Source organism: Rhodococcus sp. H36-A4 (genome assembly GCF_027158005.1).
Taxonomy (GTDB): domain Bacteria; phylum Actinomycetota; class Actinomycetes; order Mycobacteriales; family Mycobacteriaceae; genus Rhodococcoides.
Window position 1 is genome coordinate 1 of sequence record NZ_JAPVLQ010000012.1, and the last position, 44,443, is coordinate 44,443.

Here is a 44,443-nt window from a genome sequence, read left to right on the forward strand (position 1 = left end):
TAGGACACCGCCGAACATATTTTGCAGTGAAGCCCCCAACCGTCAGGTTGGGGGCTTTTCTGTGTTCATCCCCCCTTTTTTTTCTTTTGCTGCCGCCCGCTGCAGCGAAAGCGTCGGTGCATTCACATGGGTGCTTGATCGTCGCTTCGATGGCGTCGTCGCCACTGTCGCTTCGATGGCGCTTCCACGCTATTTGATCGTATGAATGGACCATTCAAACGATCAGTGGGGACGTCATCGGACCGCTCGTCCGGATCCACACTGTCGCTTCGATGGCGCTTCCGCGCTATTTGATCGTATGAATGGACCATTCAAGCGATAAGTGGAGCGGCGGAGCAACACTCACACTCACAGCTGCCTACGAGCCTTGACCCGACTCGGCCGCTTGCTTCGGGCTGGCGAGGACGGTGTGAACGGACCGGCCACGCAGTGTCACGCTGTCGCCGAGCTCCCAGAGCGACGCTTCTGCCTCAGTGGCGTTGTCGACTGTTGCCTGCGATGCAAGGATCGCACTAGGAGCGTTTTTGGCGAGTTCGGACAATCTGGCAGCTTCGTTGACCGGGTCACCGATCACTGTGTATTCGAAGCGTGATTTGGCTCCGACGTTGCCGGCGACGGCGCGGCCGGATGCAACGCCAACTGCTGCACTGCATTCGGGGACTTCGTCGAGTAATCGGGTACTGATTTTTCGGGCCGCCGCTAGCGCAGAACCGCAGTGGTCGGGCAGTTCGCCGGGTGCACCGAAGATTGCGAGGGCGGCGTCGCCCTCGAATTTGTTGATGAAGCCACCGTGTTCGTCGACCTCGTCGACGACGACCGCGAAGAAGCGATTGAGAAGGTCGACGACCTCTTTTGGGGGACTGGATGCGGCAAGCTCCGTCGAGCCGACCAGGTCTATGAAGAACACCGCGATGTCGCGCTCTTCACCTCCGAGCTCCGAGGTTTTGCTGAGAGCAGCCTCGGCGACTTCCTGTCCGACGTGGCGTCCGAAGAGGTCGCGAATTTTCTCACGCTCGCGGACTCCGTCTGCCATTCTGTTGAACCCGCTTTGTAGCTCGCCTAACTCGGTTCCGTCGTATACAGCCAGATGGACGTCGAGGTTGCCGCGTTCGACTTCTGCCATCCCGGATCTGACATTGCTGATGGGTGCGGTCGTGGCGAATCCTCCGAGAAGGGTCAGGAAGAATCCGAAGATCAGGGTGATTCCACCCAGTGCCAGAATTGCGACGGCCATCTGACCCGATTCGGTGTAGTACGGGCGGATGAAACTGAAGATAGCGATGATCATCAGCCCCGCTACTGGCACACCGGTTCCGAGGATCCAGGACAGGATCGATCGGCCCATCACTCCGGCGATCCGGATCCGGCGTGGATCGCCTGCTTCGAGTGCGCGGGCGGCGGCGGGGCGCAATGCGAATTCGCTCAACAGGTAGCTGAAAGCGCAGACAACGGTTCCGCCTGCGCCGATAGTGAATGCCACCTTGGGAATCGACTGAGGATCGATGATGCCGTCGATGGTGGTGATCAGAACCAGCCCGACGGTCCACAGGAGTATCTGCAGTCGGGTCAGCTGCCACGGCATCGACAACGTGTTGACCTGTTCTCGGCGTGTCGGCGGACGGTCCTCGACGGCCCAACGGAGATCTCGAAGTGCTCTCGTCGTTCCCCAGAGCACTCCGACGACGAATGCCAGGAAGACGTACACCGGAACGACTATGAAGTTGACCCACCAATATTTCTCGACGACGAGAACATCCGGCCCTGGTACGACGACACTGACCAATGTGACGACGATGACGGCGCCGATCAGATTGGCTCCGAGCAGGAACGTAGTGAGGAGCAGTTGAACACGTATACGACGGCGACGGGGTGATTCGGATATGTCGCCGAGTAGGCGGGATCCGAGAGGCGCGACGGATCGTCTCGGTTGCGGCATGGTGGTCATAGAGTAGCGGGCGTGCTGGCTTAGGGTGGTCGAGTGCGTCTCGTAATTGCTCGTTGCCAAGTGGACTATGTCGGCCGCCTCACTGCCCATCTTCCCCCCGCTCGTCGGCTTCTTCTGGTGAAGTCCGATGGCTCGGTGAGTGTGCATGCGGACGATCGCGCGTACAAACCGTTGAACTGGATGAGCCCGCCGTGTTGGATGACCGAGACGACCGAGGGCGAGACGATCAAGTGGGTCGTGACGAACAAGGCCGGCGAGGAACTTCGAATCACGATCGACGAGGTCGAGCTCGACTCGAGTCATGAACTGGGTATCGATCCGGGCTTGGTGAAAGACGGGGTCGAGTCTCACCTTCAGGAGTTGCTCGCCGAGCATGTCGAGACACTCGGTACCGGCTACACGCTTGTGCGCCGCGAATACATGACGGCTATCGGTCCAGTTGATCTTCTTTGCCGGAATGCTGACGGTGGAACCGTAGCTGTGGAGATCAAGCGTCGTGGTGAGATCGATGGGGTCGAGCAGTTGACACGCTATCTGGAGCTGTTGAATCGGGATCCGGTGCTGTCACCGGTGAGTGGAGTGTTCGCGGCGCAGGTGATCAAGCCGCAAGCCAAAACGCTGGCAGTCGACCGTGGAATCCGATGCGTGACGCTCGACTACGACGTGCTGCGCGGTACCGAAAGCACCGAGTTCCGCCTGTTCTGATTCGTATGCCGTCGCAGTTGCTCGGGCGTTTCTCTTACACTCGTACTGTGCCTCGACGGAACCACGACCGCAAAGCGGTCCGCAAGAAAGCAGCAGGATCTCCGGATTCGCTCCTCGGCGGCGCCCGGGTAGAGGGCGGACCGGCCGGATGGTCCGATGAAGAATTCACTTTTCGGACGGTGCCCGGGAACAGAGCTACGAAGACGTATCGTTGTCCAGGCTGCGATCATGAGGTGAGGCCGGGAGTCGCGCACGTGGTGGCGTGGCCGTCGGACGATCTGGGCGGCCCGGAGGACCGACGGCATTGGCACACAGGGTGTTGGTCTGGACGGGGAACGAGAGGCCTGACCAGGCGCTGGTCGTAGCCAGCGCCCGGTGAATCAAGATGACGTGGAAGCCTTTTCCTTGCCTAGATCGACCACATCGTCCTTGGCCTTCGGGGAAGCGGCGGGCTCGGCTGCGTCGAGCAATTCGCTCTCCCGGTTGACCGACGCGAGCATTGCGGGCACGGAGTCGAGTTGGCCACGAATACCGAGTAGCTGGGCGAGCACTCGGCTGCGCAGCACTCGGAGTTCCTCGGCCAGTTCCTTCGAGTGCGCGATCCGTCGTTCGGCCTGTTCGGTCGCGGCCTGAAGTCGGCGAGTCGATTCCTTCGTGGCCTCTTCGATGCGGTGTGCAGCGTCGGCTTTGCTCGATGCTTCGAGGTCTTCGAGAGCCGCGAGGATCTTGGTGCGGCGATCGGCCATGGTGATCTCGAAGTCCTCTTGAACCTTGGCGCGCTTGGCCTCGGATTCGGCGGCGAGCTGATCGCGCTCGGACTGCGCTGCCTCCACCACGCGAGCCGCCTCGGTGCGCGCCTGAGCCATCGTCTGCTCGTGCTCGGTCTCGAGCGCGGAACGACGCTCCTCCAACTCGGCGACGAGTGTTTCGTGACGACCGCGTAGACGCGCGCTCTCTTGCTCGGCGACCGAGACCATCTCTTCGGACTCGGCGTGCGCTTTGGCCCGAACTTCGGAGGCCTCGTCGGATGCCAGTCTGAGCATCCGCGAGATCCGGTCACTCATCCCCTCTGCCGTCGTAGGAGGCACCGACAGTCGGTCGATGTCCTTGCGCAGTTCGTCGATCTCGTCCCGAGCGTCGTCCAGTTGTTTGGCCAGGTCGCGGGCTTGGGCTGCAGCGGCATCGCGATCGGCGGTAGTCAGCCGAAGCTCAGCGTCGAACCGTTCGAAGTAGTTGGTGACTTCGTCGCGATCGAATCCTTTTCGGACGAGAGAGAAAGGAAGTTGCACCCCGGTGCGATCTTGCTCGTTTGCCATGGCGGTCAACTTACCTTTGCCAGGTTTTCAGGGCCATACGGTGGGTCAATGAACTGATATCTCGGATGGTTCCACCAATTCGATGAGTACGCCACCTGCATCTTTCGGGTGAATGAAATTGATACGCGAATCTGCGGTGCCGCGACGAGGTGCGTCGTAGAGCAGTCGAACCCCACGGCTGCGTAGTTCGTCGGAGATCTCCTCGATGCTGCTGACCCGGTAGGCCAGTTGTTGCAAGCCGGGTCCGCTACGGCCGATGAACTTGGCGATGGTCGACTCTTCGTTCAGCGGTGCGAGCAACTGAAGTGCGGCCGACGCCGAAGTGGCGCCGGGAAAGGACAGCATGGCCTCGCGGACGCCCTGCTCCTCGTTGACTTCTTCGTGTGTTGCCACCATTCCGAGATGTTCGGTGTACCAGGCGATGGCGACATCGAGGTCCGGCACAGCGATGCCGACGTGGTCGATAGCCGTCACCAGGTCGGATCGGAGTGGGGTACTCGTGGGAGACTGCGTGGTGGAGGTCATGCAGTCGACGTTAGCGTCAGCTGGATCGAATCGCTCACTGGGGCTGTTGTAGAGATCGACGACTCACTTTTCGTGCAATTGGTTGGAGGAACATTGTGACTACTTCTGTCATCATCGCCGGGGCTCGCACACCGGTAGGCAAGCTGTCCGGGGCGTTGAGGGATCTGTCCGGTTCGGACCTCGGCGGTATCGCGATAAAGGGTGCGCTCGAGAAGGCCGGTGTCGCCCCGGACCTCGTCGAGTACGTCATCATGGGCCAGGTTCTCACCGCAGGTGCAGGTCAGATCCCAGCTCGTCAGGCCGCTGCTGCCGCCGGTATTCCAATGGATGTTCCCGCGCTGACCATCAACAAGGTGTGCCTTTCCGGGGTCGACGCGATCGCCCTCGCTGATCAGCTGATCCGGGCGGGCGAGTTCGAGGTCGTCGTTGCCGGCGGTCAGGAGTCGATGACCCAGGCGCCGCATATGCTCGAAAAGTCTCGCGGGGGCTACAAGTACGGCGACGTGACCATGCGTGATCATCTGGCCTACGACGGCCTGTACGACATCTTCACCGATCAGGCGATGGGTGGACTTACCGAATCACGCAACGAAGGCCCCACTTCCAGCACGCGTGAGGAACAGGACGCGTTCGCGGCCGCATCTCATCAACGCGCGGCAGCGGCTTGGAAGAACGGGATCTTCGACGACGAGGTCGTTCCGGTCAGCATCCCGCAGCGCAAAGGTGACCCGATCGTGGTGTCCCAGGACGAAGGCATCCGCGCCGATACGACTACCGATACTCTCGCCAAGCTTCGCCCGGCGTTCAGTAAGACCGGCACGATCACCGCGGGCAATGCCTCGACCATCAACGACGGTGCCGCGGCCGTGATCGTCATGAGCCGTGACAAGGCCGAGAGTCTTGGGCTGAGGTGGATTGCCGAGATCGGCGCGCACGGCGTCGTCGCAGGTCCGGATTCTTCGCTGCAGAGCCAGCCCGCTCGGGCGATCGCCAAGGCGTGCGCCAAAGAAGGGATCGACCCGAAGGATCTCGATCTGATCGAGATCAACGAGGCTTTCGCTGCGGTCGGTATCGCCTCCACCCGTGAACTCGGCATCGACGATGCCAAGGTCAACGTCAATGGTGGAGCAATTGCTATCGGGCACCCCCTGGGAATGTCCGGTGCACGCATTGCGCTGCATCTCGCACTCGAGCTCGGACGCCGCGGCGGAGGAATCGGCGCGGCAGCATTGTGCGGTGGCGGCGGACAGGGCGATGCGCTGATCGTTCGGGTACCGAAGTCCTGACGTTCGGTCTGGTCTCACTTCGCGTTCGCCGCTTCTGCTGGGGCGTCGAAGTGAGACCAGACCCACTACGCTCTGTCGTAGTCGATCGGGCACAATGGGGCGCATGCTGACCTTCTTCGATCTGAGCACCACGGCCAAGAGATTCCGTTTTTTCGCAGTCCTCGAGGCGTTTACGTGGCTGGGTCTGTTGGTTGGAATGGCCTTCAAGTGGCTGCCCGCGGACGGCAATGAGATCGGTGTCAAAATCTTCGGTCCGATCCACGGCGCGGTGTTCGTGATCTACGTCCTGATCTCGATCCTGACAGCAGTCAAACTTCGCTGGGATATCAAGACCAGCGTGCTCGCGCTTCTTGCCAGCATTCCGCCGTTCGGGACCGTCGTGTTCGAGATTTGGGCCACGCGAACAGGCCGTCTCGCCGAGCTGAGCACGTCCGAACCTGCCCTGGCAAAGGGCGCAGGCACGCCCTCGTAGTTCCCACGAGTACCAGCAGTAGTGAGTCTTCACCGTTAGTGACAAACTGTAGGGCGTGACTCGTCCCGGTTCTCGCTCTTCAGCCCGTCCGCCAACTGCCGTCCCGGCATCCATCGCAGGTGCCGTCGACCTCTCTGCTCTGAAGGATCGTCCGGCGCCGCCGCCTGCTGCTGGAAACGACGACTCTTCAGCAGGTCTGGCTCCTATCGTCGATGTGACGACTGCCAACTTCGAGGCGGAGGTCCTGCAGCGGTCTTCGCAGGTCCCGGTGATCGTAGATCTCGGGTCGGCTCGATCTCCGCAGTCTGCTGCGCTGACTCGGCAACTGGGCCAGCTGGCGCTCGAGGCGGGCGGGGCCTGGGTGCATGCGCGGGTGGATGTCGACAGCAACCCTCAGATCGCGCAAGCCTTCGGCGTCAAGGCCATTCCTACGGTCATCGCGGTAGCAGCTGGACAGCCGCTCGCTGATTTCGAAGGCTCGCAGCCCGATGAGCAGCTGCGGAAATGGCTCGAGGCTGTCGAGCAGGCGACGGCGGGCAAGCTCACCGGCCCGCTCAACGCGGGCGACGACGCCGGTGAGGATGAACCCGAGCCGGAGGATCCTCGATTCGTCGCGGCCGAGGAGGCAATCGACGAGGGTGACTTCGTTGCTGCTGAAGCTGCGTATCAGGCGATCATCGACGCCGAGCCGTCGAACACGGAGGCGCTTGCTGCGCTTCGTCAGGTGCGCTTTCTCGCACGAGTCCAACACGTCGATGTCGACGCCGTGGAACGCGCAGACGCTACGCCGTCCGATGTGACGGCTCAGATCGAAGCTGCTGACGTCGAGCTGTCTCAGCAGAAACCAGAAGCTGCGTTCGCCCGACTCATTGCCGGCATCAAGAAGACGGCAGGTGACGAGCGCACGCAACTGCGGACGCGCCTACTCGAACTTTTCGAGCTGTTCGATGCTGCGGATCCGATCGTGGTGGCTGCACGTCGAAAGCTGGCTTCTGCCCTGTACTGATGTTGGGCACCGTGCTGGTCAGCGGTAGCGGGTGTTGCACTGCTCGCGTCCGCCCAGCACTCCCGACCGGAATGCATCGACGCGAGAGAAGCCGCTGGGAAGCGTCACTCCATCGATGTCGCTGGCGGTCAATCCGTCGCTCAGCAGGCCGGAGACGGCCTCATCGAGGTCGCCAGGGGAGAGCCACACTTCCAACTCCGAAGTGCTGGTTCTGTTCTCGGCACTGAGGCCTGCGGTGATGACGCCGGCCAAGCAGGCCGATCGCAACGCAGTCTGCGGGTTGTCGAGCGGTTGGCCTGCCTCGTTCTGGACGGCAAGTGTGTATCGCGAAGCGAACAGCACATATGCGCTGTAGTCGCCGGATACGTTGAGGGGAATGACGTCTCCGCGCCGTGGACGCTCGGCGGTGCCGAGCTCGGCGAGGGCGTCGACGTCCACGCCGATGGTGTTGGTCGAGGCGCAGTACGACACCGGCTCGGTCGAAGTGCCGTCCGGGCAATCGGTGTCCGACCCGTCGTAGGTGACAGTGGGTGGGTTCTGCAGTGTCAGCAGGCTTTCGAACGACCTGACGAATGCCTCCAGCGTCTCCACGGTAACCGGAAGCTCGCCGTCGTCGGCGGTGTTGCTGAACTGCTGAGGGAGATCCGCTCGGCGCGATTCGATTTCGGCTTCGTCGATCTCGGTACAGGCCGCCGCCCCGTCGGTGAAGCCGATCTGAACTGCGGTGACACGTTCGAAGGCGGTGCCGTGGACCGAATCTGGATCGTTGGGATCCACGTCGCGGACAGCGACGGTTGCGGCGAGTACGCCGTTGAGGCCGTCGGAGGTGTTAATGGTGAAATGTGCCGAATCCCCTTCGGCGACATGCCGAATAAAGGCACCAGCGAAGCAATCTGCCTGCTGCTCGGCGACGATCGTCGGGGTGTCCTCGCCGATCAGACCCGACTGATACTGCACGGCATGACCGTATTCGTGTGCGATGACCATGACGACCGACATCGGACCGAAAGCGTCGATCAATGCGGGCAACAAAATCGTTCGATCCCACCCGATGGTGTCGTCGCGAGAGCAGTACGCAGCGTTGGGAATCCCGCCGGTCCGGTCCCCGCAGAACCTGATGCCCTCGTCCTCGTCCTCGCCTGCGTCCCAGGAAATGAGTGCCGACACAGGGGTGAAGGTGCCCTTGAACAGTTCCGGATAGATCTGCGACCAGTACCGCTGGATGTCGTCGATGGCGTCAGTGGCAAGAATGTCCGAATCCGTGCCCTCGGCATTGAGAACCTCGAGCGTCGAATTCGGAGCTCCCGGACGTGGCCCGCTCGGCCCATCCGTGACCGGCAGACCAGCCACGGTGAATGGGTTGTCGTATATCGACACTGCTCGGCCGTCGACCGAGGAGCCACATCCACTCACTACCAACATCGTGATCACGGCGGTCATCCACAGTGTGTGTCGGGTACGACCGCCACTCATTCAACGCTCCAGTTTTATCCAAATCGCGCCATGGGCGGGAAGTGCCACCTCTGCAGACGACGGTCGACCATGCCACGAGTGCGATGTTGCGGTTACTTCTCCGAGATTGCCGATCCCCGAACCCCCGTAGGACTCTGCGTCCGTATTGAGGATCTCGATCCAGCGACCAGGCTCCGGTAGTCCGACACGATAGTCGCCGTGTACGACTCCGGAGAAGTTGAAGATACACGCGACTACAGATCCGTCCGCGCCATAGCGCAAGAAGCTGAGCACGTTGTTCTCGGTGTCGTTGGCATCGATCCACGAATACCCGCTGGGGGACGTGTCCAGAGTCCAGAGAGCAGAGTTCGCCCGGTAGACGGAGTTCAGATCGCTGACCAAGTTCAGTACCCCGCGGTGCAGACCGTCGTCGTTGTTGTCGTCGAGCTGGTACCAGTCGAGCCCGCGCTCCTCGGACCACTCACGGGTCTGACCGAATTCCTGGCCCATGAAGAGCAACTGCTTGCCGGGGTGCGCCCACATGTACGCGAGCAGACCGCGCATGCCCGCAGCCTTCGTGAAGTTGTCCCCAGGCATGCGTGACCACAACGTGCCTTTGCCGTGGACGACTTCGTCGTGACTGATCGGCAAGAGGTAATTCTCACTCCACGCGTACACCAACGAGAACGTGATCTCGTGATGGTGAAAGCTGCGATGAATCGGATCGCGCCCGAGGAAGTCCAGCGTGTCGTGCATCCAGCCCATGTTCCACTTCATGTTGAACCCGAGGCCACCGACACTGGTCGGACGGGTGACACCGGGCCACGCAGTGGACTCTTCGGCGACAGTGACGACGCCCCGGTGCTTCTTGTGCACTGTCGCGTTCATTTCCTGCAAAAATGACACCGCTTCGAGGTTCTCGCGGCCGCCGTAGATGTTCGGCGTCCACCCACCCTCGGGACGGGAGTAGTCGAGGTAGATCATGGATGCGACAGCGTCGACGCGCAGTCCGTCGATGTGAAACTCGTCGAGCCAGTACAGCGCGTTGGCGACGAGGAAGTTCCGCACCTCGCGCCGACCGAAGTCGAAGACCAGCGTGCCCCAGTCGAGTTGCTCCCCGCGTTGAGGATCCCCGTGCTCATAGAGCGGGCCACCGTCGAAACGGGCCAATGCCCACTCGTCCTTCGGGAAGTGAGCCGGCACCCAGTCGACGAGGACGCCGATGCCTGACTCGTGCAGGTGATCGACGAAGAAGCGGAAATCGTCGGGGCTGCCGAACCGTGAAGTCGGGGCGTAGTAGGACGTCACCTGATAGCCCCAAGACCCACCGAACGGATGCTCGGCGACCGGCAACAATTCGACGTGAGTGAACCCGGTTTCGAGCATGTACTCGGCCAGCTGCACAGCCAATTGGCGATAGTCCAAGCCAGGACGCCAGGAGGCCAAGTGCACTTCGTAGACGCTCATAGGTGCCCGAGTCGGCTCGATCTCCGCCCGTGCTGCGAGCCAATCGTCGTCGGACCATTCGAACGTGGAACCGGCGACGACCGATCCGGTGGCAGGTGGAATCTCGGTGGCGAAAGCCATCGGGTCGGCCTTGTCACGCACGACACCGTCGGAACCGTGGACGCGATACTTGTAGATGGTTCCAGGTCCGACATCAGGAACGAACAGCTCCCAGACACCGGTCGATCCGAGCGCACGCATGGGCCAACTCTGGCCCGACCACCCGTCGAAGCTTCCGACTACGGTCACGCCCGCGGCGGCCGGCGCCCATACGGCGAACGAGGTGCCGCTGACGTCGCCGTCCGGGGTGGTGTAATTCTGCTCGTGGGCACCGAGGATGTCCCACAGTCGCTCGTGCCTGCCCTCGCCGAACAGGTGCAGGTCCAGTTCTCCCAGCGTGGGGAGGAATCGGTATCCGTCGGCGGACTCCGCGGTGTATCCGCCGGGCCAGGTGACGACGAGTCGGTAGTCCATCAAATCGGTGAACGGTACGACGACGCTGAACACGCCATGCGCAACATGGGTCAACTGATGGTCGACGCCGCCGATGCGCGCGATAACCGACTCTGCGTTCGGCTTGAGCGCACGGATGGCCGTTCCGCCGGGCACTGGGTGCGCGCCGAGCACCGAGTGCGGATCGTAGTGTCTGCCTTGGGCGAGCAGTTCGAGATCATTGCTGCTCGGTGAGGCAATGTCGGTTGTCGTCGGCTTATCGGTCACGATTTTCCCACTCACTTCCGGTTGCCGCGGTATGCCAGTTCGAGCCGTGCCGGATACGGAATCGGCGGTAGCGCCAAGATGTGCGCCACTGACTTCCACGGTTCCAATCTGACGAAATTGGTCTGTCCCCAATTGAATTGCTGGCCACTGACTTCGTCGGTGACGGTGAGGCTGTCATGCCAGTCGTGTCCGAGTTCAGGCATGTCCAACCAGATGGTGCCTTCTTCCGGTCCGAACGGATCGAGGTTGATCACCACGAGTACCGAGTCGCCGGTGACCGGGTCGAACTTCGAATAGGCGATCAGCGCGTCGTTGTCGACATGATGAAAATGTATGTTGCGCAACTGTTGTAGAGCCGGGTGCGCCCGTCTGATCGAATTAAGCGTCGCCAACCACGGCTCCAAAGATTCTCCTCGGGCCAGTGCGCCCTCGAAATCTCGGGGACGGAGTTGGTACTTCTCCGAGTCGAGATACTCCTCGCTGCCCGGACGCACGGCTTGGTGCTCGTACAGTTCGTAGCCCGAGTACACACCCCACGTGGGCGACAGGGTTGCCGCCAGTGCAGCACGAAGCGCGAACATTCCGGGTCCGCCGGTCTGGAGGCTTTCGTGAAGGATGTCCGGGGTGTTGACGAACAGATTCGGCCTCGCATCGTCTGCGCGTCGGGCATGCTCCTCGGCGAACTCGGTGAGCTCCCACTTGGCAACCCGCCACGTGAAGTACGTGTAGGACTGAGTGAAGCCGCGCTTGGCCAACCCGTACATTCGCGCAGGCCTGGTGAAAGCCTCGGCGAGGAACAGCACCTCCGGATGAGACTTCTTGATCTCGGCGATGAGCCATTCCCAGAAATCCGGTGGCTTGGTATGTGGATTGTCCACTCGGAAGATTTTGACTCCCAGCGCAATCCAATGTCGAGTGACGCGCAGAACCTCGTTGTAGATGCCGCGGCGATCGTTGTCGAAGTTGATCGGATAGATGTCCTGGTACTTCTTCGGGGGATTCTCGGCGTAGGCGATCGTGCCGTCGGGAAGGACGGTGAACCACTCTGGATGGGTAGCCGCCCACGGGTGGTCCGGGGCTGCCTGGAGCGCCAAATCGATAGCGACCTCGAGGTCGAGTGCCTCGGCTGCCTCCACGAACGCCCGAAAGTCGTCTGCGGTACCGAGCTCGGGATGGATCGCGTCGTGCCCGCCGTCTTTGGATCCGATCGCCCAGGGGGAACCGACGTCGTGCGGCGCCGGGGTCAGCGTGTTGTTCGGTCCTTTCCTGTTGATCTCGCCGATCGGATGGATCGGCGGAAGGTAGACGACATCGAACCCCATGCCGGCAATGCGGGGGAGTTGTTCGATAGATGTGGCGAACGTGCCGTGACGCGGTGTTCCGTCTTCGTTCCATCCACCTGTCGACCGGGGAAAGAACTCGTACCAGGCACCGTTGAGCGCGCGGTTGCGGTCCACCCATACGTTGATGGCGGGGGAGCGCGTCACCAGTTCGCGCAGCGGGTACTGGTGTAGAAGATCTGCCACTGCCGGTGTGAATGCCGAGGCGACGCGAGCCGGAAGCTGACGGTCGGTGTCTCGCAGCGCACTGACGACGTCGACGAGAAGCGCTCGTTCCTCGCTGGGCACACCTTTGGCGGCACGCTCGAATACCCGTGCACCGATTTCCAAGTCGTTGGCCAGCTCGGTGGCGCTCTGACCCACACCCAGTTTGGCTTCGAGTGCATGCTTCCACGTCGCGACGGGATCGCTCCACGCCTCGATTCGGCAGATCCAGTAACCGGGGGTGCTCGGAGTGAAGACTGCGTCGAACGAATCGGGTTCGCTGCCCGGGGTCATGGTGATGCGCAGTGGGGTCCGAATTCCGGGGCCACGAACGGCGAGTGTTGCGGCCACCGCGTCGTGACCTTCTCGCCACACATCCGCCGAAACCGGAAATGCTTCGCCTACCACCGCTTTCACGGGGTATTTTCCGGTGCTCGTGTCTGGAAGGACATTGTCGATACCGAGTCGACCTGTCACTTCACACTCCGTTCTTCGCTCCGTTCGGCCGGTCGCATCGCGTGCGACGGCCGACTAACTGATGGTCGGCGTGCTCTCGTGAACAACCGTAGTGCAGACGGCGACGCTGTGCCTGTGTCAGCGGCCTCCATCGGCGATTTTCGGTCGTCCGTCGGTCGTTCCCCGCCGGTAGCACCGGCGAGTCCGGCCATGGACGGACAACGTGGGTAGTGTTCGTTTCGTGAAAGCCTTGCGTCGGTTCACTGTCCGAGCCCACTTGCCCGAGCGTCTGAATGCCCTAGCGGAGCTTTCGACAAACCTCCGCTGGTCGTGGCACCCACCTACCCAACAACTCGTCGAGGAGATCGACCCAGCGCTCTGGGTCGAACTCGACCGCGATCCCATCGCTCTGCTCGGAGCGGTCGCGCCGAAGCGCCTGGAAGAACTTGCAGACGATCCGACTTTCGTCGACCGCCTTGCGGTAGTGTCCGGCGATCTGTCGGACTACCTGACTCGTCCACTCTGGTTCCAGAAGAAGCAACGCACCGATTCTTCGCTGCCCACCGGCATCGGTTACTTCTCGATGGAGTTCGGTGTCAGCGAGGTCCTGCCCAACTACTCGGGCGGACTCGGCATCCTTGCGGGCGACCATCTCAAAGCTGCGTCCGACTTGGGTCTGCCGTTGATCGGAGTGGGCCTTCTCTACCGATCCGGATACTTTCGGCAGTCACTGACCGCCGACGGATGGCAGTCCGAGCGCTACCCATCGCTCGATCCACAAGGGCTGCCGCTGCGTCTGCTCACCGACTCCTCCGATGCACCGGTCCTCATTCACGTGTCGATGCCGGGAGAGCGGGTTCTGCGAGCTCGGGTATGGATCGCGCAGGTCGGACGCGTCCCCTTGCTGTTGTTGGACTCGGATATTTCGGACAACGATCCGGAACTTCGAGGCGTGACCGATCGCCTGTACGGCGGAGACCAGGATCACCGCATCAAGCAGGAGATTCTGGCCGGAATCGGCGGGGTACGTGCCATTCGTGCGTACACGCACGCCCACGGCTTGCCGGACCCCGAGGTGTTCCACATGAACGAGGGGCACGCAGGGTTCCTCGGTGCCGAACGCATCCGCGAACTCGTCACCGGCGAAGGATTGGACTTCGACTCCGCGCTTGCATCGGTGCGAGCAGGAACCGTGTTCACCACCCACACACCGGTGCCTGCCGGCATCGACCGGTTTCCGGCCGATCTGGTCCGGCACTACTTCGGCAGCGACGCTTCCGCCGACTCGGCCTTGCTGCCGGGTTTGCCGATGGACCGCATTCTGGCGCTGGGCGGTGAGCCCGACCGGTCGGTGTTCAACATGGCGCACATGGGCCTTCGTCTGGGCCAACGTGCCAACGGTGTCTCGAAGCTGCACGGGATCGTCAGCCGGGGCATGTTCAACGATCTGTGGCGCGGATTCGACGTATCGGAGGTACCGATCGGCTCGGTCACCAATGGTGTTCACGCACCCACCTGGGCCGCGCGCGAGTGGATGGAGCTGGCAAACGACACCGTCGGTGCCGATGCGCTGGAGGAAGCACGCGGCTGGGAACAGTTGCAGAACGTCCCGTCCGAAAAACTGTGGTCGACGCGAAACGATCTTCGGGGTCAACTCGTCGACGAAGTTCGCCGTCGTGTGCATCGATCGTGTGTGGAGCGAGGCTCGACCGAGGCTGAACTGGGTTGGACCTCAGGGGTTTTCGATCCGAACGTATTGACGGTCGGATTCGCGAGACGAGTGCCGACGTACAAGCGTCTGACGTTGATGCTGCGCGAACCGGAACGGCTGAAGAGGCTTCTGCTCGATCCGGACCGTCCAGTGCAATTGGTGGTTGCTGGAAAATCCCATCCCGCGGACGACGGTGGCAAGGCCCTCATCCAGCAGATAGTTCGGTTCGCCGATGCCGCAGATGTTCGCCATCGCATCGTGTTCCTACCGGACTACGACATGTCGATGGCTCGATACCTCTACTGGGGCTGCGACGTCTGGCTCAACAACCCACTTCGCCCACTCGAAGCCTGCGGAACCTCGGGCATGAAGTCTGCGTTGAACGGCGGCCTCAACCTGTCCATCCGCGACGGATGGTGGGACGAGATGTACGACGGCGAGAACGGTTGGGCCATACCGACTGCCGACGGCGTGACGGACGAGAGCCGCCGCGACGACCTCGAAGCTTCGGCGCTCTACGAGTTGCTGGAGCAGTCGGTGTTGCCCAAATTCTACGACCGCACCGACGGTGTGCCGACTCGCTGGATCGAGATGGTTCGCCACACCCTCGAGCATCTGGGGCCGAAGGTGCTGGCGTCGAGGATGGTTCGTGACTACACGCTCGGTTACTACGCTCCGGCCGCGACCGCGGCGCGCACAGTCGACCGCGACGAGTACGCAGGCGCGAAGGACGTCGCAGCGTATCGCCGACGGGTCGAGGACGCGTGGCATTCCGTCGAGGTCGTCCAGGTCGACAGCGAAGGTTTGCCCGACACCCCGGTTATCGGCGCGAAGCTCACCTTGCGGGCGTACGTCCGACTTGGAGGTCTTTCGCCGTCGGACGTCGTCGTTCAGGCTGTGCTCGGCCGGGTTACCGACGACGAGGATCTGACCGATACCAGAACGGTGGCGATGACGCATTCAGGAACGGACTCGCTCGGGGAGGTCTTCGAGACCGACACAGCTCTGCCGGTCAGCGGGGCAGTCGGTTACACCGTCCGGGTGCTGCCGCACCATCCATTGTTGGCCGGTGATGCCGAACTGGGTCTGGTGAAATCGCCGAATCCGTAACCCGCCTCGGTTCTGCGAAGGTGGCTACCTTCCGGAAAGCCGGATGAGAGCTTTGCGCACTACCTCAGGGTCGGACGTCTCCCAGAACGGGGGAAGCGAGGCCCTGAGGTAGCCGCCGTAGCGAGCCGTCGCAAGTCGTGGGTCGAGCATGGCGACGACGCCTCTGTCGTCGACGCTGCGCAGCAACCGGCCGACGCCCTGTGCGAGCAGGAGCGCGGCATGATTGGCGGCGACCGAGAGAAAGCCGTTGCCGCCACGGGACTCCACTGCCTGTTGCCGGGCCACCAGTAGCGGGTCGTCCGGTCTGGGGAACGGGATCCGATCCAGGATCACCAGGCTGAGCGATGGACCGGGAACGTCCACTCCTTGCCATAGCGACAGGGTGCCGAAGAGCGAGGTTGCTTCGTCCTCGGCGAACTTGGTGACCAACGCGCCCGTGGAGTCGTCGCCCTGGCACAGGATCGGTGTGTCCAGTCGCTCGCGCATCGCCTCGGCGGCCGTCTTCGCCGCACGCATCGAGGAGAACAAGCCAAGTGTCCGGCCACCAGCAGCACTGACCAGTGCCTCGATCTCGTCCAAGTACTCGGCGGACAAGCCGTCACGGCCGGGAGGCGAAAGATGTTTGGCCACATACAGGATGCCGGCCTTCGCATGGTCGAACGGGGACCCGACGTCGAGCGAATTCCAATAAATCGACGCGGTGTCGGACGGTGGCTGCGCGCCCGACGCCATAGCAGTGTCGCTGCGTGCGGAATTCTGGGCCGGAAGACCCCAATTGATGGCGAGTCCGTCGAACGAACCGCCGACCGTCAGCGTCGCCGAAGTCAACACCACGGTCGACTCGGCGAAGAGTCGGCTGCGCAGTAGACCCCCGACCGACAGCGGCGCTATTCGGACGGTGCGTTTGACGTTCCCGCGGAAGTCGTCGACTGCATGCCAGACGACGTCCTTACGTTTGGCCGGGTCCGGTTCGTCGAAGGCGGTGAGTACCCTTACCGCGCTGTCGTGGACTTCGTCGATGGCCACGAGGGCTGCATTGCGCGCGGCGGCCGCCTCCGGGTCCGAGGCCGCCATGCTCTGCTTCTGCGGACCGATCGCGGTACGAACGGCCCAGGCAGAGTCACGAACAGAGGCCAGGGCAGGTCCCACCCCGTCCGGGAGAGCCGACCATCGGCCGGGCGGGAGGCTGTCGAGAATCTCAGCCCAGTTGTCCGCCGCGCCGTCGAGTGCGTCGACGATCTCCTCCTCGATCAGCTTGGAGCACCGGCGAGCAGCAGCGGTGACCGTGGCGGCAGACAGTTCCGAAGTGGCGACGCCGGTGACTCGATCGACGAGTTCGTGCGCTTCGTCGATGACCACCACGTCGTGCTCGGGAAGAATTTGGATTCCGGTGATGGCATCGATGGCCAGCAGCGCGTGGTTGGTGACCACGACGTCCACCTGTGACGCTTCGGTGCGTGCGCGCTCGGCGAAGCAGTCCTCGCCGACGGGGCATCGAGACTTGCCGAGGCATTCACGTGCGGTGACGCTGACCTGCCGCCATGCCTGATCGCTGACCCCGGGGACGACGTCGTCACGGTCGCCGGTATCGGTGTCGGAGGACCACTGCGTGAGCCGGACGACCTCGCGGCCGAGGCGGGAGATGGCGAACGCGTCGAAGAGTTCGGCGTCGGGCTTCTCCTCGGATGCTCCGGTGTGAATCTTGTTCATGCACAGATAGTTGTTGCGGCCCTTGAGTATTGCGAACTTCGGCCGCCTGCCGATTGCATCCTTCAGTGCATCCGCCAGCCGTGGAAGGTCACGGTCCACGAGCTGACGTTGCAACGCGATGGTTGCCGTCGAGACAACCACGGTGCGGCCGGACTCGACAGCATGTCTGATGCTCGGCACAAGGTACGCCAGCGATTTACCGGTTCCGGTCCCAGCCTGCACGGCCAGGTGCTCCCCTGTGTCGATCGAGTGCGCGACGGCCGATGCCATCGTGAGCTGATTGCTGCGTTCCTTGCCTCCCAGCGAGTGCACCGCGACCTTCAGTAGGGCGGGAACTGTGGGGAGCTCGGTCTTCGACGGCACCGCAGAAGACTACTGCCACTCACCGACCGGATGCGTCATCGACACCGTCCGGCGACAGCCGCGGGCGAAGGTTCACGCGGGGGCTTCGACGAACCGCGTCGACAGTGCAGGCTCGCCCTGCGAAAGTTTGAGTCCTTCCCACGGAAGACTGACGAGCCGCTGTGCGAGCAGTTCACGTGCGGCGTCCAGTCCCGGTAGCGACGGTTCTTGCACACCGCCGCGCACCAGGGGCCTACACAAGTCGATAGCGTCGAGTCCGTCCTCGATCACCGGCGTGCTGCCCACTGGATACACGATTTCTTCGACCGCAGTTCCCGTGGCGCGTGTGGTTCGGATCGCGGCCTTGGCGCCCCCGCGGGACTCCTTGTGACTGCTGCGTTTGGCGACGGGACGGCCGTCGACCGTGACCAACTTGTAGACCATGCCCGCGGTCGGCGCCCCCGATCCGGTCACCAGAGAGGTCCCGACGCCGTAGCTGTCTACCGGTTCGGCGCGTAGTGCGGCGATTGCATATTCGTCGAGATCACCCGATACGACAATCTTCGTTTCTTTCGCACCAAGGTCGTCGAGTTGACGGCGGACCTGCCGGGCGAGCACTCCGAGGTCTCCGGAATCGATGCGAACTCCGCCCAGGCCGGTACCGGCGACCTCGACGGCATTGGCGACACCGGCAGTGATGTCGTAGGTGTCGACCAGCAGTGTCGTGCCGACTCCCAGATTACGAACCTGCGCGGCGAAGGCGGCTTTCTCGTTCGGACCATCGGCGTCGGTGTAGAGGAGGGTGAAGGCGTGGGCCGAAGTTCCGGCCCCGGGGACGCCGTGGCGTCGTACTGCTTCGAGATTCGACGTCGCGGTGAATCCGGCGATGTAGGCGGCCCGAGAGGCCGCGACTGCGGCCTCTTCATGCGTGCGACGCGAACCCATCTCGATGAGCGGGCGGGTACCCGCAGAGTTCGCCATGCGTGCGGCTGCCGACGCTATTGCGCTGTCGTGGTTGAGAATCGACAGTGCCAGAGTTTCCAGAACGACGCATTCGGCGAATGTTCCGTGTACCGACAGCACCGGTGAACCGGGGAAATACAGTTCGCCCTCTCGATAGCCGTCCACGTCGCCGCCGAAAGAATAGCTTTCGAGCCACTCGAGGGTCTTGGTCGGAAGGAAGGCCGCGAGCGTCTCGATCTCGGCCGGCCCGAAGCGGAATCGTGTCAGTGCCTCCAGGAACCTGGCGGTACCGGCGACGACGCCGTAACGCCGACCGTTAGGCAGTCGTCGCGCGAAGACCTCGAAACTGCACGGTATGTGCGCAGAACCGTCGGCAAGCGCGGCCGAGAGCATGGTGAATTCGTACTGGTCCGTCATCAATGCGGAACTGCGTTCATGGTCGCAAAAGTCCGGCTTGGAGATCGAGGCGTCGGTCACAGAGACAACAGTACGAGGCGTAGGGGCGAAGGTGTGTACTACCGCTCTCTCGTCGTACCCTGAGAGGTATGGCTTCATCGACGGCACGACCGAGCGTGGGCAGAGCGGTCGCGGTACCGGAATCGTCGATTTCACCGTCGGCGGCATCCCCCCAGGCGGTACCAGCGGAAACCGAAGTGGTGGCAAGGGACGAGGCACACGATGTGCCCTGGGTGACCATCGTCTGGGACGACCCGGTCAACCTCATGCACTACGTCACCTTCATTTTTCAGAAGTTGTTCGGATACAGCAAAGCGAAAGCCACCGACCTGATGATGCAGGTTCATTCGGAAGGTAAGGCAGTCGTCTCGAGCGGTGAGCGCGATGCGATGGAGAACGACGTGCGCAAACTGCATGCGGCCGGTTTGTGGGCCACGATGCAACAGGACAAATAGGGCAACCAGACAAATAGAGGCAGTAAACAACACACGGGCTTCCAGACAGCAGGCCGGCATCCAAGGACGGGGCAGAAGAGCGCAGTGCGCATGTGGAGCAGAAAGAACTCACTGAGCGGGGTCAAGATCCGCTCGGATATGGACGCCAGAGAAGCAACTGTGCTCAGATCGCTCGTGGAATCGGTAGTCGGTCTTCTCCGCGATCGAGAAGCCGATGCGCCGACGGACGAGCTTGCGGCCATGACGGGTCTACGAACCGGCCACAGCAGTCCACCCGAGGATGCAGCGCTCGCGCGGCTATTGCCGGAATTTCATCGCCCGGATTCCGGTCCCGACGCGGCAAACCTCAATGGCGCGCTTCGCGGATTGCACGAGCCGGAGATCATCGACGACAAGCTCGCTGCAAGCCGAGTCATCCTCGACACGATTCCGTCGAACGGCGGAAAAGTCGTCCTGACCCCCGCACAGGCAGAGTCCTGGCTGATGGGCCTCAACGACGTAAGGTTGGCGCTCGGAACCACCTTGGGTATCGACGCCGACACTCCTGAGGTTCTCGACGAGGGGGATCCACGAGCTCCCCATCTGGATGTGTACCACTGGCTGACCTGGATGCAGGATTCCCTCGTTCAGGTCCTCATTCCGTAGGAGTACCTGTTGGGGACGGGTCCGAAGGATGCACTGACCGACGTGTCGGGCTTACTGGTGGGGCATCACCACGAGATCGATCCGGCTGCCGAACTCGGGTCCGGCGCGGCTACCGGCTGCACGGTGATCCGCGCTCTCGGCGGCGCCGTCGCCGCAGTCGACGTTCGGGGAGGTGGTCCCGGCACCCGTGAGACCGATCTGCTCGATCCGAGCCATTCGGTACAGCAGGTCAACGCCGTTCTCCTCACCGGTGGAAGCGCATACGGACTCGCTGCCGCCGACGGTGTCATGCGATGGCTCGAAGAGCACGGACACGGAATTGCCATGGGTAGCCCGGACCAGGTGGTACCGATCGTTCCTGCGGCGGTCATCTTCGATCTGCCGGTAGGGGATTGGTCCATCCGGCCGACCGCCGACTTCGGATATCGCGCAGCAGCGGCCGCTCGAGCCGATTTCGCGACCGGTTCGGTAGGCGCAGGCGTCGGTGCTCGCGCGGGGGTGCTCAAAGGAGGCGTCGGCACGGCGAGCACCGTCATCGAGGGAGGACCTGCCGACGGCATCACCGTCGGTGCACTGATCGTCACCAATCCGGTCGGTTCGGTGTTCGATCCCCGAACCGGACTTCCGTGGGGAGTCGGGTCGGAGGGGCCCGATGCGTACCGGATGCGCAAACCCGACGTGCACGAGGTGTGGAACGCCAACGCACTTGCACCCAAGGGCACCGCCCTCAATACGACGATCGGTGTCGTAGGCACCGATGTGGATCTGAGCGCGGCCTCGTGCAAGCGCGTGGCCGTCGCCTCTCACGACGGCCTGGCACGGGCGATCAGACCTGCCCACTCGCCACTCGACGGCGACACGATTTTCGCGCTCTCGACCGGCACGAGGAAGGTCGTCACCGAAACTGCCATGCCCAAGGCATTTTCCTCCGACCTGCCGGTTCTCGACGCAGTGTGCGCGGTTGCGGCCGATGTCGTCGAGCGGGCCATCGTGCATGCATTGCTCGACGCGACCTCGATCGCTGGTATTGCGACGTACCGTCAGATTTTTCCGTCGGCCTTTGCGCCCTGACCACAGCGGTAGACTTCGAAGGGCAGACCACCTCCCCGGTGCGTGGATGTCGGGGCTGGACGAAAGGCCTAGTTCTGTGACGATGAACCATTACCTTCCCGTTGCCGCACCCAAACGCCCATTGTGGCAGCAGGCCGTGATGTTGATGGGCTCGTTCGTCGTGCTGCTGTGGGTCATCGAGATCATCGACGTCGCTTCCGGCAGTCGCGTCGAGCAGGCGGGGATCAACCCGCGCAGTGTGGACGGTTTGTGGGGAATTCTGTTCGCGCCGGTGCTGCACGACGACTGGGCCCACCTGATCGCGAACACCCTTCCGGTCCTGATTCTCGGATTCCTCGTTCTGCTGTCCGGTCTGGCGCGTGGTCTGACAGCCACGGGCATCATCTGGGTCGTCGGCGGTGTCGGTACGTGGTTGATCGGCGGCGCCAACTCGAACCACATCGGTGCCTCGGTTCTCATCTTCGGTTGGATCGCGTATCTGCTGACGCGGGGAATTTTCACCAGAAACCTGGGCCAACTTGCCGTCGGCGTCGTGGTGTTCGTCATCTATGGCGGAGCACTGTGGGGCGTATTGCCGAGTACACCTGGGGTGTCGTGGCAAGGCCACCTCTTCGGCGCCGTCGGAGGAGTCCTTGCGGCGTGGTTCTTGTCCTCCGATGCCCGCGAGGCGCGTAAGCAGAAATCTCTCGGCTGACCCTCTCCGCCGACATCACCACAACGCGCAAAGTGTTGGTTAACTTCGTAAAAACGTGTCGAACGTTTCGGTGCCGGGCATCGACGTGGCAGCATGACGTACATGCGAATTACCGTCCTGGGATGTTCGGGGAGTGTGTCAGGGCCTGATTCCCCCGCGTCGGGTTACCTGCTCGACGAACCGGGAACATCGCCTGTCGTACTCGACTTCGGTCCTGGCGTGCTCGGTGCGCTGCAGAAATACGCAGATCCCGGTGACGTCAGTGTGTTCTTGTCCCATCTACATGCAGATCACTGTCTCGATGTACCGGGGCTCCTGGTCTGGCGTAGATACCACCCGAATCCGCCTGCGGGGCGCGCACTCGTATACGGGCCGAAAGACACCGCTTTCCGGCTCGGCGTCGCGTCTGCCGAATGCGGTGGCCAGATCGACGACATGTCCGACACGATCGATCTGCGTCGCTGGCAGGACGGCCGAACCATCGAACACGGACAGCTCACCGTGCACACCCGCCAGGTCTATCACCCGCCGGAGTCCTACGGCATGCGGATCACGACAGGGGCGGGGAAGCTGTTCGCGTACACGGGGGACACGGGAATGTGCCAGGCAGTCCGCGATCTCGCCCACGGTGCCGATGTGCTGTTGTCCGAAGCATCGTGGACGCACAGTTCCGACCGCCCCAAAGGTATTCATCTCTCCGGGACCGAGGCGGGGCAGCTGGCACGTGAGGCCGGCGTGGGTGAGCTGTTGCTGACTCATATTCCGCCGTGGACTTCGAGGGAAGATGTAATCGCGGAAGCGAAGGCCGAGTTCAGTGGTCCGGTGCACGCGGTCCTACCGGGCGATGTCTTCACCGTCTAGGCCAGGGTTAAGCTTGCTGTCGTGTCCAGACGAGAAGACGGCCGAGCGGACGACGAGCTCCGCAACATCAAGATCACCCGCGGATTCACCGACAACCCGGCAGGATCGGTGCTGGTGGAGTTCGGAAACACGCGGGTCATGTGCACCGCGAGCGTCGAGGAGGGCGTTCCTCGCTGGCGTAAAGGCTCGGGCCTAGGTTGGCTCACCGCCGAATACGCGATGCTTCCCGCAGCAACCCATACCCGCAGCGGACGTGAGTCCGTCAAGGGCAAGGTCGGTGGGCGGACGCAGGAGATATCCCGCCTCGTCGGCCGGTCGCTGCGCGCATGCATCGATCTTGCCGCCATCGGTGAGAACACCATCGCGATCGACTGCGACGTACTGCAGGCCGACGGCGGCACCCGTACCGCGGCCATCACCGGCGCATTCGTTGCACTGTCCGACGCCGTCACCTACCTGCGTGCGGCCGGTCGACTCGCGGACCCGCAGCCGATTTCCTGTGCCATCGCAGCGGTGAGCGTCGGCGTCGTCGACGGCCGTGTTCGGCTGGATCTGCCCTACGAGGAAGATTCGCGAGCCGAGGTCGACATGAACGTCGTAGCCACCGACACCGGTACTCTCGTCGAGATCCAGGGCACCGGAGAGGGCGCTACCTTCCCGAGGACCACTCTCGACAAGCTGCTCGATTCAGCTCTCGCAGGCATCGAGAAGATTTTCGAGGTGCAGCAGGCTGCACTCGCCGAGCCGTACCCCGGCGTGCTTCCCGAACCTGCCGTCGACGCACCGAAGAAGAAGTTCGGTGGCTGACACCAAGCTTCTCGTCGCGAGCCGCAACGCCAAGAAGCTACAGGAGTTGCGTCGAGTGCTCGATGGGGCGGGAGTCCTCGGAATCGAATTGGTCGGATTGGACGAGGTGCCCGAGTTCCCAGAGGCACCCGAGACCGGTTCGACGTTCGAGGAAAATGCGCTCGCCAAGGCCCGCGACGGCGCGGCTGCGACCGGGCTCGCTTGTGTTGCAGATGATTCCGGTCTCGAAGTCGACGCATTGAACGGTATGCCGGGTGTGCTGTCGGCAAGATGGTCCGGAGTACACGGAGACGACGGCGCCAACACGTCGTTGCTTCTGGCGCAGCTGGGCGACGTACCCGACGAGCGTCGGGGTGCGGGTTTCGTCTCTGCCTGCGCGCTGGTCGTTCCCGGCGGCGTCGAGGCCGTCGTCCGAGGTGAATGGCGTGGCGTCATGGCGCGAGAGCCATTGGGTGAGAACGGTTTCGGTTACGATCCGGTATTCGTTCCCGAAGGGGACGGTAGATCTGCGGCGGAACTGAGCCCGCAAGAGAAAGATGCCTCCTCTCATCGAGGGCGTGCATTGACATTGCTGATTCCTGCACTCGAAACGCTTACCGGGTAGAGACTGGTCTGGTGAAACGAACAGTCGTGGCTGCGGCCGTCCTGGTAGCCGCTGGAATGCTTGCTGCACCGGGTCCGGCAGCAGCGTCCCCGGTCCAGAACTCGTTCGCGGAGGCAACCCTGTACTCCATCGCACACCCAGGTGCGAGCCCTTCGGGTGCCAACGATTACGCGTGCGTCCCGAGTGCCGAACACCCGGAACCGGTCGTGCTCGTGCACGGGTTCCTCGAGAACTCCTACGACAACTGGGCATCGATGGCGCCGGTACTGAAAGCCGAAGGCTACTGCGTCTTTGCGCTCGATTACGGAGCGCCCGAAGGTATTCCGTTCGGCGGCCTGGGTTCACTCGCGGACAGTGCAGCCGAACTGGGGCGGTTCGTCGACACCGTCCGGACCTCGACAGGAGCCCACAAAGTTTCCGTGGTTGGTCACTCCAAGGGTGGTACCGTACCGCGCTACTACGCCCGGTTTCTCGGGGGAGCGGACTCTGTCTCGCGGATCGTAGCGTTGTCACCGCCGAACTATCCGGTGCCAGGCCCACCTTCAGACGAGGCCCTGCAACGCCTCAACGAGGGTAGTGACACTGTCCAGGGAGTGGACTACACGACCATCGTGACCCGCTACGACCAGGTTGTGCCCTATGAGGCGTCATTGCTGACGGGGGAGGGCAACACGAACGTCGTGCTTCAAGACCTGTGCCCAGGCAACGTCACCGAGCACACTGGAATCTCCTATGACCATGTTGCACAGCAAGTGGTGTCGAACGCTTTGCGCGTTTCCGATCCCACCGAAGTTCGGTGCTGACTGCTCAGACGCCGAAGTCGCGCTTGACCTGAGTCGTTCGCCAATGCTCTACGAAGAACGACAGGAACGGCACTGTGCCGGCGAGTAGGGTGCCAACGGTTCGGGCGGCCGGCCAACGAACCTTGATGGCCAAATCGAGGGTGAAGAGCAGGTAGACCGCGTAAACCCATCCGTGAACGATACCGATCCAGCCGAAGCTGTCGTTGCCGAAGCCGTACTTGGCAACGATCTCGACTAGAAGGACAAGCAGCCACACACCGGTCGTGTACGCGAGAATTCGGTAGCGCAGGAGTGCGGAAGCAATCTTCTTCGTCTTTTCGGTTGATGCAGATTGCTGTGGTGCCGTGCTCACTTGGTGCTCCTGTCGGACTCGCGGGAGCGATCGAGCTCCGCAAGATAGCTGTTGTACTCGAGAAGTTGGCGGGCCTCGGGATCCTCGAGGTCATCCTCCACCGGCGCCACCGGTCGTTGGGGCAGCAGATCCGCGGGAACTTCACGCACGATCTGTTCGGCGACGTCGTCGTTCTCGGCGTCCTGCGGAGCGTCGGCCTCGTCTTCGAGCTGTACGAATTTGCGGTAGGCGTAGACGACGAATACAGCGAACAGAGGCCATTGGAATGCGTAACCCAGGTTCTGGCCGTTGCCGCCGGCGGATTCGAAACGCTCCCACTGCCACCAGCCCAGGGCCAGGCAACCGAGCGCCGAGACGATCACCAGAGCGATGAGCGCCGGGCGGCGTTGAGTGTGGGTTTTCGACACCCCCCGACGGTACCCGAGTATCTACTACCTCAGGTAGTTCGGTGGGGGTCGTCACTGATGGTGGTGCGCGAGGGGGGACTTGAACCCCCACGTCCTGAGACACTGGAACCTAAATCCAGCGCGTCTGCCAATTCCGCCACTCGCGCGAGTGCTGTGCAAGTCTACAACGCCGAATCCCGACTCGAACGCAGGTGCATCCTCGGCTCGGCGTACAGCGTACTGTCCGATGCGTGGCAAGCAAGAAGGCGACCGTTTTCGATCCAGCGCGCACCCTCGGCCTGCTGTGGCGAGTGGACGAGAAGCCGAGTCGCAGCGGGTTGAGTATCGACGCGATCGTCGACGCCGCGATCGAGATCGCGGACGCCGACGGGATCGATGCTGTGTCCATGCGACGCGTCGCCGATCGACTCGGCGTCGGTGCAATGTCGCTCTACACGCACGTTCCGGGGCGCGAGGAACTTGCCGATCTGATGATCGACACCGCTGTGGCGTCGTTGTATTCGAGTGTCGCCGAACCCACCTCGGCGACCGATGGCTGGCGTAACGGACTTCGATTCGTCGCGGAGCGCAATTGGCTTCTCTACCAACGTCATCCGTGGATTCTCGATGTGCAGGGTGCGCGTGCTGTGTTGGGCCCGCATACCAATGGCAAGTATGAGGCAGAGCTGAGCGTCATCGACGGCGTCGGGCTCACGGACATCGAAATGGATTCGGTCCTCACTCTTGTCCTGACGCATGTCGCGGGCACCGCACGCGCGCTCGCTCGATTCGACAAGGTTCGCGAGGAATCTGGAATGACGGATGCACAGTGGTGGGCCGCAACGGCGCCCGTCCTGGAGCGCGTCATGAATCACGCTGACTACCCGGTGTCGGCGCGCGTGGGAACCGCTGCCTCGACTTCGTATGGCGCAGTGACTGATCCGGTGCACGAGTACGTGTTCGGAGTCGATTGCATCCTCGACGGTGTGGCCGCGCTGATCGAGAGTGGGCGCGGCCACGTCCGCACCGATAGTTAGCCGACAGCTTTCAACTCCGACGCTTGCTTGGGGAGCGGATGACGGCGTTGGTAGCGCCACACTGCATGTTCGAGCGCTGCACGTTCGACGTTCATGCTCTCTGCGGTCACGGCGAGAAGCATCTCGGCACTCTCGCCGTCGAGCGTTCTGCCGACCGCGTCCGAGGTGAACGCGATAACATGAAGCAGCGAGTTCGGTGTGCGCTCGCCCACGAGGAACAGGGCGCACTCCCACGTTTTCGTTCCGGCCCCGGGGATGGCGGTGAATGCTGCGCGAAGTTCATCCGAATCGATGAGATCTTCAGCTCGTGCCACGCGGAGTCCGGTCAGTGCCGTCGCGATGCGTGCGGCGCACTCGGCCTTGGTGGTGGAGTTGCCGGCCACCCGCTGCCTGTTCCCGAGAATCTCGGCGAGTTCCTCGGGCTTGTCCACGAGCGCGGCGAGCGCGGCCGGATCGTCCAGAGACTCGTACTGCCGATACTTGCGCCAACGGGAGACGACGCGCCTCACGCCGGTGTCGGGTCCACCGTAGGTTGCCCGCGCTGAGAACACTGCGTCGAGGAGGGCCGCTTCGACTTCCTGTGGCCATCCCGGATTCCAGTAGGGCGACTTCGATGGTGCTGCACATGTTTCGATATGCGCGGTGAGCGCCTCGCGGTCGCGCTGCGAAAATATATGTGTAACCGATGAATACATGAATCCCCCCGGGTCTATGTACTTCGAGAATGGGTCGATGCACTTCGAGAAGCTACCCAGGGTCACCGACAGCTTCGCGCCTGCGCTCATCCGGCCTCTGTGTGACAAGGCTCATATAACGGAAAGGTAACAATAAATCTGAGGGTTCCCTCACGTTCGGCGCGCTTCCATTCGGGCTGTGCCAGCACTGATGTTTGTTACCGGCGAGTTGCCTCAACTGTAGGTAAAGGGCCTTCAGCGGCCGTACTCGCTGGTAGCAGTTGGACGTCCAGTCAAACGTGAGGCTTTCCTCATGATTGTGTCTTAGCCTGGTGATGCGCGGACAGAGTGACTCGGTCCCCGACGGTCCTCCTCCACGGGGCCGCTGAACCGCGCCAGCGAAGGGCCATCCACGAATACCTCGATATCCGAGGTGCTCACGAGAGGAATCTTGCAACTTGACGATCAACGAGAGCACACCATCACAGGGACAAGGCGCGAGCAGGTCGCCAAAGAGCGGTGGTGGTTCTCGTACGCTCGCAGATCGGTTCGCGGCCGGTGAGCCCTACGCGCTGGCTTTCGGCGGACAGGGTGCCCCATGGCTCAGTTCGCTCGAAGAGCTCGCCCGCGACTCGGCACTCGAGCCCGAGCTCACGGACCTGGTCAACGAGTCCGTTGCCATCCTCGCACCCGTTGCAGACGAACTCCTCGTCGTGCGCTCGGTCGGATTCGATCCCATCGGCTGGATGCTCGAACAAGACCTGGCAGACGAGGACGACGCAGCCTCCACCGACGGTCCCTCCGAAGCCGCACTTACCTCCGCGGCCGTATCGCTTCCCGGCGTATTCCTGACCCAGGTCGCTGCACTGCGTGCGCTGAAGCTGCAAGGACTCGACCCCGCGCAGACGCCGCCGGTCGCCGTCATCGGACATTCACAGGGCCTCATCGCCGCCGAGTCGGTCAAGAGTGATGGTGCCCAGGACGCACGCCTGCTTGCCGTCGCACAGCTGATCGGTGCTGCCGCAGGACTGGTCGCACGTCGTAGGGGAATCATCGGAGCTGCCGATCGGGCGCCCATGGTTTCGGTCTCGAACGTGGAACCGGAACGGCTCGCGTCGATCATCGAAGAACTCGCAATCCCGGGTGCACCGGAACGTTCCGCGGTCCTCGCAATCCGCAACGGACGCCGTCGCGTCGTGCTCGCAGGCCCGCCTGCTCAGCTCGCTCGCGTGCAGGAGCGCAGCGAGCAGATCGCTGCCGAGGAAGAGCGTGAGCGCGATTCCAAGAAGCGTGGCGGTTCGGTATTCGCGCCGGTCTTCGAGCAGCTCCCCGTCGAGGTCGGCTTCCACCACCCCGCACTGGGCGATGCGGTGGAACTCGTCTCTGCATGGGCACAGCGCTGTGGCCTCGACGTGGACATTGCGCGCACTCTTGCCCACAGCATCCTCGTCGCGCCCGTGGACTGGGTCGACGCCATCGACGGCGTCGTCGATGCAGGCGCCGACTGGATCCTCGACCTCGGTCCAGGTGACCTTCTGACTCGCATGACGACTCCGGCTCTGCGCGGACAAGGAGTGGGCATCGTCGCTGCCTCCACGCGCGGTGGACACCGCAACCTGCTGACGCCGGGCGCTGCCCCCGAGGTTGCGCCGGCGTGGTCGGAGTTCGCACCGAAGCCGATCACCTTGCCCAACGGTCGCGTCGTCGTCGAGACCACCTTCACCAAGCTCACCGGCCGTTCGCCTATCCTGCTCGCCGGCATGACCCCGACTACGGTCGACGCGAAAATTGTTGCCGCAGCGGCCAACGCAGGCCACTGGGCCGAGCTCGCCGGTGGCGGCCAGGTCACCGAGGACATCTTCACCGACCGCGTCGCCGAACTGTCGCAGCTCCTCGAGCCCGGTCGCGCGATTCAGTTCAACTCGCTCTTCCTCGACCCCTACCTGTGGAAACTACAGCTCGGCGGCCGTCGCCTCGTGCAGCGCGCCCGAGCGGCGGGTGCCGCTATCGACGGCGTCGTCGTCACCGCAGGCATCCCTGAACTCGAAGAAGCCGTTGCGCTCATCGAGGAGCTTTCCGACGCAGGCATTTCACACGTGTGCTTCAAGCCCGGCACCGTCGCGCAGATCCGCGCCGTAATTCGGATCGCGAACGAGGTGCCTTCCTACCCCGTCATCGTGCACATCGAGGGTGGTCGCGCAGGTGGCCACCACTCGTGGGAGGACCTCGACGATCTGCTGCTCGCGACCTACGCAGAGCTGCGAGCGCGTCCCAACCTGGTGATCTGCGTCGGTGGTGGAATCGGCACACCCGAGCGTGCAGCCGAATACCTGACGGGCCGTTGGTCCCTCGGCGCCGGGTACCCGAAGATGCCGCTCGATGGAATCCTCGTCGGTACCGCCGCCATGGCAACGCTCGAAGCTACGACCTCGCCCGAGGTCAAGCAGCTTCTCGTCGACACGCCGGGTACCCCGGACTGGGTCGGCGCAGGCACTGCATCCGGCGGAATGGCCTCCGGCCGTAGCCAGCTCGGCGCGGACATTCACGAGATCGACAACGCAGCCTCACGCTGCGGGCGCCTGCTCGACGAGGTCGCCGGTAACGCCGATGCTGTGGCCGAGCGTCGCGAGGAGATCATCGCGGCACTCGACGGAACCGCCAAGCCGTACTTCGGCGACGTGGAGTCGATGACCTACCAACAGTGGCTCATTCGCTATCTCGACCTGGCCATCGGCACGGACAAGCGCAAGGATTTCGATTGCGGCGGGGAGTTCACCGACGCGGTCACCGAGGCCAACGATTCGGTGTGGCTCGACGTCACCTGGCGCACCCGTTTCCTCGAGATGCTTCAGCGCACCGAAGCCCGTCTGCACCCCGTCGACCGCGGCCCGATCCCGACGCTCTTCGCCGACGTCGACACTCTCGAACGTCCGCGCGCTGCACTTCGCTCGTTGCTCGCTCAGTTCCCCGATGCAGGCGAGGTCGTTCTGCACCCGGCTGACATCACTTTCTTCACCTCGCTCTGCAAGCTTCCGGGCAAGCCGATCAACTTCGTTCCCGTCGTCGACGGTGACGTTCGGCGCTGGTGGCGCAGTGACTCGCTGTGGCAGGCGCACGATTCGCGGTACTCCGCCGATCAGGTCTGTGTCATTCCCGGCACCGTTGCCGTCGCCGGAATCACCCGCGTCGACGAGCCGGTCGGGGAGCTACTCGATCGCTTCGAGAAGGCCACCGCCGACGAGTTGGTATCCGAGGGCGGTGCACCGGCGCCCGCTGTGAGCCGTCGTTACGCAGGCATCGCACCCGGTCTGCTCGGCATCGTTCTTGCCGCCCCTGACGTCGACTGGGCATCACGGATGACGCAGAACCCCGTTGCACGTCTCGGTGACACGGCGGACTGGATTGTCGAATCCGACACCGTCGCATCACACCCACAGACCGGATCCTCCCTCACCGTGCAGGATTCGACTCACGTCGAACTGACCGTTCCGCTCGCCCCCGGCAAGGAGGTGCGCATCCGCTTGACCGTCCCCGTATCCACCGTCGACGGTGGCGCCCCCGTCGTCACTGCCGAAGATGCGCAGGCCTCGATGTCCTCGCTACTCGGAATTGCTGCGGGACAAGACCTTCCCAAGGTGAAGAACGGTGTTGCACGTCTCAACCTGGCATGGATCCCTGATCTCGTGGCAGACCACGGCGGCGTCACCGGATCGGGTCTTCCCGACTCGCTGACCGTCAGCGGCAAGGCTGTTCCCGACGTGCTCGTCGGAGCATGCTGGCCTGCCGTCTTCGCCGTCCTCGGTGCCACTCGCACAGCTGCGGGTATCGACGTCATCGAGGGCATGTTGGATCTGGTCCACCTCGACCACAGCGTCAACCTGGAAGGTGAACTGCCCAGTGATGCATCGATTCTCGTCGTCAAAGCTGAGGCAGGAGAGGTGCTCGACACCGATCTCGGTCGCGTAGTCGAGGTCACCACCACCATCGGTGCGATGCTCGGGGAAGGTCTCGACGCGCCCACCGTGGCAACTCTCGTCGAACGCTTCGCCATCCGCGGACGCACCGGCAAGGGTGAACTGTCCGATCCGGCCCCCGCCGGAGGCTCGGTCAGTGCCGACGCCAAGGACACACCGCGTCGTCGCCGCCGTCAGGCGACCATTCTCGCGCCGCGCAACATGGCAGCCTTCGCTCAGGTTTCGGGCGATCACAACCCGATCCACACCTCCGATGCGGCTGCGCTCCTCGCCGGTCTCGGTTCTCCGATCGTGCACGGAATGTGGCTCTCCGCCGCAGCGCAGCAGGCCGTCACCGCAATCGACTACGCGGACACCAAGACTCCGCCGCGTCGTCTGACCGCATGGACCGCCCGCTTCCTCGGGATGGTCCGCCCCGGCGCCGAAATCGACATTCGGGTCGACCGCACCGGATTCGATCAGGGTGCCGAACTCATCGAGGTGTCCTGCCGTGTCGCAGGCGAACTCGTCATGGTCGCTTCGGCTCGCACTGCGCCGCCGAAGACCGTCTACGCCTTCCCCGGACAGGGCATTCAGCGTCAGGGGATGGGTCTGGACGCTCGGTCGCGCTCGAAGGCCGCACGTGAGGTCTGGGAGCGTGCTGACAAGCACACTCGTAAGGCTCTCGGATTCTCGATCCTCGCGGTCGTCCGCGACAACCCGACCACGCTCAAAGCGCGTGGCACAGTCCACCGCCATCCCGACGGCGTCATCCACTTGACCCAGTTCACCCAGGTCGCGATGGCTGTTCTCGGTGTCGCACAGGTCGCCGAAATGCGTGAATCCGGTGTCTTCGTCGAGAACTCGATTCTCGCGGGCCACTCGGTCGGTGAGTACAACGCACTCGCTGCCGTCGCGGGTGTTCTCCCACTCGAAGCAGTCCTCGAGGTCGTCTTCCAGCGTGGATCGGCCATGCACGCGCTCGTTCCGCGTGACGCTTCCGGTCGAAGCGACTACCGCATGGCAGCCATCCGGCCGTCGCAGATGGGTGTCGCCGACACTGAAGTGCACGCTTTCGTCGCCGGTGTCGCCGAGGCTTCCGGTGAGTTCCTCGAGATCGTGAACCTGAACCTGCGTGGATCGCAGTACGCCATTGCCGGCACGGTTGCCGGCTTGGCTGCACTCGAGAAGGAGATCGATGTCCGCGTCGCCGAGTTCGGGGGCAAGCGCGCCTTCATCGTGGTGCCCGGTATCGATGTACCGTTCCACTCGACAGTGCTGCGCGGGGGAGTCGACGACTTCCGCACCCGGCTCGAAACGTTGCTGCCTGCTGACCTCGACCCGGAGATCCTGCTCGGCCGCTACGTGCCGAACCTGGTGCCCAGGCCATTCTCGCTCGAGCGTTCGTTCATTCAGGAAATCGCGGACCTCGTTCCTTCCGAACCCCTGAACAACGTCCTCGCCGACTTCGATTCCTGGGCCGCACGCCCGCATGATCTGTGCCGCGTCGTGCTGACCGAACTGCTGGCATGGCAGTTCGCCAGCCCGGTCCGTTGGATCGAGACCCAGGACCTACTGTTCGCCGAAGAGGCAGACGGTGGACTCGGTGTGGAGCGTTTCGTCGAAATCGGTCTCGGCGCAACGCCGACGGTCGCCAACCTGGCTTCGCAGACATTGAAATTGCCGGGCCGCTTCGGATTCCCGGTCGAGGTGCTCAACCTCGAACGTGAGGCCGCGATCGTGTACGGCACCGACACCGACCCCGCGCCGGTGGAGGAAGAGGAGTCCGCTCCGGTCGAGGCTGCCTCTTCACCGGCCGCTTCCGCTGCCCCGGCTCCCGCTGCCGCACCCTCGGCTCCATCCGGTGGTCCACGGCCGGACGACATCTCCTTCAGCGCCTCGGACGCAACCAAGATCCTCATCGGACTGTGGACCAAACTGCAGCTCGATCAGATCGGACCTGCCGACACCATCGAGGCACTGTGCGACGGCGTCTCCTCGCGTCGTAACCAGTTGCTCGTCGACCTCGGTTCCGAGCTTTCACTCGGTGCGATCGACGGCGCAGCCGATGCCGACATGGGCGCGCTCTCCGGCACGGTCAACAAGCTCGCCCGTACATACAAGCCCTTCGGCCCGGTACTGAGCGATTCGATCAACGACCACCTCCGCAAGGTCTTCGGGCCCTCGGGTCGTCGTCCGGCTTCCATCGCCGATCGCGTCAAGAAGGTATGGGAACTGGGTGACGGCTGGGCGCATCACGTCACTGCCGAGGTCGCTCTCGGAACCCGCGACGGCTCCTCGGTCCGCGGCGGTGCACTCGGCGGTCTGGCCGACGGTGCACTCGCTGACGGCACTGCCGTCGACAACGTCATCGACTCGGCCGTAGCCGCTGTCGCCGCTCGCCGCGGTGTTTCGGTCTCGCTCCCGCAGACCGGTGGCGGAAGCGGCGGAACCGTCGATGCGGCTGCTCTCGGTGAGTTCACCGAGCACATCACCGGACGCGACGGGGTTCTGGCTTCGGCCGCGCGTCTCGTTCTCGAGCAGCTCGGCTTCGCCGATGCTCCGAACGCCTTGGCTGTCGACAATCCGGACGCCGCGTTGGTGGATCTGGTTGCCGCAGAACTGGGTTCGGACTGGCCACGACTGGTCGCTCCGGCATTCGACGAGCGGAAGGCCGTTCTGGTCGACGATCGTTGGGCAACGGCGCGTGAGGACCTGGCCCGGTTGTGGCTCGGTACCGCAGGCGACATCGCCGTCGAAAGCTTCGCTGGATCGGGTAAAGCTGTTGCAGCTCAAGCTCAGTGGTGGAAGTCGAAGGCTCAGACCGAACGCAAGACCACGCTGGCCGAGTTCTACGGCCGTATCGCGGACATCGCACAGTCTTCCGAAGACAAGGGTGAATGGTCCGACGAGGTAGCCGTCGTCACCGGAGGTAGCAAGGGGTCGATCGCCGCGGCGATCGCCGCCAAGCTGCTCGGGGGCGGTGCAACCGTATTCATCACCACCTCCAAGCTCAACGACGAGCGACTGAAGTTCTACCGCGAGCTCTACCGGGCGAATGCTCGCGCCGGTGCAGCACTGTGGGTCGTTCCGGCCAACATTGCCTCGTACACCGACGTCGACGCGCTCATCGAGTGGATCGGTTCGGATCAGGTCGACAATGCAGGTGGGGCAAAGACTCTCGTCAAGGCAGGCGTCACACCTACCATGCTGTTCCCGTTCGCCGCACCTCGCGTCGTCGGTGAACTGTCCGACGCAGGTGCCCGCGCCGAGATGGAGATGCGGGTTCTGCTCTGGTCGGTCGAGCGTCTCATCGGTGGACTGTCGAAGATCGGTTACGACAACGACATCGACACCCACCTGCACGTCGTACTGCCAGGTTCACCGAACCGCGGCATGTTCGGCGGCGACGGTGCCTACGGTGAATCGAAGGCAGCCCTCGACGCCATCGCCACCAAGTGGGGCTCGGAGAAGAACTGGGCCGAGCGTGTTTCCATTGCCCACGCGCACATCGGGTGGGTTCGCGGAACCGGACTCATGGGCGGCAACGATCCGATCGTCGAGGCCGTCGAGGCCGAAGGCGTGCGGACTTGGTCGACGAGTGAGATGGCAACCGAGCTGCTGAAGCTGTGCGAGCCTGCTGCTCGCCGCCAGGCCACGCAGGCGCCTCTACTTGCCGACCTCACCGGTGGACTGGCGAACACTAAGCTCGATCTCGTCGAGCTTTCCCGTGCTGCAGCCGACGCGGCCACCGAAAAGGTAGAGGAAGTGCTCGACAGCTCGGTGATTGCGGCTCTGCCTGCACCGCCGCGTTTGTCCACCTCGACCACTGCTCCGGCATGGCCTGCGCTCGATGTCGATCCGAAGGACCTGATCGTCATCGTCGGCGCCGGCGAGCTCGGACCTTACGGAAGTGCGCGTACGCGCTTCGAGATGGAGGTCGACGAGGAGCTCTCCGCCGCAGGCGTTCTCGAACTCGCATGGAACACCGGCCTGATCACGTGGGAGAACGATCCCAAGCCGGGCTGGTACGACATCGAATCCGGTGACCTCGTGCCGGAGGCCGACATCGCCGACAAGTACCACGACATCGTCGTCGAGAAGTGCGGTATCCGCACCTACGTCGACGACGGCGCCATGGTCGGCAACACAGCGCCGCTGATGACCTCGATCTTCCTCGACAACGACCTGACCTTCGTGGTCGGCACCGAGGTCGACGCACGGTCGTTCGCGGCTGCCGATCCCGAGCACACCGTCATCGCACCGGTACCGGAGTCCGGTGACTGGCAGGTCACTCGCAAGGCCGGAACCGAGATTCGCGTGCCGCGCAAGATGAAGCTCACCCGTACCGTCGGTGGGCAGATTCCGACCGGCTTCGATCCGACCAAGTGGGGCATCTCGCCGGACATGGCGAGCTCGATCGACCGCGTCGCACTGTGGAACATCGTGACCACCGTCGATGCGTTCATCTCCTCGGGCTTCAACCCGTCGGAACTGATGCGCTGGGTGCACCCCACGCTGGTCGCCAACACGCAGGGCACCGGCATGGGCGGAATGGAATCCATGCGCTCGCTCTACATCGACACCTTGCTCGGCGACGCTCGTGCGAACGACATCCTGCAGGAGGCACTGCCGAACGTCGTTGCAGCGCACGTGGTTCAGTCGTACATCGGCAGCTACGGCGCGATGGTTCACCCCGTCGCAGCGTGTGCAACTGCCGCCGTCTCCGTCGAGGAAGGCGTCGACAAGATCAAGTTGGGCAAGGCGCAACTCGTCGTCGCCGGTGGTTTCGACGACCTGAGCACCGAAGGCATCATCGGATTCGGCGACATGTCCGCCACCGCCGATTCGGCTGCCATGTCCGCCAAGGGAATCAGCGATCGTCGATTCTCCCGGGCCAACGACCGTAGGCGCGGCGGGTTCGTCGAGTCGCAGGGCGGTGGAACGGTTCTGCTCGCTCGCGGCGACCTGGCGCTGGAGATGGGACTTCCGGTCCTCGGTGTCGTTGCGTACGCGCAGTCGTTCGGCGACGGCGTGCACACCTCCATCCCGGCTCCGGGACTCGGTGCGCTCAGTGCCGGTCGTGGGGGCAAGGATTCGTCCTTCGCGTTGTCCCTCAACGCACTCGGCGTCAGTGCCGACGATGTGGCCGTGATCTCCAAGCACGACACCTCGACTGCCGCGAACGACCCGAACGAGGCCGAACTGCACACCCGCCTGGCCAAGGCAATCGGACGCACCGACGGAGCACCGCTGTTCGTCGTCTCGCAGAAGAGCCTGACCGGCCACTCGAAGGGTGGAGCCGCAGCATTCCAGCTGATCGGTCTCTGCCAGGTGCTCAGTAACGGAGTCATCCCGCCGAACCGCAGCCTCGATTGCGTCGACGACAAGATGACCGAGTTCGAACACCTCGTGTGGGCACGCGAGCCGCTGCGCTTCGGTGACTCGGTACCACTGAAGGCAGGACTGCTGACCAGCCTCGGCTTCGGTCACGTGTCCGGTCTCATCGCCGTGGTTCACCCGCAGGCCTTCCTCGAGGCCGTGCCTGCAGAGCGTCGCGCCGACTACATCGCTCGTGCCAACGAGCGACGCATCGCCGGTCAGCGCAGGCTGATCTCCGCCATGGTGGGAGGTGACGCACTGTACGAGCGGCCAGAAGACCGAAGGCTCGGACATGACGGGACGCCGGCAAAGGCGTCGCGCGAACTCGAAGCGGACATGCTGCTCACCGAGGCAGCACGCCTCGGCGACGACGATGTCTACCGCTCGGGTCTGCCGGGGTGCAAGTAATGGCTATTCTCGGAGTAGGTTTCGACCTGGTGACCGTGTCCGACTTCGCCGAGCAGATGGACAAGGCCGGCACGACGATGATCCGCGACAGCTTCACCACGGGGGAGCGTCGGCACTCGGCAACGAAGAGTTCCGACCCGGCTCGCCATTACGCAGCACGGTGGGCCGCGAAGGAAGCGGTTCTCAAGGCCTGGGCGACTTCACGTTTCGCCAGGCCGCCGCAGATCGGTGACAATCCGTACCCGCTCATCGAGGTCGTCAACGACGCCTGGGGCCGGCCGTCGATCAAGCTGCACGGCATGGCTCTGGAGTTTCTGCCGACAGTCAAGATTCATCTGTCCCTGACCCACGACGGCGATATCGCTGCAGCCGTGGCGATCTTGGAAGAATAGGTCTGTAGACACACGACGCCGGTCCGCTCGTTACGAGTGGGCCGGCGTTCGTGGTTTCGGCGGTCGCTCGGGAGGGTCCGAGCCGAGGTCTACTCGGCGGAGGCGCCCGAACGCCTGCTGTCCCTCTCGGCGCCGAGAAGGTACGCGGTCATGATGCGTTTGAGTTCGGCGACCGCATCTTCATGGCTCTGTCCGTCCTGAACGGAGAAGTTCAGCATCGAGTAGACGATGTGGACGAGGACCTGGGCCATAAGGTTGCGTCGCACTCTCGGGGTCCGTGGAGTGAGGGGGCCGAGCATGCGGGCGACCTGGTCTGCGAATTCGCGTTCGTGGATGACGCCGGTGGCGCGCGTGGACGGAGTGGACTGCATGGCGAGCCACACCTCCCGCCGCGACGGATCGGACATCCACATATTGGCCATGTGGTCGACGAATTTGTTGAGGAATCGAAGCCAATCCAGCGACGGCACCTCACCGTTGAAGTCGGCCAGTTCTTGTTGAACGCCGACGACGTCCTGCCGGTTGAGCTCGCACACGATCACGTACTTGTTGGCGAAGAACTGGTAGAGGGTGCCGATCGGCAGCTCGGCGCGAGCGGCAACTTCCTCACAGGTGAACGATTCGAATCCGGCGTCGCTCAGGACGTCCCGTGATGCGGCAAGCAATGCGTCGAACTTGCGTTGGCTGCGTTCTTGGGTAGGACGCCGCCGCGGCATCAGCTCCTGTGTCTCTACCGTCGATTCGAGCGCTGCGTCTATTCGTCTCGCAGCCTGGGCGCTAGCAGAGGACTCCACGCACTCAGGCTAGCGGCCCGAGCGCCATCTACTCCACTACGCGGAGTTACAGACACCGAGTGGCGGCTAGGGACCAGTGGAACCTCACTCCATCTCGCCGTGCCGCTCGATACAGTCAATTGGGCAGATCCCGAGTTGCTTTCTGGTCAAGAAAACCATCTTTAGGTATGGTTCGAGTATCAGTTACATCGTCGTGGAGGGTGACGTCGCCGATTTCGTCTCGGAGATGCTCATGTCGGGAGCCTCACCCTTAGGCACAGGAGTATTTACGTGGCCACTATTGGTCTTTCCATCGAGTCGGGTGCACTGCACGCCGTCCTTTTCGATGGGGTCGAAGATTCGGTAGCGGCAAGCCAGGTCACCGCGCTGGACGACGGCGTTGCAGCATCGCTGACTGCTGCCATCGAGAGCATGCGTGAGCTTGCTGCGGCCGCTGAAATAGCAGTGGACGGCATTGGAGTGGTGTATCGCTCGGATGAAGAGCGTGCGCTGTTCGAGTCGGCGATCGAGGAGGCGGACGTCGATTCGGTGTCGATGATCTCCGCATCGTCGGCGTTGCTGGGCTGGCTGGCGAGATCGACCGAGTTCACCTCCGCCGAGCGAGTCCTTCTCTACTACATGGGCCCGTCGGGGGTATCGATCTCGCTTGCCGACGCGGCACAAGAAACCCTGACGCCCGCGAAGACTGCGGCATTCGAGTCGCCTACCCCCGAGCGCATCGGCGGCACGGTGGCACTGGCGTGGGAAGTTCTCGACGAGTCCGGCGAAGCCGACTCCGTGGCGCTGTTCGGGGACCTCTCGGGTAACAGAGACGTGATCGACATCCTTTCCCTCGGGCTCGGCGTGCCGGTGATTCGCGTCGGCGACGCCAATCTGATCGCGGCCAGCGGTGCGGGACTGCTTGCGGAACGGAACGTGGTTCGGAAGGAGCCGTCGGTCCTCGATGAAGACAGTGCCGCCGATGACGCTGTCGACGTTGTCATCCCGGTGACGGACGCCGAAGACGAATCCGAGACGGTACCGGCGGTAGCACCTGCCGCTCCTGTGTTGGTGACGTCGGAGCCTCCCGTCGTGGCAGCGGAGGTGTACCAGCCGCGGGTGCGCCGTTCCATGCCACGCAAGAAGCTCGTACTCGCTGGAGCCTTTCTGGTGGGAATCCTTTCCGGTGGAGTTGCACTGGCATCCACGTTGCCTGCGGATTCGCCGAAGAGTCAAACTCCCACGGAGATCGCGAAATCGAGGTCGACGGCAATCGATACCGACTTGGGTAAGAGCGAAAGTGTCGCGGCCCAGCCCCCGGCCCTGACGCCGGAGCCAGCGCCACCACCTCCCGCGCCGTGGGCACCGGAAGCGGTGTTCTTGCCTGCGCCGGTAGTCGAGAATTGGACGGTCGATCCAACAACAGGCGTCGCGAAGCCACGAGAAACGTTTACCCCGATACCGGCTCAGTCGATCCCCCCGGCCGCCGCTGTAGTGCCGCGAAGTGAGGTGGCTCCTCCGGAGTTCGCCGTCCCGGTCATCATTCCCGAGCCAGGGAAATCCCAGGAACAACTCGAACAGGAGGCTTGGGACCGGCACTGGCAGCACACTGCACAGTGGGTCGAACAGGAGTTTCACGAAAACTGACCCTCTGCCCGACCTCCCTGCACGATGACACAATGATCGGCAAGGGTAGAGACGGTCGGTAAGAGTGTCAGGAGTGACGATGTCGGATGTTCGATCGGCGATTTCCGCAGACATGCCGCGGGCTCAGCGCGAACTGCGAGAGTTGGTGGCGTTTCGATCGGTTCACGACGAACGTCAGTTTCCGCGTGAAGAGTGTGTGGCTGCGGCCAACTGGGTTCGCAGCGCATTCCTGGACGCCGGACTGGAATCGGTGGAGCTGATCGAGACCGACGACGATTCGCTGGCCGTCGTGGGGCACCGGCCCGCGCCCGTAGGTGCGCCGACAGTGCTCCTGTATTCGCACTACGACGTCCAACCGCCGGGGGACCGATCGCTGTGGGACAGCGAGCCGTTCGAACTCACCGAGTCTCGAGGCCGCTGGTTCGGCCGCGGCGCAGCAGACTGCAAGGGCAACGTCGTCATGCATCTGCTGGCGCTGCGCGCACTCGGTGACGACCTTGCCGTCGGGGTCACCGTGGTTTCCGAAGGTTCGGAAGAGATGGGCACCGGCGGACTCGAAGCACTCGTGCAGGCGAGGCCCGAACTGTTCGAATCCGACGTCATCATCATCGCCGACACCGGCAACGCTGCCGTGGGTCGGCCGACCGTGACGACGACACTACGCGGAATCGCCAATGTCGTTGTCCAAGTGGACACTTTGAACGGCGAAGTCCACTCCGGAATGTACGGCGGCCCAGCCCCCGACGCCCTCGCTGCACTGATCCAGTTGCTGTCCACACTGCGAGACGAGCACGGCAATACCGTCGTGGACGGATTGGACACGAGCCAGGTGTGGGACGGCATCGACTATCCAGCCGATCGGTTTCGCGCCGACGCAGGGGTATTGGACGGGGTGGATCTTGCGGGTTCGGCCTCGGTTGCCGACGCCGTGTGGGCGCGCCCAGCTCTCACGGTCCTGGGAATCGACTGCCCGCCCGTCGTGGGTTCGGCGGCCGCAATTTCGCCGACGGCGTCCGCACGCCTCAATTTGAGGGTGCCGCCCGGTACCGATCCACAGACCGCTCAGGACGCACTCGAGGCCCATCTACGGGCGCACGTGCCGTGGAGCGCGCGCGTGAGCATCGAGCGCGAGGCAATCGGATCGCCGTTCCGGGCGCGAACCGACGGCCCCGGTTACGCAGCTCTCAGCGATGCGATGAAGGAAGCATTCGGCATGGAAGTGTCCGCGGCAGGGCAAGGCGGCTCGATCCCGCTGTGCAACGTTCTGGCACAGACGTTCCCGAAAGCCGAGATCGTGCTCATGGGCGTCGAAGAACCGCTGTGCCGCATCCACGCACCCAACGAAAGCGTCGACCCGCGGGAAATCGAGAACATCGCCGTCGCCGAAGCCCTGTTTCTACAGAAGCTCGGACGGTCAGACCGATAGGTCTCGGCGAAGCTTCGCAACATGCCCGGTGGCGCGGACGTTGTACTGCGCTACCTCGATCTTGCCTGCCTCGTCGACGAGGAACGTCGAACGAATGACACCCTGCACCGTCTTGCCGTACATCTTCTTCTCGCCGAAAGCGCCCCACGCCAGAAGCGTCGACTTCTCCGGGTCGGAGAGCAACGGGAAGTTCAAGCCCTCGGCGTCGCGGAACTTCGCGAGCTTCGCCGGCTTGTCGGGGGAGATGCCGATGACCTCGAGGCCTGCGCCGTTGAGTTCGGCCAGACTGTCGCGGAAATCGCACGCCTGCTTGGTGCAGCCAGGCGTGCTGGCAGCGGGGTAGAAGTAGATGACGACCTTCTTGCCCGCGTAATCGGACAGTGAGACGTCGTTTCCGTCTGCATCGGGCAAAGTGAAGGCCGGTGCAGTGTCGCCGGGCTCGAGCTTCTTGTTGTCGGTCACAGGAGAAGAGTATCCAGATTCAGCAGTGCTCTACGCTCGACAACGACAGACGAAAGATTTTGCGACAAGTTGGAGGACACGTGGCCAAGGACACCGACCGGATCGAACGCGAGATCGAGGCCGCTCGCAATCAGCTCGCCAGCACACTCGACGAGCTGAGCGTCCGCGCGAGCCCCAAGCGCATCGTCGAAAGCACAAAGCAGACCGTGATCGCCAAGCTCAACGAACCGCCGGTGAAGTACACCCTCATCGGAGTCGGCGCAGTAGTCGCAGTGCTCGTCGTCCGCAAGATTTTCAGCTAAAAACGCCTCTGACCACCCGATTTCACATTCGGTCAGCGATCCTGTTAAAGTTTCCCCGGCACCACAGAGAACGACGGTGGTGCTGATCGGCGCCATTAGCTCAGTTGGTTAGAGCAGCTGACTCTTAATCAGCGGGTCCGGGGTTCGAATCCCTGATGGCGCACAAGAGAGACCCCCGACCAGCATAAATGCCGGTCGGGGGTCAGCTTTTTGTCAAAGGGAGTCAGGTCTACTCATCACTTTGAGGGCAAAGTGATGAGTGAATTTGGCGATGTTCCCCCAGGTCGCGGGCCGTGTCCGCGTCATCGACGATGATTCGACTCGCAGAACCGTTTGTCCGGGATTCGAGTGCGATCGATGGCATGCGTATCTGCCTCTGACATGCTCTTCGGTGTTGTCGCCGGCCGTAGAAGGACCGCGAGAATACGGCTGTGGACCGTAGGTCATCACTTCCTCATCACTTTGCCCTACGCAGTGCCAGGCTGCGGTCGCTATTTCCAGTCGAGCACGGGGTCGACTTCGGTGGATGGTTCGGCGGCGCGAGTCCGCTTAGAAAGTGTTCGCGGCGCCGGCGGGGATTTCGCGAGGTTCGGATCTGGGCTCGCTCGGATGCGAATCTGGAGTAGCTATTTGATCCCGCTGGCGCGGAGCCTATTCGGCTTGCATTGATCCAGGAAAGTTCGGCGGTTCTGCCGGCGGATCGAGTGGTGCTGGGCGTGTGGGAACCCGATATTCCGCTTGATCGGAGGTTGGGCTCGTAAATCGCATCTTCCGCACCATCTAACACAAAACGCCAGTTCAACAGGGTTTTCGATCTGAGCGCTGTCAGTGACCTGCGCTACGCTGCGCAGATGGACTCCCGACCAGCCCGAATGCCTGCGGTAAGCGATCCAGGGCTCGTGTCGGCGGCTGTGCAACCGATATTCCGCCTGCTGTAGCCGCGCGGATCGCCGGTGCGGTGCAGTCGTCCCGGTCGGAGGGCACCCGCAGGACCTACTCCGCCGCGTGGGGACGCTTCACCGGCTGATGTGAGCGGGAGGGAGATGTGGCGTTGCCGGCCCATCCGGTCACTGTTGCCGCGTATCTCGTCGACGCGGCTGACACCTGCGACGAGGCGGGGGAGCGGGCTTACGCCGTAGCCACCTTCGGCACCTGGATCGCCGCGATCAACCACCAGTACCGCATCACCGGCTACCTCTCTCCATCTGCGCACGAGCTGGTGACCGCAACGCTGTCCGGAATCCGCCGCGAGTACGCAACGGCGGGGGACCGGCCTCAGAACCGACGGGCACCGTTGCTGGTCGACGACATCAAGATCCTCGTCTCGACGGCCCGGGGGCGGTGCCGAGGCTGGGCCGACGAAGTGCTCGAACGCCGAGACTCGACGATCTTGCTGCTCGGGTTCGCCGGTGCCTTCCGGCGCAGCGAGCACTCCAATCTGGTCTGTGGGGACATCTCGCTGCATCGGCTCGACGGGATTCATGTGCGGCTGCGGAAGTCGAAAACCGACCAAGAGAGCAGGGGAGCGGTGAAAGCACTGCCGTACACCGATTCCCACGAGACCTGCCCACCCTGCTCTTACGTGCGGTGGGTGCAGGTCGTTGCCGCGTTCGACGCCGGCGGACGGCCGTCGGTCATTCGCCTCCTCCGTAAGCGGGAGCCGTTCGGCGCGCATGTGTGCCGTGGGGAAGTACCCCGCACCGCTGCCCGGGCTCCGCTGCTTCGCGCCATCGCGAAGAACGGCAACCTCGGCACCACAGCATTGTCTGGAGCTGCGATTCACCAGACCATCCGTCGCCGCGCCGCACACGCCGGCTACGACCCCACCGCCCTCGTCAAGCTCGGTGGGCACTCACTCCGATCCGGATTCGTCACCCAAGGCACCCGCAACGGCGCAGACGGCCCAGCCATCGCCCGCCAGACAGGCCACGCCAGCCTGGACTCTGTGGAGGTGTACCTGGCAGGTCCCCGATAGTCGGACCACCGCGTTCTAGAGCCACGGTGTGATTGATGTCAGTCGATCGCGCAGCCCACGGGTTGGTGCGTGTGGGTGCATTGGGCAGCGTACTCGGCGGGTGTCAGGT

The 44,443-nt window shown here is 63.3% G+C and carries 35 protein-coding genes and 2 tRNA genes; 23 read left to right on the forward strand and 14 right to left on the reverse strand.

Features of this window, described 5'->3' with window-relative positions; translation table 11 throughout:
- Nucleotides 1–205: hypothetical protein (locus O1W68_RS20725; protein ID WP_269306795.1), on the forward strand; the 205-nt coding region annotated here is incomplete at its 5' end.
- 153 nt (nucleotides 206–358) lie between these two features.
- Here the strand turns inward: O1W68_RS20725 and O1W68_RS20730 are convergent.
- Nucleotides 359–1,936, reverse strand: a complete 1,578-nt coding sequence (locus O1W68_RS20730) for an adenylate/guanylate cyclase domain-containing protein (RefSeq protein WP_269306796.1) — start codon at nucleotides 1,934–1,936, stop codon at nucleotides 359–361.
- 42 nt (nucleotides 1,937–1,978) lie between these two features.
- Between O1W68_RS20730 and nucS the strand changes: the two genes are divergently transcribed.
- Both nucS and O1W68_RS20740 read left to right on the forward strand, forming a co-directional pair.
- Nucleotides 1,979–2,650: an endonuclease NucS gene (gene nucS / locus O1W68_RS20735; RefSeq protein WP_269306798.1), complete on the forward strand. Its 672-nt coding sequence runs from the start codon at nucleotides 1,979–1,981 to the stop codon at nucleotides 2,648–2,650.
- Nucleotides 2,651–2,697: 47 nt separating this feature from the next.
- Entirely contained in the window at nucleotides 2,698–3,015 is a 318-nt protein-coding gene (locus O1W68_RS20740; RefSeq protein ID WP_084345097.1) for an ATP/GTP-binding protein, read from the forward strand.
- Nucleotides 3,016–3,030: 15 nt separating this feature from the next.
- Here the strand turns inward: O1W68_RS20740 and O1W68_RS20745 are convergent, their stop codons facing one another.
- Nucleotides 3,031–3,966: a hypothetical protein gene (locus tag O1W68_RS20745; protein WP_269306801.1), complete on the reverse strand. Its 936-nt coding sequence runs from the start codon at nucleotides 3,964–3,966 to the stop codon at nucleotides 3,031–3,033.
- A 45-nt stretch (nucleotides 3,967–4,011) separates the two neighbouring features.
- Nucleotides 4,012–4,491 (reverse strand): methylmalonyl-CoA epimerase, encoded by a 480-nt coding sequence (gene mce, locus O1W68_RS20750; protein ID WP_269306803.1) that lies wholly within the window; start codon nucleotides 4,489–4,491, stop codon nucleotides 4,012–4,014.
- Between the two features lie 95 nt (nucleotides 4,492–4,586).
- On the opposite strand from mce, the gene O1W68_RS20755 reads away from it, so the two are divergent.
- From O1W68_RS20755 to O1W68_RS20765, 3 genes are all read left to right on the forward strand, one after another.
- Entirely contained in the window at nucleotides 4,587–5,777 is a 1,191-nt protein-coding gene (locus O1W68_RS20755) for an acetyl-CoA C-acetyltransferase (protein WP_269306805.1), read from the forward strand.
- Nucleotides 5,778–5,880: 103 nt separating this feature from the next.
- On the forward strand, nucleotides 5,881–6,249 hold the full coding sequence (locus tag O1W68_RS20760; RefSeq protein ID WP_269306807.1) for a DUF3817 domain-containing protein: 369 nt from the start codon (nucleotides 5,881–5,883) through the stop codon (nucleotides 6,247–6,249).
- A gap of 112 nt (nucleotides 6,250–6,361) precedes the next feature.
- Nucleotides 6,362–7,255: a tetratricopeptide repeat protein gene (locus O1W68_RS20765; protein ID WP_269306847.1), complete on the forward strand. Its 894-nt coding sequence runs from the start codon at nucleotides 6,362–6,364 to the stop codon at nucleotides 7,253–7,255.
- Between the two features lie 18 nt (nucleotides 7,256–7,273).
- On the opposite strand, the gene O1W68_RS20770 is transcribed toward O1W68_RS20765, so the two are convergent.
- The 3 genes from O1W68_RS20770 to O1W68_RS20780 are packed head-to-tail and all read right to left on the reverse strand — an operon-like array spanning nucleotide 7,274 to nucleotide 12,954.
- Nucleotides 7,274–8,728: a metallopeptidase gene (locus tag O1W68_RS20770; RefSeq protein WP_269306809.1), complete on the reverse strand. Its 1,455-nt coding sequence runs from the start codon at nucleotides 8,726–8,728 to the stop codon at nucleotides 7,274–7,276.
- On the reverse strand, nucleotides 8,729–10,933 hold the full coding sequence (glgB, locus tag O1W68_RS20775) for a 1,4-alpha-glucan branching protein GlgB (protein ID WP_269306810.1): 2,205 nt from the start codon (nucleotides 10,931–10,933) through the stop codon (nucleotides 8,729–8,731).
- 11 nt (nucleotides 10,934–10,944) lie between these two features.
- On the reverse strand, nucleotides 10,945–12,954 hold the full coding sequence (locus tag O1W68_RS20780) for a maltotransferase domain-containing protein (RefSeq protein ID WP_269306812.1): 2,010 nt from the start codon (nucleotides 12,952–12,954) through the stop codon (nucleotides 10,945–10,947).
- A gap of 220 nt (nucleotides 12,955–13,174) precedes the next feature.
- Between O1W68_RS20780 and glgP the strand changes: the two genes are divergently transcribed.
- Complete coding sequence (gene glgP / locus O1W68_RS20785; protein WP_269306813.1) at nucleotides 13,175–15,754, forward strand: alpha-glucan family phosphorylase; 2,580 nt, start codon at nucleotides 13,175–13,177, stop codon at nucleotides 15,752–15,754.
- Nucleotides 15,755–15,778: 24 nt separating this feature from the next.
- Here glgP and O1W68_RS20790 read toward each other — a convergent pair whose 3' ends face one another.
- The gene (locus tag O1W68_RS20790) at nucleotides 15,779–17,827 is read right to left on the reverse strand and encodes an ATP-dependent DNA helicase (RefSeq protein ID WP_269306815.1); all 2,049 of its coding nucleotides are present in this window, start codon (nucleotides 17,825–17,827) and stop codon (nucleotides 15,779–15,781) included.
- 72 nt (nucleotides 17,828–17,899) lie between these two features.
- On the reverse strand, nucleotides 17,900–19,186 hold the full coding sequence (locus tag O1W68_RS20795) for a nicotinate phosphoribosyltransferase (protein WP_269306848.1): 1,287 nt from the start codon (nucleotides 19,184–19,186) through the stop codon (nucleotides 17,900–17,902).
- Nucleotides 19,187–19,314: 128 nt separating this feature from the next.
- Here O1W68_RS20795 and clpS point away from each other — a divergent pair, with 128 nt between their 5' ends.
- The 8 genes from clpS (at nucleotide 19,315) to O1W68_RS20835 (ending at nucleotide 25,165) form a co-directional block, all read left to right on the forward strand.
- The gene (gene clpS / locus O1W68_RS20800) at nucleotides 19,315–19,680 is read left to right on the forward strand and encodes an ATP-dependent Clp protease adapter ClpS (protein ID WP_269306818.1); all 366 of its coding nucleotides are present in this window, start codon (nucleotides 19,315–19,317) and stop codon (nucleotides 19,678–19,680) included.
- Nucleotides 19,681–19,764: 84 nt separating this feature from the next.
- A complete protein-coding gene (gene aosR, locus O1W68_RS20805; protein ID WP_269306820.1) occupies nucleotides 19,765–20,325 on the forward strand; it encodes an oxidative stress transcriptional regulator AosR in 561 nt (186 codons plus the stop codon).
- Between the two features lie 6 nt (nucleotides 20,326–20,331).
- Nucleotides 20,332–21,396 (forward strand): P1 family peptidase, encoded by a 1,065-nt coding sequence (locus O1W68_RS20810; protein WP_269306849.1) that lies wholly within the window; start codon nucleotides 20,332–20,334, stop codon nucleotides 21,394–21,396.
- Between the two features lie 82 nt (nucleotides 21,397–21,478).
- Nucleotides 21,479–22,090 carry a rhomboid family intramembrane serine protease gene (locus O1W68_RS20815; RefSeq protein WP_269306851.1) on the forward strand — a complete coding sequence of 204 codons (612 nt, stop codon included), beginning with the start codon at nucleotides 21,479–21,481 and terminating at the stop codon, nucleotides 22,088–22,090.
- A gap of 102 nt (nucleotides 22,091–22,192) precedes the next feature.
- A complete protein-coding gene (locus O1W68_RS20820; RefSeq protein WP_269306822.1) occupies nucleotides 22,193–22,951 on the forward strand; it encodes a cyclic nucleotide-degrading phosphodiesterase in 759 nt (252 codons plus the stop codon).
- Between the two features lie 21 nt (nucleotides 22,952–22,972).
- Nucleotides 22,973–23,758, forward strand: a complete 786-nt coding sequence (rph, locus tag O1W68_RS20825) for a ribonuclease PH (RefSeq protein ID WP_269306824.1) — start codon at nucleotides 22,973–22,975, stop codon at nucleotides 23,756–23,758.
- Entirely contained in the window at nucleotides 23,751–24,362 is a 612-nt protein-coding gene (gene rdgB, locus O1W68_RS20830; protein WP_269306825.1) for an RdgB/HAM1 family non-canonical purine NTP pyrophosphatase, read from the forward strand. The genes rph and rdgB overlap by 8 nt, the downstream gene beginning before the upstream one ends.
- An 11-nt stretch (nucleotides 24,363–24,373) precedes the next feature.
- On the forward strand, nucleotides 24,374–25,165 hold the full coding sequence (locus tag O1W68_RS20835) for an esterase/lipase family protein (protein ID WP_269306827.1): 792 nt from the start codon (nucleotides 24,374–24,376) through the stop codon (nucleotides 25,163–25,165).
- 4 nt (nucleotides 25,166–25,169) lie between these two features.
- Here the strand turns inward: O1W68_RS20835 and O1W68_RS20840 are convergent, their stop codons facing one another.
- From O1W68_RS20840 to O1W68_RS20850, 3 genes are all read right to left on the reverse strand, one after another.
- Nucleotides 25,170–25,517 carry a DUF3817 domain-containing protein gene (locus tag O1W68_RS20840; protein ID WP_084345074.1) on the reverse strand — a complete coding sequence of 116 codons (348 nt, stop codon included), beginning with the start codon at nucleotides 25,515–25,517 and terminating at the stop codon, nucleotides 25,170–25,172.
- A complete protein-coding gene (locus tag O1W68_RS20845) occupies nucleotides 25,514–25,924 on the reverse strand; it encodes a transcriptional regulator (protein WP_269306830.1) in 411 nt (136 codons plus the stop codon). Before O1W68_RS20845 ends, O1W68_RS20840 begins: the two co-directional genes overlap by 4 nt.
- 61 nt (nucleotides 25,925–25,985) lie before the next feature.
- Nucleotides 25,986–26,070 (reverse strand) — tRNA-Leu (locus O1W68_RS20850).
- A gap of 84 nt (nucleotides 26,071–26,154) precedes the next feature.
- Here O1W68_RS20850 and O1W68_RS20855 point away from each other — a divergent pair.
- The gene (locus O1W68_RS20855; RefSeq protein ID WP_269306832.1) at nucleotides 26,155–26,940 is read left to right on the forward strand and encodes a TetR/AcrR family transcriptional regulator; all 786 of its coding nucleotides are present in this window, start codon (nucleotides 26,155–26,157) and stop codon (nucleotides 26,938–26,940) included.
- On the opposite strand, the gene O1W68_RS20860 is transcribed toward O1W68_RS20855, so the two are convergent.
- Entirely contained in the window at nucleotides 26,937–27,725 is a 789-nt protein-coding gene (locus O1W68_RS20860; protein WP_269306834.1) for a hypothetical protein, read from the reverse strand. The two genes, O1W68_RS20855 and O1W68_RS20860, sit on opposite strands and share 4 nt — an antisense overlap.
- A gap of 347 nt (nucleotides 27,726–28,072) precedes the next feature.
- Here O1W68_RS20860 and O1W68_RS20865 point away from each other — a divergent pair, with 347 nt between their 5' ends.
- The gene (locus O1W68_RS20865; RefSeq protein ID WP_269306836.1) at nucleotides 28,073–37,357 is read left to right on the forward strand and encodes a type I polyketide synthase; all 9,285 of its coding nucleotides are present in this window, start codon (nucleotides 28,073–28,075) and stop codon (nucleotides 37,355–37,357) included.
- Nucleotides 37,357–37,749 (forward strand): holo-ACP synthase AcpS, encoded by a 393-nt coding sequence (gene acpS, locus O1W68_RS20870; RefSeq protein WP_269306838.1) that lies wholly within the window; start codon nucleotides 37,357–37,359, stop codon nucleotides 37,747–37,749. Before O1W68_RS20865 ends, acpS begins: the two co-directional genes overlap by 1 nt.
- Nucleotides 37,750–37,838: 89 nt before the next feature.
- Here the strand turns inward: acpS and O1W68_RS20875 are convergent, their stop codons facing one another.
- Nucleotides 37,839–38,543: a TetR/AcrR family transcriptional regulator gene (locus tag O1W68_RS20875; RefSeq protein WP_168708373.1), complete on the reverse strand. Its 705-nt coding sequence runs from the start codon at nucleotides 38,541–38,543 to the stop codon at nucleotides 37,839–37,841.
- A gap of 270 nt (nucleotides 38,544–38,813) precedes the next feature.
- On the opposite strand from O1W68_RS20875, the gene O1W68_RS20880 reads away from it, so the two are divergent.
- Both O1W68_RS20880 and O1W68_RS20885 read left to right on the forward strand, forming a co-directional pair.
- Complete coding sequence (locus tag O1W68_RS20880; RefSeq protein ID WP_269306840.1) at nucleotides 38,814–40,169, forward strand: hypothetical protein; 1,356 nt, start codon at nucleotides 38,814–38,816, stop codon at nucleotides 40,167–40,169.
- Nucleotides 40,170–40,248: 79 nt separating this feature from the next.
- A complete protein-coding gene (locus tag O1W68_RS20885) occupies nucleotides 40,249–41,595 on the forward strand; it encodes a dipeptidase (RefSeq protein ID WP_269306841.1) in 1,347 nt (448 codons plus the stop codon).
- On the opposite strand, the gene bcp is transcribed toward O1W68_RS20885, so the two are convergent.
- Nucleotides 41,584–42,057 carry a thioredoxin-dependent thiol peroxidase gene (gene bcp / locus O1W68_RS20890; RefSeq protein ID WP_269306843.1) on the reverse strand — a complete coding sequence of 158 codons (474 nt, stop codon included), beginning with the start codon at nucleotides 42,055–42,057 and terminating at the stop codon, nucleotides 41,584–41,586. The two genes, O1W68_RS20885 and bcp, sit on opposite strands and share 12 nt — an antisense overlap.
- 80 nt (nucleotides 42,058–42,137) lie before the next feature.
- Here bcp and O1W68_RS20895 point away from each other — a divergent pair, with 80 nt between their 5' ends.
- From O1W68_RS20895 to O1W68_RS20905, 3 genes are all read left to right on the forward strand, one after another.
- Nucleotides 42,138–42,359, forward strand: coding sequence for a DUF3618 domain-containing protein (locus O1W68_RS20895; RefSeq protein WP_269306844.1), 222 nt, complete (start codon nucleotides 42,138–42,140; stop codon nucleotides 42,357–42,359).
- An 89-nt stretch (nucleotides 42,360–42,448) separates the two neighbouring features.
- Nucleotides 42,449–42,522 (forward strand) — tRNA-Lys (locus O1W68_RS20900).
- Between the two features lie 882 nt (nucleotides 42,523–43,404).
- A complete protein-coding gene (locus tag O1W68_RS20905; RefSeq protein ID WP_269306846.1) occupies nucleotides 43,405–44,334 on the forward strand; it encodes an integrase in 930 nt (309 codons plus the stop codon).
- The last annotated feature ends 109 nt before the right edge of the window (nucleotides 44,335–44,443 follow it).

What these genes read in the sequence shown, in the direction of transcription:
- O1W68_RS20730 (WP_269306796.1), bottom strand. Translation starts at nt 1,936, where the DNA reads ATGCCGCAACCGAGACGATCCGTCGCGCCTCTCGGATCCCGCCTACTC.
- O1W68_RS20745 (WP_269306801.1), bottom strand. Translation starts at nt 3,966, where the DNA reads ATGGCAAACGAGCAAGATCGCACCGGGGTGCAACTTCCTTTCTCTCTC.
- mce (WP_269306803.1), bottom strand. Translation starts at nt 4,491, where the DNA reads ATGACCTCCACCACGCAGTCTCCCACGAGTACCCCACTCCGATCCGAC.
- O1W68_RS20760 (WP_269306807.1), top strand. Translation starts at nt 5,881, where the DNA reads ATGCTGACCTTCTTCGATCTGAGCACCACGGCCAAGAGATTCCGTTTT.
- O1W68_RS20770 (WP_269306809.1), bottom strand. Translation starts at nt 8,728, where the DNA reads ATGAGTGGCGGTCGTACCCGACACACACTGTGGATGACCGCCGTGATC.
- O1W68_RS20795 (WP_269306848.1), bottom strand. Translation starts at nt 19,186, where the DNA reads ATGACGGACCAGTACGAATTCACCATGCTCTCGGCCGCGCTTGCCGAC.
- clpS (WP_269306818.1), top strand. Translation starts at nt 19,315, where the DNA reads ATGGCTTCATCGACGGCACGACCGAGCGTGGGCAGAGCGGTCGCGGTA.
- O1W68_RS20815 (WP_269306851.1), top strand. Translation starts at nt 21,479, where the DNA reads ATGAACCATTACCTTCCCGTTGCCGCACCCAAACGCCCATTGTGGCAG.
- O1W68_RS20820 (WP_269306822.1), top strand. Translation starts at nt 22,193, where the DNA reads ATGCGAATTACCGTCCTGGGATGTTCGGGGAGTGTGTCAGGGCCTGAT.
- O1W68_RS20860 (WP_269306834.1), bottom strand. Translation starts at nt 27,725, where the DNA reads ATGAGCGCAGGCGCGAAGCTGTCGGTGACCCTGGGTAGCTTCTCGAAG.
- acpS (WP_269306838.1), top strand. Translation starts at nt 37,357, where the DNA reads ATGGCTATTCTCGGAGTAGGTTTCGACCTGGTGACCGTGTCCGACTTC.
- O1W68_RS20885 (WP_269306841.1), top strand. Translation starts at nt 40,249, where the DNA reads ATGTCGGATGTTCGATCGGCGATTTCCGCAGACATGCCGCGGGCTCAG.